Here is a 55,589-nt window from a genome sequence, read left to right as displayed (position 1 = left end):
GACGGCGGCGGCCACAAAGCCCACGGCCGCGCCACCGGCAGCCGCAACAGCTCCGCCCACCGCGACCCCACCCGGCCACGCACCCGCCACGGCCGCCCCAACCTCGGCTACAGCTACCTGCACAACGCCGTCGACGACCACTCCCGCCTGGCCTACACCGAAATCCTGCCCGACGAGACCCGGGAAAGCGCCGTCGCGTTCTGGCAGCGCGCCCACGCCTACTTCGCCGCCGCCGGAATCACCGTGCGCCGCGTGCTGACCGACAACGGCTCCTGCTACCGCTCCCACCTGTGGCGCGACACCCTGAACGCAGCCGGCATCACCCACAAACGCACCCGCCCCTACCGGCCCCAAACCAACGGCAAAGTCGAACGCTACAACCGCACCCTGCTGGAGGAATGGGCCTACAGCAGGCTCTACACCAGCGAAAACGAACGCCGCCGGACACTCCCACAGTGGCTACACGCCTACAATCACCACCGCGGTCACACCGCACTCGGTGGCCAGCCACCTGCCAGCCGCGTTCCTAACCTCTCAGGTCATTACAGCTAGGCGTCGGCCTTCGCGCTGGCGTCGGCCTTCGCGCTGGCGTCGGCCTTCGCGCTGGCGTCGACCTTCGTGCTGGCGTCGACCTTCGCGCTAGGCGTCGACCTTCGCGCGCACGGGGCCGGTCGAGCCGCGCACGACCAGCTCGGGCTCGAAGAGCAGCTCCTCCGTCGAGGCCACCGCCCCGTCGATCTGGCTCACCAGCAGCGTGACGGCCGTGCGCCCGATCGACTCCAGCGGCTGGCGCACGGTGGTGAGCGGCGGATGCGTGCAGTTCATGAAGGCCGAGTCGTCGTAGCCGACGACGGAGACGTCCTCGGGCACCGACAGGCCCAGACGCCGCACGGCTCTTATGGCACCGAGGGCGAGCACGTCGCTGGCGCAGATGATGCCGGTGATACCGCGCTTGACCAGGCGGTTGGTCACGGCCTGGCCGCCCTCCAGGGCGAAGAGGCTGCGCTCCACGTCCTGCGGCCCGACCTCCAGCCCGGCCTTGGCGGCCTCGGCGCGGAAGGCCTGGAGCTTGCGGTTGGAGGGCACGTGGTCCTCGGGGCCGAGCACCATGCCGATGCGTTCGTGGCCCAGCGAGACCAGGTGGCCGAAAGCCTGCTCGACGGCGACCTCGTCGTCGGTCGACACCCGCGGGAAGGCCAGGCCCTCGGTGGCGGCGTTGACCAGCACCACGGGCAGGCGCAGCTCCAGCAGGCGGTGGTAGTGGTCGTGGGGCGCGTCGTCCTCGGCGAAGTGGCCGCCGGCGAAGACCACGCCGGAGACCTGCTGGTCGAGCAGCATCTCGACGTAGTCGGCCTCGGACAGGCCGCCTGCCGTACGGGTGCAGAGCACGGGGGTGAAGCCGCGCTGGGCCAGCGCGCCGCCGACCACCTCGGCCAGCGCGGGGAAGATCGGGTTGGCCAGTTCCGGGAGCACCAGGCCGACCAGGCGGGCACGTTCGCCGCGCAGCTGGGTGGGCCGCTCGTAGCCGAGCACGTCGAGCGCGGTGAGCACGGCCGCGCGGGTCGCCTCGGAGACGCCGGGCTTGCCGTTCAGCACGCGGCTGACGGTGGCTTCGCTGACGCCGACCTTCTTGGCGACCTCGGCGAGCCGACGGGTGGCGGTGCGGCCGGACGCCGGGGATTCAGTCACGAGCGCAAGCATACTGCGGCACTTGCGCAAGGGCTTGCGCTCCCCGGGACGAAGGTCCTGGAAACGACGAGCGCACAACGGCGACACAAGGGCCGTGCGCACATCAACTGCAGCTGTCAGTCGAGTATCTGCGAAATCTAGTCGAAATATTGCAGCCTTCTGCGAGCCATCTTATGGTGAGGCCAACTCAGCACGCCCCAAGAGAGGTTCGCACCCCCCATGAGGCCCCCCATGAGACAACGCCCCTCGATCCTTCGCCTGGTTGCGGTCATGATCGCGACCTTACTCGCGGCCGTCGGCTTACCCTCGGCCCCCGCGATGGCAGCGGGCGGCCCCAACCTCGCAGCCGGCAAACCCGTCACGACCAGCTCCTCCACCCAGAACTACACGGCCGGCAACGTCAACGACGGCAACCAGGCCACCTACTGGGAGAGCACCAACAACGCCTTCCCCCAGTGGGCCAGGGTGGATCTCGGCGCGAGCACCAGCATCGACCAGGTGGTCCTGAAGCTGCCGGCCGGATGGGAGTCGAGGACGCAGACCCTGACCGTCCAGGGCAGCACCGACGGCACCGGCTTCGGCGCCATCGTCGGCTCGGCGCCGTACACGTTCTCCCCGGGCACCGGCAACACCGTGACGATCAACTTCCCGGCCACGACCACCCGCTACGTCCGGGTGAACATCACCGCCAACACCGGCTGGCAGGCGGGCCAGCTGTCGGAGTTCGAGATCTACGGCACCGCCACCTCCTCCGGCAACCTCGCCTCGGGCCGGGCGATGAGCTCCAGCACGAACGGCAACGGCCTCGTCGCGAGCAACGCCAACGACGGCAACCAGGCCACTTACTGGGAGAGCGCCAACAACGCCTTCCCGCAGTGGATCCAGGTGGACCTGGGCTCGGCCGTCAGCGTCAACAGGGTCGTGCTGAAGCTGCCGGCCGGATGGGAGTCGCGCACCCAGACGCTGGCGGTCCGCGGCAGCACCGACGGGACGAACTTCACCGACCTCGTGGCGTCGGCGGGCCGCACCTTCAACCCGACGGCGACGATCACCTTCAACGCGGCGATCGTCCGCTACGTCAGGGTGCACATCACCGCCAACACCGGCTGGCCGGCGGGGCAGCTGTCGGAGCTCGAGGTCTACGGACCGGACACCGGTGACACCCAGGCGCCGACCGCGCCCTCGAACCTGGCCTACACCCAGCCGGCCGGCGGCCAGATCCGGCTCACCTGGACCGCCTCCACCGACAACGTCGGCGTCACCGGCTACGACATCTACGCCAACAACGCCCTGCTGACCAGCGTCGCGGGCAACGTCACCACCTACACCGACAACCGGCCCGCCACCGAGACGGTCTCCTACCACGTCAAGGCCAAGGACGCCGCGGGCAACCAGTCGCCCGCCAGCAACACCGTCACCCGCCAGGGCGACACCGGTGACACCCAGGCGCCGACCGCGCCCTCGAACCTGGCCTACACCCAGCCGGCCGGCGGCCAGATCCGGCTCACCTGGACCGCCTCCACCGACAACGTCGGCGTCACCGGCTACGACATCTACGCCAACGGCGCGCTCCGCGCCTCTGTGGCCGGGAACGTCACGACCCACACCGACGACCAGCCGGCGACCGCCACGGTGACCTACCACGTCAAGGCCAAGGACGCCGCGGGCAACGTCTCCGCCGAGAGCAACGCGGTCACCCGCACCGGCACGGGCACCGGGACGAACCTCGCGACCGGCAAGGAGGTCGTCGCATCCGGCCACGTCCACACCTTCGTGGCGGCCAACGCGGTCGACGGCGACCTGAACACCTACTGGGAGGCCAACTCGGGCGCCTTCCCCAACACCCTCACCGTCAAGCTGGGCGCCAACGCCAACCTCACCCAGGTCGTGGCCAAGCTCAACCCGGCCACCGCGTGGGGCACCCGGACCCAGAACATCCAGGTCCTGGGCCGCGACCAGGGTTCCACGACCTACACCAGCCTCAAGCCGGCCGACGACTACGTCTTCAACCCCGCCTCCGGCAACAGCGTGACCATCCCCCTCACCGCCACCGTCGCCGACGTGCAGCTGAGGTTCTCCAGCAACACCGGCGCCCCCGGCGGTCAGATCGCCGAGTTCCAGGTGTTCGGCTCCGCGGCGCCCAACCCCGATCTCGTGGTCACCGCCGCGTCGTGGACCCCGGCCTCCCCCGTCGAGACCGACGCGATCACCCTGTCGGCCACGGTGAAGAACCAGGGCACCGCCGCCTCCGCGGCCACGAACGTCAACCTCTACCTCGGCGAGACCAAGGTCGGTACGGCAAGCGTCGGCGCTCTGGCGGCCGGCGCCTCCACGACCGTCACGGCCGGCATCGGCCCGCGCGACGCCGGCTCCTACACCCTGACCGCCAAGGTCGACGAGGCCGGCACGGTCATCGAGCAGAACGAGGGCAACAACTCCTTCACCGCCTCCTCCGCCCTGGTGGTCCGCCAGGTCGACAGCTCCGACCTGGTGCCGCTGGTGACCTGGTCGCCCGGCAACCCGTCGAACGGCGGCACGGTCACCTTCTCCGTGGCGCTGAAGAACCAGGGCACCGTGGCCTCCGCCGCCGGTGCGCACCCCATCACGGTCACCGTGCTGGACGACTCGGGCGCCACCGTCAGGACCCTGACCGGCGGCCACAACGGCGCCATCGCGGCCGGCGCCACCACCTCGCCGGTCACCATGGGCACCTGGACCGCCGCCAACGGCCGGTTCACCGTGCGCGCTGTCGTCGCCGACGACGCCAACGAGCTGCCGGTGAAGCGGGCCAACAACACCGTCAGCCAGTCGCTGTTCGTGGGACGCGGCGCCAACATGCCCTACGACCACTACGAGGCGGAGGACGCCGCCACCGGCGGAGGCGCCGCCGTGGTCGGGCCCAGCCGCGACATCGGCGAGGTGGACGGCGAGGCCTCGGGCCGCAAGGCCGTCACGCTCAACCAGACGGGCGCCTTCGTCGAGTTCACCACCAAGGCCAGCACGAACACGCTGGTCACCCGGTTCTCCATCCCCGACGCGCCGGGCGGCGGCGGCATCAACTCCACCCTGAACGTCTACGTCAACGGCGCCTTCCACAAGGCGATCAACCTGACCTCACGGCACATGTGGCACTACGGCCCCGAGGCGGGACCCAACGAGTCGCCCGGCTCCGGCGCCCCCCGTCACATCTACGACGAGGCCAACGTGATGCTCGACGGCACCTTCCCCGCGGGCACCAAGATCCGCCTGCAGAAGGACGCCGCCAACACCACCACCTACGCGATCGACTTCATCGACACCGAGCAGGTCGCGCCGATCGCCAACCCCGACCCCGCCAAGTACGTCGTCCCCAACGGCACCGGCCACCAGGACGTCCAGGCGGCCCTCGACAAGGCCAGGATGGAGAGCGGCTGGGAGGGCGTGTACCTGCCCGCGGGCACCTATCAGATCACCCAGAAGTTCAACGTGTACGGCAAGGCGATCAAGCTGGTCGGCGCCGGCCCCTGGTTCTCCAGGTTCCACGCCCCCACCGGCCAGTCCAACACCGACGTCGGCTTCGAGGTGGCGTCGACCGCCGGAGGCTCGTCGTTCACCGGGTTCGCCGTGTTCGGCAACTACATCTCGCGCATCGACGGTCCCGGCAAGGTGTTCAACCTGAACGGGGTCGCCAACCTCACCCTCGACAACCTGTGGGTCGAGCACCAGGTGGTCATGGTCTGGGGCACCAACATCCAGAACGTGACCGTCACGAACAGCCGGGCTCGCAACCTGTTCGCGGACGCGATCAACTTCACCAACAACAGCCGCAACAACACGGTGCGGAACGTCGACTCCAGAACCTCGGGAGACGACGCGTTCGCCCTGTTCAACGCGCAGGACATCGCCCAGGGCGACAACACGGGCAACGTCTTCGAGAACCTGTCGGCGACGCTGTCCTGGCGTGCCGCGGGCCTGGCCGTCTACGGCGGTCTCGACAACGTCTTCCGCAACATCTACATCGCCGACACGCTGACCTACTCGGGCATCACGATCAGCTCGCTCGACTTCGGCTACCCCTTCCGCGGGTTCGGCACCACGCCGACGAGGTTCGAGAACATCTCGATCATGCGGGCGGGCGGCCACTTCTGGGGCGCCCAGACCTTCCCGGCCATCTGGCTGTTCTCGGCCTCCAAGGAGTTCCGCGGCATCCGCGTCACCAACGTGGACATCGTCGATCCCACCTATCACGGGATCATGTTCCAGACGAAGTACAACGGCGGTCAGCCGGAGAACCCGATGACCGACACGATCCTGACGAACATCAGCATCTCCGGTGCGAAGAAGAGCGGCGACGAGTTCGACGCCAAGTCGGGCTTCGCCCTCTGGGCCAACGAGCTCCCTGAGCCCGGTCAGGGCCCGGCGGTGGGCTCGGTCACCTTCAACAACCTCACCATGACCAACAACCACACCAACATCCGCAACACGACGACCACCTTCACCATCAACATCAACTGACGGATACCTCCTGCTGAACAGGGGTGCGGCCGGCTGCCGCACCCCTGTTCGCCATCGTGCCGACGTTCTCGGAGATCGTGGGGCCGCGTGGCCGCGCCTTCGGCCCGGCGGCGGGCGAGGTCGTCGGAGTGAGCTTCAATGTGGCCGCGGTGCGCCAGATGCGCCTGGTGTTCACGGGGAACACCGGCCGGCCTGCGGCGAAGCTCTCCGGACCCCGGATCCTGGCCGCCTGACCGGTATTTCGGTCATCCCAAACCCAGGTAAACGGATTCTGTCAAGATCCACCAGGTCAGAACCTTGATCACAAAATTTCCGCAACTTGAGTCAACCTTCTTCCCAATTTGTGCCTCAAAGTAAATAGAGGGTCGGCAGTCCCGAGCCGGCCCCCTGGTAACGGGGAGAGGAATCAGCACCCTCATGAAGAAACTCGCAGTATCTCTTCTGGCCGTCGCGGCCGGCAGCACCATGCTCGTTCCCGCGAGCGCGGCGTTCGCGACCACCACCGATCCCACGGTGGACATCGTCGACATCTCGCCGAACCCGGTCGAGGTGCCCCGCGGCGGCGAGACCAAGGTGAAGATCGTCGTCGAGGCGTCGCCCGATGTCGACAAGGTCGAGATCGCGGTCGAGCCCGCCGACGGACAGGTCCGCACGTTCGTCGCCAAGGAGATCGGCAACACCGAGAAGTGGGTGTACACGGTCTCGTTCAACGGCAACGACCCGGCCGGTAAGTGGAAGGCCACCGCGCTCGCCACGGACGTCCAGACCAGCAAGACGGACTCCGACCGTGCCTACTTCTACGTCGAGCAGGCCCCCGCGGGCAAGCACGACACCCGCTTCAGGCACTTCTCCGCCAACCCGGAGAGCGTGAAGAAGGGCAAGAAGATCTACTTCGCCGGTCGCCTCCAGGTGAACGACGATGGCTGGCACAACCTGCGCGGCGAGAAGGTCAACATCTACTACCGCCAGAGCCGTCACAGCGGCTGGAAGTGGGTCGCCCGCGACTGGACCGACCGTCACGGCCGCTTCTACGCCACCACCAAGGCGTGGAAGTCCGGCACGTTCAAGGCCGTGTTCGCCGGTAGCGACGAGCTCAACGGCTCGACCAGTGGCTACGAGTACGTGCGCGTCAAGCGCTCCTGGTACTCCCACCACTAAGAAGTGAGCGAACGAGCCCGGCTCCCCGAGAGGAGCCGGGCTCTTTCGTGGGTAGGGCTGCTTGCATGCTGGACAACCACGATCCCTTCGACATCTTCGACACCGAGGCGGCCAGGCTGGAGCGGCACTTCGCCACGCTCGACGAGCGCGGCTGGGCCAGGCCCTCCCGCTGCGAAGGCTGGTCGGTCCGCGACGTGCTGGGCCACCTGGCCGGCGAGGAGCTCTACAACCACGCCTGCCTTGACGGCTCGGTGCCCGCGCTGATGGCCAAGCTGGAAGAGGTCGGCGTGCGCGGGTTCGACGACTTCAACCAGTGGTGTGTGGAGCAGCGGCGTGACCTGCCGGTCGCCGACGTGCTGGCCGAGTGGCGCGAGCGCAACGGGCAGACGCGCGAGCGCATGCGGGCCCTCGGACGCGACGCCACCCTGGCGACCGCCGCCGGGCCGTATCCCGTGGGGCTGCAGACCTTCCACTACTGCTCGGAGTACGCCACCCACGCCGACGACGTGGGCGCCGGGGTCGACGACGACGAGGCGCGGGCGCGCACGCGGTGGCGCGTCGACGTCGGACTGTTCGCGCTGGAGGAGGCGGGGGCGAAGGTCCAGGTGGAGCGGACGGCCGAGCAGATGTGGGTGCACGCGGGCGACGCCGGCGCCCCGCTGTCCTTCCAGGAGTTCGTGGAGGCCACCGTGGGACGCCTGCCCGCCGGCCACCCGCTGGACCAGGAACTGGCCTCCGCCCTGCGCTGCCTGGCCTAGCCGCCGGTCAAAACCGCGAAGCTCAGGCTCAGGTCGCCACGGGCCCAGACCGCTGAGGGCCCAGGCCACTCCCGGTCAGATCCCCTCGGGGTCCAGGCCGAGGGCCGCGCGGCCGCCGTCGACCGGCACGGTCACGCCCGAGACGAAGCTCGCCGCGTCCGACAGCAGGTAGGCCACCGTCGCCGCGACCTCCTCCGGTCCTGCGGCGCGCCCGAGCGGCTGCAGCCTGGCCACCTCCGCCTCGACCGACGGGCCGCGCTCGGCGACCATCTCGCGGTAGCGGCCGGTGGCCACCGTGCCGGGCGCGACGGCGTTGACCCTGATCCCGTGCCGGCCGTACTCCACCGCGAGGGCGCGGGTGAGCCCCTCGACGCCCGCCTTGGCCGTGGCGTACGGCAGGGCGCCGGGCACGGGCCGCTGCGCCTGGTGGGAGGTGATGTTGACGATCGCTCCCCCGCTCCCGCGCGCCAGGTACCTGCGTACGGCTTCCGCGCATCCCACGACGGCCAGGGCGAGGTTGGCCTGGATGAGCCCCAGCACCTCCTCGACCGGGGAGGAGTGCAGCGACGCGTCCCTGAAGATCGCGGCGTTGTTCACCCAGCCCTTCAGCGTGCCGTACTCCTCGGCCAGGTCGGCGGCCCGCGCGGCCACGGCCGGGTCGCCCGCGTCGCCCACCACGTCGGCGGGTCCCGCCCGGTCGATCACGACGACCTTGCCGGGCAGCGCCTCCGCGATCGCCCGTCCGATGCCCTGCGCGCCTCCGGTCACTACATATGAATCGCCCATATTGTGACCCTAGTCACTGAAGATCCGGATTAGTCGTGCGAGAGTCGAAGCGTGCTGCGCGCACGGACGACGGGAACCCGATTGGTCGCCGCGCTGGCGATCACCCAGACCATCGGTTTCGGCGTCCTGTACTACGCCTTCTCGGTCTTCATCCCGCCCATGACCCGCGACCTGGGCGCCGGCGTCGCCCAGCTGACCGTGGCGATCACGCTCGCGAACCTGGTGTCGGGCCTGGCCGCCCCGCTCCTGGGCCGCCGGCTCGACCGGCGCGGCGGGCGCGGCATGATGACCCTGGGCTCGCTGCTCGGCACCGCCAGCCTGCTCGCCTGGTCGCAGGTGCAGAACGTGCTCCAGCTCTACCTGGTCTGCCTGGTGCTGGGCGTGGCAGCGGCGATGGTGCTCTACGAGACCGCCTTCGCGGTGATCGTCGCCTGGTTCGACCCGGAGCGGCGGTCCAAGGCGCTCCTGGCAGTCACGATCGTCGCCGGGTTCGCCTCGACCGTCTTCATGCCGCTCACGGGGCTGCTGGTCGAGGGGTACGGCTGGCGCACGGCGCTGGTGATCCTGGCGATCGGCTACGGGGTGATCGCGGTGCCGCTGCACGCCAGCCTGCCCCGGGTCAGGCCCCTGACCCGAGCGCCCGCCGGGGTCGGCGCGGCCCTGCGCGAGCGGCCGTTCTGGCTGCTGGCCTTCGCCTTCCTCACCCAGACCGGCGCGGTCGCGGTGGTGGCGATGCTGCTGGTGACATATCTGATCGTGCTGGGCCATCCGCCGCTGTTCGCCGCCACCGTGGCGGGCCTGCTCGGCGTGCTGTCGGTGACCGGACGGGTGATCACCACCGGCCTGCAGAGCCGGTGGCCGATCGCCCTGGTCACCGCCGCGGTCTTCGGCCTGCAGGCGCTGGCGGCGCTGCTGCTGCCCCTGACCGGGCGGAGCGTGCCGGGGGCGATCGGCTCGGTGGTGCTCTTCGGGCTGGGCTTCGGGGTGGCCACCATCGCCCGCCCCGCGCTGCTGGCCGAGAGGTACGGCACGGCGGCCTACGCCTCGATCAGCGGCGCCACCGCCCTGCCGATCCTGGCGGCCAAGGCGATGGCGCCGCTGGTGGCCGCCTTCGCGGCGCAGGTCACCGGATACGCGGTGGTGATGACCGCGGTGGCGGCGGCCTGCGCGGCGGGCGGGACGGCCCTGGTGGCCTTCCAGTGGATCACCCGCGTGCCCCGCTGAGACGGCTCACGGTCAATCGCCTAGGCGTAGACGCCGGCGATCCACTCGCGCCAGTAACGCTCGGACTCCTTCTGGTCGACGTCGGCGCCGAACAGGTGATGGGCGATGTCGACCGAGTCCGGCTTGCCCTGGAAGCGGTAGAGCCCGTCGTCCGTGCGCACCCCCAGGAAGAACCCGTAGAACGCCGGCTCGACCGTGTAGTCGACCACGCCCTGCGCCCCGTGCGGCAGCCGTACGGTGTCACCCGGCGAGGGCATCTGCGTCAGCCCGAGCGCGGCGGCGAACGCCGGCCACACCTCGGTCTGCTCCTTGGGCCCCTCGGCCAGCACGTAGACGGCGTGGCGTCCGAGGAAGTGGGTGAGGTACTCCGACAGCGAGTGAAGGTACTGGTCCCAGCCGTGGCCGGTCATGATGATGTACTCGTCGCCCCAGCCCTCGCCGAGGTGGCCGCTGTGCACGAACTTCAGCACCGTGCTGCCGCCGTCGCGCCCCTCGATGAGGTACTCGAAGGCCATGAGCGTGCCGTCCTCGCCGGGAGGGCTCTCGACGGTCAGCCTCCTGGGCGGGTCCCAGCCGGTGATGGTCGACTCCTCGGTGTAGCCCGCGACCTCCAGGCGGAGCTTGCCGCCGACGCCGGGGTCGACCGAGTGCGGGAAGAGCCACGACGCCAGGCCGGGACCGGTGGCGATGGCCTCCCAGACCTGCTCGGGCGTGGCCTGCAGCTCAACCTCTTTGCTGATCTCGAATTCCTTGGTCACTGCTGCTCCTTAACGGCGGGATGCACGGCGACCAGGACCCGGTGGGGACGGCCGCCTTCCGCGTTTTCGTCGTGATATTTGCTGACAAGGGTTGCGACAGCGTGCGCGAGCTCCTCGGCGAACGCCGCCCGGTCGGCTCCGCTGGCGAAGCGCACCTCGGCGTCCAGGGCGAAGGTGGCCACCTTCTTGCCCGCCTTGGTGGCGCCGGTGACCAGCAGGCCCACCTCCTTGATCAGTCGGGCCGCGAGCGCCAGCAGCCAGCGGGCCGACAGCCGGTCGGGGGCCTTGTCCGGGTCCGGCTGCACGGCGCTGAGCGCGCTCGGCGAGATCACGTAGGACGCCGCCGACGCGCGCAGGACACGCTCGGTGAAGTTGCCCTTCCTGCGCTCCTCGACGAGCTCCACCAGGCCGTGCTTCTCCAGGGTGCGCAGGTGGTAGTTGACCTTCTGCCTAGGCAGACCGACCTTGGCCGCCAGGCTGCTGGCCGAGCCGGGCTCGGCGAGCTCGGCCAGCAGGCGCGCACGCATGGGATCCAGCGACGCCTCCGCCGCACCGGGATCTTCGATCACTGCCACGTCGAACATATCCCCAGCGTGCACGCGACAAAAAAATTTGTCAAGCGCACAACGCCGCATCGATCAGCTCCTGCGCGGCCGCATCCTGCTCCAGGTCGGAGAATCCGTCCATCGACATGCTCGACACCGACAACACGACCCCGCGCCTGCCGTCGTCGGCGAACCCCTCGTACGTCAGGTAGCCGGGCACCGCACCGCCGTGCCTCCAGTAGCCCCCGCCGCACGTCAGCTCGCTCCACGCCAGGCCCAGGCCGTACCTCCCGCCCTCGGCGGGCACCGTGTTCTTCATCGCGGCCAGCTCGGCGGGCGCGAGCAGCTCGCCGCCGAGCAGGGCGGCGAAGAAGCGCAGCAGGTCGCGCGGGGTGCTGATGATCGCCCCGCCCGCATCGCCCGCGCTGGGGTCGAGCCGCGTCGTGTCCACCAGCGGGCCGCCGGGCTCGAAGCGGGTGAAGCCTCTGGCGTGGGGCTCGGGAACCCGCGTGCCATCCCCCGTGCTGGTCCCGGTCAGGCCGAGCGGCTCGATGATCCGGCCACGCACCTCCTGCTGCCAGCCGCGCCCGGTCACCGCCTCGATCAGCATGCCGAGCACGACGTAGTTGGTGTTGGAGTACTGGTGCGCGAGCCCCGGCTCGCTCCTGGGCGGGCGCCGCATGGCGACCTCGACCAGGTCGCGCGCGGCGTAGTGCCGGAAGCGCCGCTGGGCGAAGACCTCGGCCGTGGCGAAGGGGTCCCATTCGGGATCATGGCTGTAGTCGGGCAGGCCGCTGGTGTGCCGCAGCAGGTCCGTGACGGTGATCCTCTCCGGGACCACGCCCGGCAGGTGCCTGGCCACCGGGTCCTCCAGCCGGAGCCTGCCCTCCGCGCGCAGCTGGAGCACCACGGTGGCGACGAAGGTCTTGGTCGTGCTGCCGATGCGGAAGTGCCCGTTCTCCGGTACGGCGGGGCCGCTGGTGGCGGCGATGAGGCGCCCGTCCACGGCCATCATCGCCTGGGCGCCGACGGCCCCGGCGTTCCTGACGCGCCTGACCGCGTCGTGCAGGTCGCTCTGCTGATAGGCGGCGCACCCCGCGACCAGCAGCAGGACCGGCAGGATCCGCCTCATTCCAGCACCCGCCTGGAGATCACCGCCGGCTCCTTGCCGGCCAGGAGCCAGCCGCCCAGCGTCGCCAGCGCGGGCACGCCCGCCCCGACCAGCGCCAGATGCCCGACCGGCACCGGGAGCAGCACCTCGAACTCGCCGAAGTACAGCGCGGCCAGCCCCAGGTAGGCGCCGCCGACGCCGAGGACCACGCCGAGCACGGCCAGCGCGCCGACCGTGGAGGCGGTGATCGCCCGCCTGACCCGGCCGCTCGCGCCGGTGGCCGTCAGAGTGCGCAGGTCGCCCGCGCTCTCCCCGCGCACCAGCCCGACCGACAGGGCCAGCACCGCCAGCGCGGCCACGGCGCCCACCGTGATCATGCCCGTGCGCACCATGCGCAGGTCCTGGATGCTCGTGCTGTCGCGGGCGATCACCATCATGCTCGTGCCGCTCGCGATGATGTAGGCGTTGGCGATCTGGGCGCTGGTCAGGGGCTCGCCCGCCTGTACGAGGAAACCCGCGAACTCGCCCTTCCAGTCCCGTCGCTCCAGCCCGGCGGCGGTGATCAGGGAGGTGGGCGCCATCGTGTAGGCGGGGGTGTCCAGGCGCTGCACCCGGGTCACCACCTCCTCCTTGACCATGTGGCGCAGGCCGACCTCGCCCTGCCGTACTGTCAGCACGTCGACCCCGGGGTCCAGCGTCGCCGCGTCGATGCCGTAGATCGCGAGCAGCTCGGGCGTGGCCACGAACAGCGGGCCCGGCCTGGCCGTCCGCGGCCCGTCGCCGATCTGCACGGCGTGCCGGAAGGCGGTCCGCATGGTGTTGTCGCGGCCGGGACGAGCCGGTTCGCGCGGATCGACCGGCATCAGGAGAGGGATCACGGCGGGGTCGTCGAGCGTGGCGGCGATCTCACCGACCCTGGCGCGCAGGTGCGCGATGCCGTCGGGGGTGCGGATGGTGACCAGCTCGCGGATCCGGTTGCGCTCCTCGGTGACGATCAGCTGCCGCTCCGACAGGTTGCCGGAGGCCAGGTCCCGCTCGGCCACCCCGACCGCGAGCACGACCGAGGCGGCCAGGCCCAGGGCCAGGCTCGTGGCCGCGAGCGCCGCCGCGGAGCGCGACTGGTGACGGACCAGGTCGCGTACGGCGAGGCGCACCGGCACGGGAGCCCGCGGCACCACGGCCGCCAGCAGCCTGATCGCGACGGGACTGGCCAGCAGCACCCCGCAGGCGGCCACGAACGCCCCCGCCGCGGTCAGCAGCGGCTCCAGCGAGAACCCGCCGGCGTCGCCAGACCCCGCCGAGAAGCCGCCTGCACCACCGGCCCCCGCCGGGGAGCCGGCCGTCATGAAGAGCCCCGCCAGGGGGTCGGCTGCCGCCATCGCGGTCAGTCCCGCCACCACCAGCACCGCGGCCGCCACCATCGGCCCCCGCACCGGGCTGGGCGGACCCGGCCGGCCCGACAACGCCCGCACGACCGGCACGCGGGACAACGCCCTGGCCGGCCACCACGCGGCCGCCGCCGACACCAGCACCGCCAGCACCATCGTGACGGCCACCAGCCACCACGGCACCACCTGCGAGCGGTCGATCCGCGCCTGCACCACCGGTTCCATCGCCGGCACCGCCGCCATCCAGCCCAGCAGGCCCGCCGCGGCCCCCACGCACGCCGCGACCAGCCCGACCGCCGCGCCGTTGGCCACCATGACCAGGCGCAGCTGCCGCTCGGTCGCCCCGATCGCGGCGAGCATGCCGAGCTGGCGCTGGCGGCGCCTGCCGACCACCGCGAAACCGGCGGCGGCGACCAGCGCCACCAGGAGCAGGGCCAGCGACCCGCCCACCAGGGCGACGACCGCCGCCATCAGCTGGTCCTCGCCGGGGTCGAGGTCGGCGATGGCCACGTTGAAGTTCTCAAGCGCGACCAGGCCGGCGTCCGGGTCGCCGCGGGCGAGCACGGTCACCGTGGTCGGCTGCCCGGCGTGCGCGGGCGCGACCAGCACGAAGGCGTCGCGCAGGTTCGAAGGGTTCTCCACCAGGCCGACGACGGTCCACTCGTTCTGGTCGAGCGTGAAGCGTGAGCCGGGCGCCAGGTCGAGGATGCGGGCGATCTCCTCGGTGACCGCCACTTCGTCCCTGCCCGCCGGATAGCGGCCCTCGCGCAGCGCCAGCATCGGCCTGCCGTACGGCCCGGCGGGGTCCTGGGCCCTGAACTCGATGAGCCGGGCTCCCCCGCGCAGCAGCACCTGCCTGCGGCCGATCACGTCGGCCCGGCCGTACCCCGATCTGATCGTCTCCAGGCTGCGGCCCAGCTCGGCCTGGTCGGCGCCGCCGAAGCGGAAGGCCAGGTTGGCGGTGCCGAACTCGCCGGCGTGCCCGACGGGCTCCAGGCTGTAGACGGCCGCCGTGCCGCCCACGCCGACCGTCACGGCGACCGTGAGCAGCGACAGGACCAGGAGCTGGGCGCGCCACTCGCGCCTGAGGAGCCTGAGGGTCCACCGGATCACCGGCCGCATCGCCGCTCACCTGCCCAGGAGCGATTCGGGGCCTGGCCGCGGGGCCGTGCGGTCGACGATCCGCCCGTCCCGCAGGAAGACCACCCGGTCGGCCCAGGCGGCCAGCTGGGCGTCATGGGTGCCCACGATGCCCGCCACGCCGTTCCTGCAGCAGGAGCGCAGCAGCCGCATCACCGCCTCGCCGTTGACCGAGTCGAGCGCTCCCGTCGGCTCGTCGGCCAGGAGCAGCCGGCGCTCGCCCACGACGGCGCGGGCGATGGCCACGCGCTGGCGTTCGCCGCCCGACAGGTCGTCGGGGAAACGCTCGGCCCGGTCGGCCAGGCTCATCTTCTCCAGGACGGCCAGCGCCTCGGCCCTGGCCCGCCGGTGGCCCAGCCCGTCGAGCTCGCGCGGCACCATCACGTTCTCCACGGCGGTCAGCCCGGCCAGGAGGTTGAAGTCCTGGAAGACGTAGCCGATCGAGCGCCTGCGCAGCCTGGCCAGCTCATCCTTGCCCAGCCGCGAGACGTCCCGTCCGCCGATCAGCACCGTTCCCGCCGTCGCGCGCTCCAGCGTGCCCGCGATGGTCAGCAGGGTGCTCTTGCCAGAACCGCTGGGGCCCATGAGGGCGACCAGCTCACCGGGCGCGACGCTCAGGTCGATCTCATCGAGCGCCCGCACCTCGGCCGGGCCGCTGCCGTAGACCTTCGTGACCCCGCGTAACTCGATCATCGTGCAGCCTCCCGCCCAGCCGTGTCTCGGCCGAGTCGAGCCATCGGATGACACCTTCGAGCCGGAACAGCTCGGAGTCGACCACCAGCGCCAGACCCAGGTCCGGCTCGTCCTCCTTGAGCTGGGTGTACTGCTGCATGGCCTGGACGACGTGCTTCCTGTGGATCTGCAGCAGCTCGCGTACGTCGATGCCCGGCACCCTGGTCGCCACGAGGACCTTGATGACCAGCTCGTCGCGCGGCGGCGCCGTGGTGGCCGGCGGCGTGCGCAGCCAGGTCGCGAGCTCCTCGCGGCCCGAGTCCGTGAGCTGGTAGACGTTCTGCAGGCCCTCTCCCGCGGCCTGGTCGGACGCGACGAGGCCGTCGCGGTCGAGGCGTTGCAGGGTGGTGTAGACCTGGCCGACGTTGAGCGGCCACACCTCGCCGGTGCGCGCCTCGAACTCCTGGCGGAGCTGCAGGCCGTACTTGGGCCCCTCGCTGAGCAGGGCGAGCAGGGCGTGGCGGATGCTCATACTCGGTATAATACCGAGTATATTCCAGCGGTCAACGGTGCGGCTGACGAGCGCCCGCCCGGAGGCGGACGCTCAGCGGGCGGCGCGGCCCAGGTAGGCCAGCAGCCGCTCGCCCGGTGTGGCGCCGGGGCCGACGGGGACCCGCGCGGCGAACCGCACCGGCCGGTCGTCGTCGTCGATCAGCACCGGCGCCAGTTCCAGCAGTTCCGTCGCCAGCGATCCCGGGATCGGCCGGTTCTGGCCGCAGGCCATGGCCACGTCCCAGCCGTGCACGGCGACCTCGATGGCGCCGACCCCGGCCACGGTCATCGCGGTCAGCGGGCATCCGCCGACCGTGACGACGCCCTCCTCGCCCGCCCACGTCCAGGCGCCGATCAGGCGGCAGGCCCGCAGCCGCAGGCTCGCCACCGGGTCGCCGACGGCCTGCGTCGCCCGGTGCCGACCCACCGGAGCCGGGTCGTACTCCACCTCGCCCAGGTCCGCGGCCTCGAACAAGGCCGCGAGCGAGTCGTCCATGTGCGCCAGCAAGGCCCGCAGGTCCCACGCCGAGCAGGGCGTCGGCCGGTCGAGCGCCTGCGGGGTCACCAGGACCAGGCTGCCCAGCGTGTAGGAGATGGCGCGCTCAAGCAACGCCAGTCCACCCGTCATCACCTCACCCCCTTCCTGCCTTTGTAGACGGTCGGGGCGGCGAAAAGTCATCGCCTCGCCGGGGTGCCCGTTTCGTGACATATGTGGGAGCAAGGTCTGGGGTACCTGTAGGGGTCATCCCGGAGTCCACTCAGTGGACAATCAGGGTCAAGCACGGATGCCGGAAATTCCTTGGCGGCGAACGATGAGTTTGTCGGAGCACACCGGTCAGTACTGGTGAAGCACCCAACGAGGAGGCCCGCGATGAGCACCACGTCCGATCTGGCCCAGGTTCTGTTCGCCTCGTCCCTGCAGCCCTCGACCGACCTCACCCCCGAGCGGGTGCGGGCCGCCATCGAGACCTGCCACTGCGACGCCGAGGCCTGTGCCGCCTACGTCGCCCAGGAAGCGGGCGACCACCCCGAGTCCTACGTCACCCGGATGCGCTGGGCCCTCAAGGCCGTCGCCATGGCCTACCCGGCCGGCGCTCCCGCCCTGCGCCTGGCCGCCTGAGCCACGCGCGAGCACCGCGCACGAGCAGCGAAGGAGCAACCGCCATGCACCCCTGGTTCGCAGAGATCATCGCACCTGACACCGAGGACGACAGCCGCGGACGCGCCCGCAGGCGCCGCCAGACCCGCGTCCGCACCATCGTCCGCCGCCCGACCGCAGACCGCCGCAACGCCCGCTGAGCCGGGGGCAGGCTAGACGACCCGCCCCCACAGCGACTCACCGGGCGCCGACTCGACGGAATAGTCGAAGTTCCCGGCCCCGAGCGAACTCTCCAGCTTTCTGATGATCTTCCTGACCTCGTCGTCCGCCGCGGCCACGTAGAACGGCCTGCCGTTCCGTCCGAAGGTGATCGCCGACGGGATCTCCCACTCCCCGAGATGCGCCTGGGTCTCGTCGAGCAGTTCCAGAGGCGTCATCCCCAGCCCTCTGGCGTACTCCACCGAGCCCATCACGATCTGCCTGGCCAGGTCCAGGGGAACGGCCTGCCACCCGGCGTACTCCCCGAAGAAGAACTCCCGGTACTTGCTGAGCTCGCGCTCGTCCATGATCTCCGGACCCATGGCGTTCCTGACGCCGAGGCAGTACACGTCGGCCAGATAGCCGCAGACGGAGACCTTGTCGTAGCCGTGCCTGCGCGCCACCAGGACGCTGACCATGCCCGCGGCCGAGGTGTCGTCGGGCGCGTCGTCGCTCCAGCCACGCGAGGCGTCGAAGGCCAGCCCGGCGCTCCACCCCGCGTTCATCCAGCACCCGATCAGCTCGGCCTCGCCGGGCTCCCGCTGGGCGGCGGCGGCCACCTCCCTGACGAGAGGGGCGACGGCGGCGGGTGACAGACCCAGCGCCCTGGCGATCTGCTTGGGCGATTTCCCCTCGCCGCGCAGCTCGCGTACGCGGTCCAAAAGCTCGGCGTGCTCCATAGTCGCAGGAGCCTACCGCCCGGTCGGCCAATGCCGCATCGCGCACATTCGTTCTCATAGAGAACGATCCGCTATCTGGGAAAATTGACTGATATAGCGCGCTTCGTTCACTATACGAACGTGACTGACAAGGTGGTGGCCTCCGCGGCCGAGGCGGTGGCGGACGTGCGGGACGGCGCGTCGTTCGCGGTGGGCGGTTTCGGCCTCAGCGGCGTGCCGACGGTCCTGATCCAGGCGCTGCACGACAGGAACGTGCGAGACCTGGCGGTGGTCTCGAACAACTGCGGCGTCGACGGCGGCGGGCTGGGCGTGCTCCTCGCCGACGGGCGCATCTCCCGGGTGACCGCCTCCTACATCGGCGAGAACAAGGAGTTCGCCCGCCGCCTGCTCGCCGGCGAGCTGGAGGTCGAGCTGGTCCCCCAGGGCAGCCTGGCCGAGCGGCTCAGGGCCGGCGGATGCGGCATCCCGGCCTTCTACACCCCGGCGGGCGTCGGCACCCAGGTGGCCGAGGGCGGCATGCCGATGGGCACAGGGCTGTCGGAGCCGAAGGAGGTCAGGCGGTTCGACGGCCGGGAGTACGTGCTGGAACACGCCATCACCACCGACTACGCGCTGGTGCGCGCGGCCAGGGCCGACCGTCACGGGAACCTGGTCTTCAACAAGTCCGCCAGGAACTTCAACCCGCTCGCCGCCATGGCGGGCAGGGTCACCATCGCCGAGGTCGAGGAGCTGACGGACCTGGATCCCGACGAGGTGCACCTGCCGGGTGTGTTCGTCCAGCGGGTGGTCGTGCTGACCCCCGCGCAGGCCGTGCGGAAGGGCATCGAGAAGTTGACGGTGCGTGCCTGATGCCGTGGACCCGCGATGAGATGCTCGCCCGCGCGGCGGCCGAGCTGCGTGACGGCGACTACGTCAACCTGGGCATCGGGCTGCCGACCCGCATCCCCGAGTTCCTGCCCCCCGGCGTCGACGTCTGGCTGCACTCCGAGAACGGCGTGCTCGGGGTGGGGCCCTACCCGGCCAGGGAGGACGTCGACCCCGACCTGATCAACGCCGGCAAGGAGACCGTCACGGTCGTGCCGGGGGCCAGCTACTTCGACTCCGCGCTGTCGTTCGGGATGATCCGCGGCGGCCACATCGACGTGGCGGTGCTCGGCGCGATGCAGGTGTCGCGCCACGGCGACCTGGCCAACTGGATGGTGCCCGGCAAGCTGGTCAAGGGCATGGGCGGGGCGATGGACCTGATCCACGGCGCCCGCCGGGTGATCGTCGTGATGGAGCACACCGCCAGGGACGGCACGCCCAAGCTGGTCGCCGAGTGCGACCTGCCGCTGACCGGCCGCCGGTGCGTCCACCGCGTGATCACGAATCTGTGCGTGGTGGACGTCACCGGCGACGGTCTGTCGCTCGTCGAGACGGCCCCCGGGGTCAGTCCCGGGGAGCTGCGCCTGCCGTGATCGGCAGGTTGCGGCTGAACAGGCCGCCCGGGTCGTGGGCACGCTTGACGGCCGCCAGGCGTTCCGCGGTCGCCGCCGGGTAGACCGCGGCGACGTCGTCGGCGCCGGGGTGGGTGATGAAGTTGCCGTACGCGCCCTTCACGTGCGGGCGCAGTCCCGCCCAGAGCTCCTCGAAGGCCTCCAGCCGGGCCGGGTGATCCTCCGGGGCGCCCAGGAGCACGGTGGTGATCATGACCTCGGCGTCGCGGTGCGCGAAGGCGGTGGCCTCGGGCGCCACGCGGTTCAGCGCGCCGCCGATGAAGCGGATCTCGCGGTACATGAGCGGGATGTGCGCCGCGGCCAGCGTGTCGATGGCCGCGTCGGTCAGATCGGGCGACAGGCGGTTGCGCACCATCGGCTGCCAGCCGGGCGGCAGGCCCGCCTCCTCCAGCACCTCCGCGTACGGCACGACCTTGACGTCCTTGTCGACCAGTTCCCCGAGCCCGGCCAGGACCTCGACGCCTGAGGGGTCGTCGCCCGCGTAGGCGGCCAGGATCGTCAGCGACGGCGATCCGTCGGGGCCGAAGGCGGGGAAGATCGAGGCCGTCGAGGTGAGCCCCTCGTCGGCCGTGCGCATCACGTCGCGCCAGGCCTTCAGCACCGCGGCCATGTCGTCCGCGGCGTAGCTGTAGCGCGCGAAGGTGACGAGCGTCTCGCGCGGGACGACCAGCTCGAACCTCACCACGATCCCGGCCTGTCCGCCGCCGCCGCGCACCGCCCAGAACAGGTCGGCGTTCTCCGTCTCCGAGGCCCGCAGGATCCGGCCCGAGGCCGTCACCACGTCGACGGCCGTCACGTGGTCGATCGTCAGGCCGTACTTGCGCACCAGCCATCCGATGCCGCCGCCGACCAGCAACCCGCCGACGCCGACCGACCGGGTGTCGCCGGAGGACAGGGCCAGGCCGTACGGCGCCAGCGTCTCGGCCACCTGGTGCCAGTGGGCGCCCGGCTCGATGACCACCCGGTCGCCGTCGACCTCGATCGTGTTCAGCCGGGACAGATCGATGATCACGCCGCCGTCGTTGGTGGCGTAACCGGCGCCGTGGTGGCCGCCGCTGCGGACCGAGAGCTCCAGGCCGCCGTCGCGCGCGAAGCCGACCGCCTCGGCGACCTCGGCGGCGGAACGCGGCAGGAACACGTGGGCGGGGCTGCCGCTGTGGGCGAACGAACCGGAGACCTGCTCGTAGGAGGCGTCACCGGGGCGAATGACTTCAACACTCATGATTCATGTCCTTTCTATGCCTTCTGCCAACAGGTCGGAGCCGGTCCTGCTTCCTCGACATGCCGGGCGAAAAAAGTGAAGGGCACACCGTAGCCCGGTGTGCCCTTCGCCCTGTCAGATCCGTTCGAGGATCTTTCTCAGCTGCGCGACCTCGGCCTTCTGCGCCTGCGCGATCTGCTCGGCCAGCGCCTTCGCGGCGGGATCATGGCCGTCGGACTGCTCGGTCTCGGCCATCTCGATCGCCCCCTCGTGGTGGGCGATCATCTGCTCGGCGAAGAGCCTGTCGAACGCGGCGCCCTTGGCGGCGCCCAGCCTGGCCAGGTCGTCGTCGGACAGCATGCCCGGCATGCCGTGGTGCATCGGCGCCTCGACCGGCTCACCCCACGCGGTCAGCCATCCCGTCAGGGTGGTGATCTCGGGGTCCTGCGCGGCCTTGATCGTGCTCGCGAGCTGCCTGACCTCGGGGTCGGTCGCACGGGTGGCGGCCAGCTCGGCCATCCGCACGGCCTGCCGGTGGTGCGGGATCATCATCTGCGCGAACATCACGTCCGCGTCGTTGAACGACGCGGCGCTCGCCGAGGGTGCCGAGCCGCCGCCGGTGGTCGTGCTGGTCGTGGTGGTGCCGGTGGTGCTTCCGCAGGCGGCCAGCGCCAGCGCTCCCGCCACGGCGACGATAGTGCGCTTGAACATCGTGCTCCTTGGTGTCTTCGTCTGGATGGGTCCGGGGGCGGGATCCGGCCTATTGACGAAGCACCGTGGTGCGCGGCGGCGGGCGGGCGACCGGTTCGGCCGGCGGCCGCATGCCGTACGGCAGGGCGAGGGGCCGGGGCACGGGCGGCAGGGCCCCTCCGAGGACGGCCACCAGCACGACGGGCGAGGCGGTGACGGCGACGCAGACCGACGAGGGGTCGGGCTCGTGGTCCATGGAGACCGTGTGGCAGTGCTCCGGCGAGACGTGCCCGATCGTGTGCATGCCGCCGAGGCCCAGGACGAGGGCGATCAGGAGCACGAGACGAACGGGCACGCCAAGCACCTTACCCCAGGGGGGTGTCAGTGCCGTCAGAGACCGTCAGTCGGCGTTCTTCCAGGTGGCGAGCAGCTTGTCGTAGTCGAGCGTCTCCGGCTTGCCCCGCTCGTCGGCGAGCTTGGGCGCCGGGGCGCCCGGCTGGTCGAGCCAGGTCTGCGCGCTCTGCTCGGGGTTGAGCTTGGGCGCGCAGTCGCCGCCGTACCCGATGCGCTCCAGCCGCGCCAGGATGTCGTCCTGCTGCTTGGCCAGGTTGTCCATCGACTGCTGCGGCGTGGTCTCGCCGGTCACCGCGGTGGCCACGTTCTGCCACCACAGCTGGGCCAGCTTGGGATAGTCGGGCACGTTCGTGCCGGTGGGGGTCCACTGCACCCGGGCGGGCGAGCGGTAGAACTCGATCAGCCCGCCGTACCTGTCGGCGTTCTGCGTGAAGTGGTCGGACCTGATGTCGCTGTCGCGGATGAAGGTCAGCCCGGTGATCGACTTCTTCAGCGAGACGGACTTGGAGGTGACGAACTGGGCGTAGAGCCAGGCCGCGTCACGGCGTTCCTTGGGGGTGTTCTTCAGGAACGTCCACGATCCGGCGTCCTGGTAGCCGAGCTTGTGGCCGTCCTTCCAGTAGGCGCCGTGCGGGCTGGGGGCCATGCGCCACTTCGGCTTGCCCTCGGAGTCGACGACCGGCAGGCCCTGCTTGGTCATGTCGGCGGTGAAGGCGGTGTACCAGAAGATCTGCTGGGCGATCGCGCCCTGCGCAGGCACCGGGCCCGACTCGCTGAAGTTCATCCCGGCCGCCTCGCGCGGGGCGTACTTCTTCATCCAGTCGACGTACTTGGTCAGCGCGTAGACGGCGGCGGGCCCGTTGGTGTCGCCGCCGCGGGTGACGCTGGAGCCGACCGGGCGGCAGTTCTCCACCCTGATGCCCCAGTCGTCGACCGGCAGGCCGTTGGGGATGCCGGGGTCGCCGTTGCCCGCCATCGACAACCAGGCGTCGGTGAAGCGCCATCCCAGCGACGGGTCCTTGCGGCCGTAGTCCATGTGGCCGTAGACCTTCTTGCCGTCGATGGTGCCGTCGCCGTTGACCTTGTTGGTGAAGAAGTCGGCGATGTCCTCGTAGGCGGCCCAGTTCACCGGCACGCCCAGGTCGTAGCCGTAGGCGTCCTTGAACTGCTTCTTGATCTTCTCGTCGGTGAACCAGTCGTAGCGGAACCAGTAGAGGTTGGCGAACTGCTGGTCCGGCAGCTGGTAGACCTTCTTGTCCGGCCCGGTGGTGAAGCTGATCCCGATGAAGTCCTGCAGGTCCAGCGTGGGCGAGGTGACCGCCTTGCCCTCGCCGTTGATGTAGTCGGACAGCGGGATGACCGCGTTGCCGCGCGAGTGGGTGCCGATGAGGTCGGAGTCGTTGACGTAGGCGTCGTAGATGTTCTGGTTGCCCTGGATCTGGGTCTGCAGCTTCTCGACGACGTCACCCTCCTGGATCAGGTCGTGCTTGAGCCTGATCCCGGTGATCTCGCTGAACGCCTTGGCGAGCGTCTGCGCTTCGTACTCGTGGGTGGTGATCGTCTCGGAGACCACGTTGATCTGCATGCCGCGGTACGGCGCGGCCGCCTTCATGAACCACTCCATCTCGGCGAGCTGTTGCTCCTTGGAGAGGGTGGACGGGGTGAACTCCCCGCTCACCCACCGCTGCGCGGCCGCTCGCGCGTTCGCCTCGTTGAAGTCGCCGCCCGCCTCCTGCGAGCAGGCGACCAGACCCAGTAGGACCAGCAGTGCCATTGCTTGATGTTTCATCCCCACCTCCCGATGACGACGATCAGTACGAGTGCACCCCCCAGGGCGTAGAGCATGGACAGGTCGGTGACGGCGATCCACACGACGAGGAAGGCCGCCGCGCTGATGAGCCCGATGTAGAGCCGGTCGCCCCGGTCGGTGTCGATGCGCAGGAACCCGCGGCGGGCGATCGGCGGGGAGAGCCTGGCCCAGACCGCCATGACCAGGAGCAGGGCGGCGATGCCCGCGAAGACCAGCGCCGTGGGCGTCGTCCAGAGCATCCAGTCGAACATCACACCCTCCCCAGCGCGAAGCCCTTGGCGATGTAGTTGCGCACGAACCAGATGAGGATGGCTCCTGGGATGATCGTCATGACCCCGGCGGCGGCGAGCAGCCCCCAGTCGACCCCGGCCGCGCTGACCGTGCGGGTCATCGTGGCGGCGATGGGCTTGGCGTTCACCGAGGTGATGGTCCTGGCGATGAGCAGCTCGACCCAGCTGAACATGAAGCAGAAGAAGGCCGTCACGCCGATCGCCGAGCGGATCATCGGCAGGAAGATCTTGAAGAAGAAGCCCGGCAGGGAGTAGCCGTCGATCGCGGCCGTCTCGTCGATCTCGCGCGGGATGCCCGACATGAAGCCTTCCAGGATCCACACGGCCAGCGGCACGTTGAAGAGCATGTGCGCCAGGGCCACGCCCAGGTGCGTGTCGAACAGCCCGACGCTCTGGTAGATCTGGAAGAACGGCAGCAGGAACACCGCGGGCGGCGCCATGCGGTTGGTGAGCAGCCAGAAGAACAGGTGCTTGTCGCCCGCGAAGCGGAACCGCGAGAAGGCGTAGGCCGCCGGGAGCGCCACGACGAGCGACATCACCGTGTTCAGCGAGGTGTAGACGATCGAGTTGAGGTAGCTGGAGTACCACGTCGAGTCGGTGAAGAACGTCTCGTAGTTCTCCAGCGTCACCCGCTGCGGCACCAGCGAGAAGGCGCCCAGGATGTCGGAGTTGGGGCGGATCGACATGCCGAACATCCACAGCAGCGGCAACATCAGCGTGGCCGCGTAGAGCCAGAAGACCGTGCGCGCCCAGGGAAGCCGTCTCATCGGCCGCTCCTCGTCAGGACGGTGAAGAAGACGTAGCAGACGATCTGCACGATCAGGAAGTACAGCAGCGAGAAGGCGCCCGCCGGTCCGAGGTCGAACTGCCCGACCGCGATCTTCGACAGCAGGATGCTCAGGAACGAGGTCGCGTTGCCCGGCCCGCCGCCGGTCACCACGAACGGCTCGGTGTAGATCATGAAGCTGTCCATGAAGCGCAGCAGGATCGCGATGGTCAGCACGCCGCGCAGCCGGGGAAGCTGGATGTGGCGGAAGGTCGCCCACGCGGAGGCGCCGTCGATCTGCGCCGCCTGGAAGTAGGGGTCGGGGATCGAGCGCAGTCCCGCGTAGGCCAGCAGCGCCACCAGCGGGGTCCAGTGCCACACGTCCATGGCCAGCACGGTGATCCAGGCGTCGGCCGAGTCGAGCGTGTAGTTGAAGTTGACGACCTTGTTGATCGCCCAGCCGCCCAGCCCGATGTCCCCGCGGGCGAAGATCTGCCAGATGGTGCCGACCACGTTCCACGGGATCAGCAGCGGCAGCGCGACCAGCACGAGCGCGACGCTCACGGTCCAGCCGCGGCGCGGCATGCACACCGCGATCAGCACGCCGAGCGGGATCTCGATCAGCAGCACCTGGGCCGAGAAGATCAGGGTCCTGACCAGCGCCGCGCGCACCTCGGGGTCGCGGGCGACGTCACGGAACCAGTCGAGGCCCACGAAGACCCGGTCGAACGGGCTGAAGATGTCCTGCACCGAGTAGTTGACCACGGTCATCAGCGGGATGATCGCGGTGAAGGCCACCGAGACCACCACGGGCAGGACCAGCCACCACGCGCGGTTGTTCTTGGCCTTCACGCGATCACCTCCCCGATCCGCACCTCGTCGCGGAAGAGGTAGGCCCGTTCGAAACGCAGGTGCTCGCCGCTCACCGGTCCGCCCGGGGCGGTCTTGGCGGTCAGCGCGTGCCCGTCGACCTCGGCGTGGACCAGGAGGTAGGCGCCCAGGTCGTCCACGCCGGTCACGCGGGCGGGCAGGCCGCTTTCTCCCAGGCGCACGAACTCGGGGCGCACGCCGAGCCGTACCGGGCCCGGGCTGATCGGCATGACCTGCGCGGAGTGCGGGCCGGGAACGGGTCCCGTGATCACCGATCCGGCCGTGCCCGTCGACCCGGGAGCGCCGTGCTCGCCGGGCAGCGGCAGGCCGGCCGCCCTGCCGACGCACGCGCCGCCGATCCTGACCTCGCCGTCCACGACCGTCGCGGGCAGCATGTTCATGCCGGGTGAGCCGATGAAGTGCCCGACGAACTCGTGCGCGGGCGTCAGGAACAGCTCCTCGGGCGTGCCCGACTGCACGATCGCGCCGTCCTTGAGGACCACGACCTCGTCGGCGAAGGTGAGCGCCTCGGTCTGGTCGTGGGTGACGTAGATCAGCGTGTGCCCGGTGTCGCGGTGGATCTCCTTGAGCTTGCTGCGCAGCGTCCACTTCAGCGCCGGGTCCACGACGGTCAGCGGCTCGTCGAGCAGCACCGCGGCCACGCCGGAGCGCACCAGGCCGCGGCCGAGGCTGACGATCTGCTGGCGTCCCGCGTCGAGGCGCCTGGCCCGCCTGCCGAGGTGTTCCTCCAGCCCGAGCAGCGAGGCGACGCGGCGCACCCGCTCGTCGACCTCCTTGCGGGGGTACTTCCGGTTGCGCAGCGGGAAGGCCAGGTTGTTGTAGACCGACATCTCCTCGTACAGCACGGGGAACTGGAAGACCTGCGCGATGTCGCGCCCGGCCGTCGGCACCGAGGTCACGTCCCTGTCGTCGAAGTGGACGCGGCCCTGGGTGGGCGTCAGCAGCCCGGAGATGATGTTGAGCAGCGTCGTCTTGCCGCAGCCGCTCGGGCCGAGCAGCGCGTAGGCGCGCCCGCTGCGCCAGGTCCAGGTCATGGGCCGCACCGCCCAGTCGTCGGTGTAGCGGTGGCCCACGTCCTCCAGCCGGATGTCAGCCATGCAGGTCCGCCTCCGTCGCCGAGGCTGCCAGCAGCTCGCCGTTGTCGGAGAAGACGAAGACGTGGGCGGGGTCGACGAAGGCGGTGGTGTGCTCGCCCGGCTCGAACATCCGGGTGCCCTCCAGGTGGGCGACCAGGTGGAGGTCGTCGGCGAGCATCAGGTGCAGGAAGGTGGCGCTGCCGGTGACCTCGGCCAGGCGGATCTCGGCGGGGAAGGCCAGCTGCTCGGCGCGCGAGCGGGAGATCGCCACCTGGTGCGGGTGCACGCCCAGGCGTACGGCCCGGCCGGACTCGTGCGCGCGCGGAGCGGGGAAGGAGGCGCCCAGGCATTCGATGCGCCCGTCGCGCACCTCCCCTGGCAGCAGGTTGAGCGGCGGATCGCTGAGGGTGCGCGCGACCTCCAGGGTCGGCGGCCTGGCGTACATCTCGGTGACCGAGCCGACGTGCAGCACCTGGCCCTTGCCCATCACGACCGTCGGCGCGGCGAACGTCAGCGCCTCGGCCGGATCGGCGGTGGAGTAGACGACCACGCCCTGGGAGCCGGAGAACATCGTCTTGAGGTCGGCGCGTAACTGCTCGCGCAGCTTGTAGTCGAGGTTGGCCAGCGGCTCGTCGAGCAGCAGCACGTCGACGGGGCGGGCCAGCGCGCGGGCGATCGCGGTGCGCTGCTGCTGGCCGCCCGACAGCTCGGCGGGCCGGCGCCGCAGGAACTCGCCGAGCCCCATGAGCTCGGCCACCTCGCGCACCCGCGCGTCGGCCTGCTCGCGCGGGAGCGAGCGCAGCGGCGAGGCGATGTTGTCGTAGACGGTCAGCGACGGGTAATTGATGAACTGCTGGTAGACGAAAGCCACTGATCGCTTTCGTACCGAGACCGAACTGACATCTTTACCGTCGACCAGGATCCGGCCCGTCGTGGGTGACTGCAGGCCCGCCGCGACCCTCATCAAGGTCGTCTTGCCCGCGCCCAGCGGCCCGATCAGGGTGTTGAGCCCGTCGAAGAACTCCAGGTCGACGCGGTCGAGCCAGGTCTGGCCGCGCTGCCGTACCGACACGCCGTCAAGAATCAGCGCCACCAATTCATATAACACGTGATTCCACAGATGACCTAGGGTTCCGTTCGTGGAGGCCTCTGTCGAGCAGCTCGTGTACGTCCGCGAGGACGAATACACCGTGGCGCGCATGAGCGCCGACGGCCTGCCCGCGTTCGTGGCCGCCGGGCGCGCGCTGGCGGCCGTGCAGCCGGGCGAGACGCTGCGGCTGACCGGCGAGTGGGAGGAGCACGCCAGGCACGGCAGCCGCTTCAAGGTGAGCACCTGCGAGCGCATCATGCCCGCCACCGTCCGCGCCATCCAGCTCTACCTCGGCTCCGGCCTGATCCGCGGCATCGGCCCGCGCCTGGCCCAGGCGATCGTCAGCCAGTTCGGCGACGAGAGCCTGAAGATCATCGACACCGAGCCCGCCCGCCTGCGCGAAGTGATCAACATCGGTCCCGTACGGCAGAGCCAGATCGTCGAGGCCTGGCAGGAGCAGAAGGCCGTCGCCGCGCTGATGGTGACGCTGCAGGGCTTCGGCGTCAGCCCGCTCCTGGCCGCCAAGGTCTACCAGGCCTTCGGCGCCGAATCCGAGCACGTCCTGGTCGAGGATCCCTACCGGCTGATCGGCGCCGTGCGCGGCATCGCGTTCGCCACCGCCGACCGCATCGCGCTGCGCTCGGGCGTGCCGGAGAACAGCCCGCAGCGGCTCAAGGCCGCGCTGGTCGACCGGCTCGAGGGCGCCGCAAGCGGCGGCGGCCACTGCTTCCTGTCGCCCACCGCCCTGGTGACGCAGACCGTCGAGCTTTTGGAGCAGGACGAGGAGGCGATCAGGCAGCAGCTCGACGCGCTGCGTGCCGAGCAGCGGGTGGTCGTCGAGGCCGACGCCGTCTTCCTCAAGGAGCTGCACGGGCGCGAGGTCAAGCTGACCGCCGAGCTCACCCGCCTGGTCAGGGCCCGCTCCACGCTGCGGCTGCGGCTCTTCGACGACGACCCGTCGTTGCACGAGGACCAGCAGGCGGCCGTCAACATGGCGCTGACCAGCACCCTGTCGATCCTCACCGGCGGACCAGGGTGCGGCAAGAGCCACACCGTCAAGGTCATCGCCTCGACCGTGCGGTCCATGGGCGGCCGGGTCACCCTCTGCGCGCCGACCGGCAAGGCGGCCAAGCGGCTGTCGGAGCTGACGGGGCTGCCCGCCATGACGGTGCATCGGATGCTCGGCATCGAGCCCGACCCCGAGGCGCTCTTCGACCAGGTGCCCTCCCAGGCCGACCTGATCGTCATCGACGAGGCCTCCATGCTCGACCTGCACCTGGCCACGCGGCTCTGCTCGGCGGTGCCGTCGGGCAGCCACGTGCTGCTCGTCGGCGACTCCGACCAGCTGCCCAGCATCGGCCCCGGCAGCGTCCTGGCCGACCTGCTCCAGGTGGAGGAGATCCCCCGGGTCCGGCTCACGCACATCTTCCGTCAGGCCTCGGGCAGCGCGATCGTCCGCGCCGCGCACGACATCCGCGCGGGAGCCATGCCGCAGCTGCCGGGCGGCGGCGGATTCTGGTTCGAGGAGATCGACGATCCCGCCCAGGTGGCCTCCCGCGTGGTGGAGCTGGCCACCGTGGGCATCCCGCGCAAGCAGGGCGTCTCCCCCGACCAGGTGCAGGTGCTGTGCCCGATGCGCAAGGGCCTGGCGGGCACCGCCGAGCTCGGCCGCATGCTGCAGGAACGGCTCAACCCGCCGGGCGCGGACCGGCCCGAGCACTGGGCGGGCTCCTCCGTCTTCCGCGTCGGCGACCGGGTCATGCCGATCCGCAACAACTACGACAAGGGCGTCTTCAACGGCGAGACCGGCGTGGTCACCGCGCTCTCCCCCGAGGAGCGCACCGTGGAGCTGGTCATCGACGAGCAGAGCGTGACCTACGGCTTCGACGAGCTCGACGACCTGACGCAGGCCTACGCCATCAGCGTGCACCGCTCGCAGGGCAGCGAATACCCGTTCGTGGTGGCGCCCGTCGTGGTGGAGGCGGGCGGCATCATGCTGCGACGCCGCCTGCTCTACACCCTGGTCACCCGGGCCAAGGCCTGGGTGGTGCTGGTCGGCCAGCGCAAGGCGCTGGAGCTGGCGGTGTCGCGGCTCGGGCAGCGCCGCAACACCACCCTCGCCAGGCGGCTGACCGCCGGCCTCGGCGGTTAGAGGTCCGGTCCCAGGTCGAAGACGGTGTCGAGGCACGTCACCCGGAGCAGCCGCCGCACCCGCGGCGTCATGGCCACCAGCCGCAGCCCGGCCTCGTGCCGCCTGGCGTCCTTGCGCACCCGGATCAGCGCGCCCAGGCCCGAGGAGTCGATGAACTCCAGCTTCGACAGGTCCACGTCCAGCCGCGTCACGCCCGCCGCCAGCAGCTGGGCGGCCGACACGGGCAGCTGGCCCGCGGTGTCGAAGTCGAGGTCTCCGACCAGGATCAGCTGGCAGACCCCCGGTTCCAGGGATCTGACCTCGATCTGCAGATGGCTCCTGCTCAACATGACGCCGCCCGGATGCCGTCGGCGAGCACCCGCTCGCCGCGCGGGAAGTCGCGCAACTCGCCCGCCAGCTCGGACAGGGCGTCGACGAGGTGGTCGGGGTCGAGTCCCCTGGCCTTCCTGATGGGAACCAGCCACGTCACGAAGCCGGTGAAGATCGTGCCGTCGTCGGTGTAGAGCGCCGCAGCCAGGAAGTCGATCACGTCAGCGGCCTCTTCCAGGGCCATGCGCTCGGCCAGCGAGCCGCGCGAGCGCGCCACCGCCAGGTACTCCTCGTCGGCCGGTGGCTCCGGCCCGACCACGGCGGGCGGCCGTACGCCGCCCGTGACCGCGCGCGCCGCCCCGGCCGCGGACTCCGCCCACAGGTCAGCGCCGAACCGATGGGCGTACCTGCCGTCGGCGCCGAACCCCCGGCCGCCCGCGAGCACGGTCACCCCGGCCGCCTGGCCGGCGCGTATCGTGGCGTGCGCTCTGGGCAGCGTGCTCGCCCGCGAGCAGCCCAGGGCCACGGCGTCGCACCCGCTCTGGTGCAGATGCGCCACCAGGTGCGGTCCCGGCACGCTGGCACCCAGGTAGTCGACGCGCCAGCCGTACAGCCTGAGGACCTCGGCCACCAGGCGCACGGGCAGGGCGTGGAAGTCGCCGTCGACGCAGGCCACCGCGACCCGGCCGCCGTGCCACGGATCCGGGCGCGCCTGCGTCATGACCGCGCCCACCGCGCGCTCGCTGATGGCGCTGGCCCGGTGTTCGCGCGCCACGCTCCAGCGGTTCTGCGCCCACAGCCGCCCGACGTCCTCCTGGACGGGGGCGATCACCTCCATGAGCAGCCGTTCCGCGGGGATGCCGAGCTCCAGCAGCCGTAGGGTCTGGTCCACCGCGCCAGGCTCGTCGCCGTCGCCGATGTGGTCGAGGAAACGCGTTCTCGCCTTCGTCAGGACGTCATCCATGATCGTCGCGCTCCTTCCGTGCAGGGGGACGGGCCCTGACCGCCAGCAGCCCTCGATCGTCGAGCTCGTCTCCTCCGGTCCATTCGGTGATGAGCTGGTCCAGCCGCTCGACCACGGCCGTGGCCGGCATGCCGTCGCATCCGGCCAGCGCCTCGGCCAGCCGGGCGCTGCCGTACGGCTCGCCCTTGCCGGGGCCGCCGAGCGCCTCGGCGTTGCCGTCGGCGTGGAGCAGGCACAGCTCCCCCGGCGCGAGCTCGAAGTCGACGGCGCGCAGGCCCAGCTCGTCGTCGTCGAAGGCCCCGAGCGGCGTACCGCCCACGGGCAGCGCGCGCACGCTGCCGTCGCAGCGCAGCACTAACGGGGCGGGATGGCCCGCGGAGGCGAGCGTGGCCCGCAGGCCGCCGCCGGGCAGCGGGCGCATCGAGCACAGCGCCAGCGAGAGGTAAGGGCTGGGCATGCCGGCGAGCGGCAGTCCCCTGTTGATCAGGTTCATGAGCGGCACGGGGCGCCGCTCGACGCTGCGCAGCATGCGCAGCGAGTGGCGCAGCTGTGACGCGGCCAGCGCGGCGCGTGCCCCTCGCCCGCACACGTCGCCGAGCGTCACCATGAGCTCTCCCTCGCGCTCCTGCACGTCGAGGAAGTCGCCTCCGGTCCTGCCGGCCTCGGGGCAGGTGCGGATCGTGCCCGCCACATCGGCCCACGAGACGTACGACTGGCCGGGGGCCAGGCAGGCGCTCAGGGCGGCGTTGACGTCGGCCTGTTCCTGGTAGCGGACGGCGGTGCAGATCGCGGCGCCGACCCTGGCGGCGAAGAGCCGCACCAGCGTCTCGGCCTGGTCGTCGAACGGGGCGCTGCCCTCACGGCGTAACAACAGGAGCGCGCCCGCAGGCACGCCGTCACCCGGCAGCGCCGCCACCGACAACGCCCGCACCGGGCCGAAGCCCGAGGGGGCGAGCCAGGCGGGCACCAGGAGCGGGTCGAGCCACCGGCTGGGCACCGCCGAGCCGAACAGCGCGTCAGTGACGCCCGGCACCTCGGACATGGCCGCCAGGGGCGTGCGGCCCTCCTCAGGCTCCCGCCCGGCCCAGACGCGCACCCATTCGACGTGCCGCCTGCGGGCGGGAAGCAGCAGGATCGCGGCGTCGGCCAGGAAGTCGGTGGCCAGGCGGACCGCGGTGTGCGCGCAGCGGCGCACGTTCAGCGAGGCCGTCAGGCGCAGGCCCGCCTCGGACAGGAAGTCGGCCTGCCGGCGCTCGGTCAGCAGGGTCTCGGCGCTGGTGTCGCGGAGGTACCAGACGCGGTGTGAGCCAGTCACGTGCTGCCTGCGCACCTTGAGGCGCCGGCCGCGGTGTTCGGCTTCGCGGCTCTGCCCCTCCGCGGCCATGAGATCGAACAGTCTGGTGAGGCTCCCGGCCGAGACCGAGTAGCCAGGGGTGAGCTCGGGCACCAGCGCCTTCGCAGCGGCGTTGGCGAGCAAGACTGTGTCGTCCGAGGCGCACAGGACGACGCCCTCGCTGCTGGCGCCGAGCACGCCTTCCAGCAGCGGGGCGTCGTCGAGGACACCGCCGAACGCGGGCACGCTTTTCATCACCTGAACCCTTCGAACGGGGGGTGATGGATCGGGCCCGGGCACCTGAGCCATCGTTGAGGCCATTGTGCCCCTATCGGACACGCGGCGTACGGCTTTCACCGCACTCGGTAGCGGTCAGGGACGGCCGCTCCGCTTGCCGTCCGGCGCGGGCTGCGCGTCCGGGGGTGCGGCCACCTCCTCGCGGGCCCCGAAGTCGAAGTAGTCGGCCACGTTGCGGCTGTCGCCGACCTGCATCTCCGTGTGCCGGACCCGGCCCTGCTCGTCGATGTCGACGATGCCCTTCACCCGCCGGTCGGTCTTGAGGTCGGGCAGGTCGGCCTCGAAGGAGTAGCGGGTGCCGGTCCAGCCCTCGCCGGAGGCCGGGCCCTCCTCCTTGACCTGACTGGCCTCCTGGAGCTGGGCCAGCGCGGCCTGCGGGTCCATGTAGGCGAGCTTGAAGACCGGCGGGTCGTCCACCCTGGGTTCGACCGTCCACCTCACGCCGTCGTACTGGTAGACCTGGTCGCCGATGAAGCGCGTCTCGCGTCCCGTGCCCTCGACGACCGTGCGGCCGGTCCTGGCCGCGGGATCGAAGTAGCCGGTCGAGGTCATGCTCTTCTCGGGCGAGGTGGAGGAGCCCGTCACCCTGAAGCTGTCGCCCGCCGTGCGTTCTGCGGCCGCGGTGACCACGGCCAGGGCCGAGCCGGTGGTGCTCGTCATGGTGATCGCCGCCGCCAGGGCCGCGACCAGCGCGGCCAGCACCGGCACGAGCACCCTGCGCCGCCGCGCCGGCGTCACGAACTCGACCCGCTCGGGGCCGCCGTCGCTCGCGGTGGCCAGCAGCGACCTGACCGCCCGCTCCGTCGCCTCGTTCATCGCCTTGCCTCCACTTCGTCGTCATCGGGGATCAGCTCCGCGCCGAGCACCTCGCGCAGCCTGCGCACGCCCCGGTGGGTGTGCGTCTTGACGCTGCCGACCGAGCAGCCCATGAGCTCGGCCACCTGCGCCTCCGGCAGGTCCTCGAAATAGCGCAGGACCAGGGCCAGCCGCTGGCGTGGCGGCAGGATCTCCAGCGCCTGCCGTACGGCCAGCGCCAGCGCCGGGTCGTCGGGCCGGGCCCGCAGGTCGGGCAGGGCGTCGCTCGGCGTCTCTCTGCGCCAGCTCACCCGCCACCAGGATCGGTGGGTGTTGACCAGCGTGCGCCGCAGGTAGGCGTCGGGATCGGTGGCCGTGTCGAGGCGCGGCCAGGCCTTGTACAGCTTGACCAGGCAGCTCTGCAGCAGGTCCTCCGCGGCGTGCCAGTCGCCGGTGAGCAGGACCGCGGTGCGTAGGTGGTGCGCGCCGCGCCGCCGTACGAAGGCGGAGAAGTCGTGAGCCATACCGTGCACACTCCTTCGGCAGCCGACGAGGTTGACACTAGAGCAGAGCCTTGTTGCCGATCGATCGATCGGTAGGATTCGCGCATGGACACCATCGCGGTCACCCGGCACGGCAAGATCCGGGGGCGCATCCAGGACGGGGGCGCCGCCTTCCTCGGCGTGCCCTACGCCGCCCCGCCCTTCGGGGCCGGGCGATTCCTCGCTCCGCAGCCCGTCACGCCCTGGGACGGGGTGCGGGACTGCCTCTCCTTCGGGGCCACGGCGCCCAAACGGCCCTACCGGCCGCCGCTGGACGAGATCCTTCCCGATCCTGACGTGGCCGGGGACGACTGCCTCAACGTCAACGTCTGGACACCCTCGCCCGCGCCGGGTCCGAGCCTGCCCGTGATGGTGTGGATCCACGGCGGGTCCTTGCGCAACGGCTCCAACGTCATCCCCCTCTACGACGGCGCCGCCTTCGCCCGCGACGGGGTCGTGCTGGTCTCGGTCAACTACCGGCTCGGCGTCGAGGGCTTCGGCGTCTTCCCCGACGCCCCCGACAACCGCGGCCTGCTCGACCAACTGGAGGCGCTGCGGTGGGTGCGTGACAACGTCGCGGCCTTCGGCGGCGATCCCGGCAACGTGACCGTGTTCGGCGAATCGGCCGGGGCCATCTGCATCGCCGCCCTGCTGACCAGCCCGCACGCGCACGGCCTGTTCCACCGGGCCGTCATGCAGAGCGGCCCGCCGCACACCGTCTCCCGCAAGGAGGGCGCCACGATCGTCAAGGTGATGGCGCGCGCGCTCGGGGTGCCGCCCAGGGCCGCGGCCTTCGCCGACGTCGATCCGTCGAGCCTGCTCGACGCCCAGGTCGCGGCCACCTCCAAGGGCAATCCGATCACCGGCGGTCCCGGCTTCCACATCGTGGCCGACGGCGACGTCGTGGTGCCCGGCGGCGAGCTTCCGGCCGACGTGGACCTGCTGGTGGGGGCCAACCGGGAGGAGTACCGGCTGTGGCTGGTGCCGACCGGGGCGGTGCGGCGCATCAGCCCGCTGGTGCTGCGGCTGGCCATGCTCAAGTTCCGCATCCCGTGGCGGGTGGCCGGGCTCTACCGCTCCAGCAGGCCGGGCGCCCCGCCGGGCGAGATCCTCGGCGAGATCGCCACCGACATGCTGCTGCGCGGGCCGATCAACAGGCTGGCCGACTCCCACCGGGGCAGGAGCTTCGTCTACGAGTTCGCCTGGCGCTCGCCCGAGCGCGACCTGGGGGCTTGCCACGCCCTGGAGATCGGCTTCGTCTTCGACAACCTGGCGGCGGCGCGGGAGCTCACCGGTCCCGACGCGCCGCAGCCGCTCGCCGACACGATGCACCGGGCCTGGATCGCGTTCGCATCGGGCGGCGATCCGGGCTGGCCGGCCTGGGACGCCTCGCGGCCGGTCATGGTGTTCGACGCGCCCGAGTCCGGGATCGTCCACGCACCACGCGACGAGGAGCTGAGAGCCTGGCTCTAGAGCAGGTCCCGCGCCGTCAGGGCCGCCTCCAGGAGTCTGGCCTGGGCGGGAACGCCCAGGTCCAGGCCGGTGAGCAGGCTCACCCGCTGCAGCCTGTAGTCGAGCGTGTTGCGGTGGATGTGCAGGTCGAGTGAGGTCTGGCGGCGGTTGTGGCCGCGGTTGACGAAGGCGCGCAAGGTGTCGACCAGGTGCGGGTGCCCGGCCAGCGGGTCGAGCTTGGCCGCCAGCCGATCGAGCCCGGCGCCCGGCCTGGCCAGCTGATACTCCAGCAGGACGTCGTCGAAGCGGTAGAGGCCCGGTGGCCGCCCGAGGCGCTGGACGATCTCCATGACCCGGCGTGCCTCCTCCAGCGCGGCGGGGATGCGGGCGGGCTCGGTGGCGCGCGCGGCGGCCAGCAGCACCGGGCCCACGTCCCCGGTCAGCCGCCCGGCCAGGCAGCCGAGCTCGGGCGTGCCCCGGTCGGGCAGCAGCGCCACGCCCTCGTCGGGGTCGGCCAGCACCAGCGTGCCCGCGTGCGCGTCGAGGGCCGACTGGACCAGGCGTGCCCGCGGGCCGCCCTCGAACACGTAGACGACCACGTCGTAGGCGGGGGCCACCTCGATCCGCGCCGCCTCCGCGAGCGCCTGGTAGGGCTGCCCGGCGAACAGCGCCGACACCAGCGCCCGCCTGACCCTGCGCTCCTCGCCCCTGACGTCTTCGGCCGCCTGGTCGTGGGCCAGGGCGACCGCGGGCACCGCGGCCCGCAGGCAGCCGAGCAGCCCGGAGCCCGCGTCCGCGAGCTCGCCGGGCGTGGCCGTCGCGCACAGGGCGCGCCACCAGACCTCGGCGCCGATCAGGTAGGCGGTCATCGCCGCGGGCAGCGGCAGCCGCTCCTCGGCGCGGCGGGCCGACCACTCGATGATGCGGGTCAGCTCGCCGGGACCCAGGACGTCGGGTTCGCGCAGGGAGCGCAGCAGCAGGCCGAAGACCGCGGCGACCGACGGCGTGACCTCGCCGTCGAGCGTCTCGCGCGGCAGCTCCCGGTAGAAGGGCACCTCGGCGGCGCACCGCGCGACCACCTCGGCGGTGAGCTCTCGGACCCGCGGGGCCATGCGGGAGTACAGGTCGGGCACCGTCGGATCGTCACATTGCCCAAACCGCACCGTCAATCATTGCCCCAAGTGCGGACAGACGCGGGCCGATCTCTTATCCAGGATGCGTTCAAGCCCCCAGCCTGGAGAGGACCGTCCATGTTCCGACGCCTGCTACCCGTGGCAGCGCTCATCGCCACGATGCTGACCGCCGCACCGCCCGCCCACGCGGCCACGAACTACGGCGCGGCCGGGCCGTACGCCACCGCCGTGGAGGTCGGCGCCGTCAACACCCTGTACTATCCGCGTGACATCGCCCGGAGCACCCGCCGCCACCCGGTGATCGTCTGGGGCAACGGCACCTTCGCCTTCCCCGTCGTCTACCGCGACCTGATGCTCCAGTGGGCCAGCCACGGCTTCATCGTCTCGGCGGCCAACACCCCGATGTCGAACCTGGGCATCTCGATGCGCGCCGGGATCGACGCGCTGGCCGCCCGCGACGCCGACCCGTCGAGCGTCTTCCACGGCAAGGTCGACCTGGAGCACATCGGCGCCTCCGGCCACTCCCAGGGCGGCGCCGCGGCGATCGTGGTCGGCGACGACCCGCGCGTCGACACCATCCTGCCGATCCAGCCCGGCCCGCTGGCCAACATCGACGCCGTCGACGGGCCCGCCTTCCTGATGGCCGGGCAGTACGACAGCATCGTCTTCCCCGCGCTGGTCAAGTCGTTCTACAACGACGCCGACCACATCCCGGCGATCTACGGCGAGGTACGGCGGGCCGACCACTTCACGGTCGTCGGCGACCCGGGACCGTTCGCGGCGCCCACGACCGCCTGGTTCCGCTTCCAGCTGATGGGCGACCAGGAGGCGCGCGCGCTGTTCTACGGGCCGAACTGCGGGATCTGCACCGACACGGGCACCTGGTCCGACGTGCGCCGCAACGCACTCGTGCCCTAGCACCCCCTTCCCAGCCGATCGATCGATCGCTAGAGTCCCTGCCTACCGATCGATCGATCGGCTCGCGAAGGAGGCACCCCCCATGCCCGTCGAAACCAAGAGTCCCCTGCTGCGGGTGACCGTCGGCAGCTTCGTCGGCACCGTCATCGAGCAGTACGACTTCCTGCTCTACGGCTTCATGACCGCCCTGGTCTTCAACACCCTCTTCTTCCCCAGCAGCGATCCCACCGTCGGCACCCTGGTGGCCTTCGCCGGATTCGCGATCGGCTTCGTGGCCCGCCCGATCGGCGCCGTCGTCGCCGGGCACTACGGCGACCGGGTCGGACGCAAGTCCATGCTCGTCATGACCCTCCTGGTCGCGGGCCTGGCCACCACCGCCATGGGCCTGCTGCCCACCTACGCGAGCATCGGCATCTGGGCGCCGATCCTGCTGATCGTGCTCCGCGTCGTCCAGGGCTTCTCCTACGGCGGCGAGGTGACCGGCGCGGTCCTGATGACCACCGAGTTCGCCCCGCGCCACCGCCGCGGCTACGTCGGCAGCTTCATCCCCGCCGCCGGACCCGCCGGCCTGCTGCTGGCCACGATCGCCATCATGGTCGTGGCCGGCATGGACAAGGCCGACTTCCTGTCGTACGGCTGGCGCATCCCGTTCCTGCTGTCGGCGCTCCTGGTGGTCGTCGGCCTGGTCATCCGCGCCAAGGCCCCGGAGAGCCCCGCCTTCGCCGAGACCAGGACCAGGCACGCGATGCCCGTCATGGAGGTCTTCCGCCGCCACACCCGCCCGCTGCTGCTCGGCGTGGGCACCGGATTCGGCTTCTACGTGGTCTTCTACGTGCTGCTCGTCTTCGCGGGCTCCTACATGACCGCCACACTCAAGCTGCCCGCGCAGGTGCCGCTCGTCGCCGTGGCCGTCGGATCACTGGTCGTCATCGTCTTCGGGCCGCTGTGCGGCAAGCTCTCCGACCGCTTCGGCCGCCGCCCGATGGTCGTCACCGGCTCCGCCCTCGTCGCGCTCTACAGCTTCGTCTTCTTCCGCCTGCTCGACACCGGCGACACCATGGTGATCTACCTGGCCTACGCGCTCGCCTTCGGCTTCGTCACGATCATGTACTCGCCACTGATCACCTTCATCGCCGAGCAGTTCCCCACCTCCGTGCGCTTCAGCGGCGCCTCCCTGGCCGGCCAGATCGGCGCCGTCCTGGGCGGCGGGCTGGCCCCGCTCATCGCCACCGCCCTGCTCGCCTCGCTGGGCGCCTGGAGCGTGGCCGCGTACGTGGCGCTGTCGATGCTCGTCTCGCTGGCCAGCGCCCTGGCCCTGCCCGAGACGAACCAGGCCGACATCACGGCAGAATGAGCCTGTGACTATCGATCGATCGGCAGCCCTGCCCGACCTCGACCAGCGCCGGGTCAGCACCACCGACGTGCGGCTGCCGCCGAGCGTCCTGCTGGAGGGCACCTCCGGCAGGATCCTGCGCGAAGCCCTGCTGCTCTTCGCCGAGCAGGGCTTCCACGGCACCTCGATCCGCGACCTGGCGCACGCCTGCCAGATCCGCTCCGCCACGCTCTACGCGCACTATCCCAGCAAGGAGCACGTCCTGGCCGAGCTGGTGCGCATCGGCCACGAGGCCCACCACGCCCGCCTGGTCGGCGCGCAGGGGCGCGACTCCATCGAGCGGCTGCGCAACGTGGTGCGCGAGCACGTCCTGGCCCACGCCGAATACCCGCTGCTGGCCGTCGTCTCCAACAACGAGCTGCACGCGCTGTCGCCCGAGATGGCCGCGCCCGCGATGTTGCTGCGCGCCGACGGGCGCCAGCTGCTCATGGACATCATCAACGAGGGCATCAGCGAGGAGGCGTTCGACGTGCCCGACGCCTTCCTGGCGGTGACCGCGATCAGCGGCATGGGCATGCGGGTGGCCAACTGGTACGGCTCGGGCGTGCCGTACTCCCCCGAGGAGATCGCCGAGACCTATGCCGGGTTCGCGCTGCGGATCGTGGGAGCCTCGTAGCCCTTCACCCGTTCGCCAGGTGGAGGAGGGGCTCGCCGCGCACATAGCGGCCCACCTCGGCGGCGACGATGCGGGCGGCCTTCTGCGCGGTCTGCCTGCTCGCCCCCGCCAGGTGCGGGGTCATGACGACCCCGCCGGTGGTCAGCAGCCGCGAGCCCGCCGGGACGGGCTCCTCGGGGAAGACGTCGAAGGCGGCCGCGAACAGGTGGCCGCGCTCCAGCGCGTCGCAGACCGCGTCGTAGTCGACCAGGCTGCCGCGGGCGCAGTTGACCAGCACCGAGCCCGCGGGCATGAGGTCCAGCTCCCGCGCGCCGATCATGCCGTGGTTGCCGGGGGTGGCGCGGGCGTGCAGGGTGACGATGCCGCTCCTGGCGAGCAGCTCGTCGAGCGGCACGCTGCGCTCGGGCACGTACGGGTCGTGGACCAGCACGTGCGCGCCGAAGCCTTCCAGGACACGCGCCACCTTGCGGCCGATCGCGCCGTAGCCGACCAGGCCGACCGTGCCGCCCTCCAGCTCGGGTCCGACGGCGTCGAAGCGGTAGTAGTCGCTGCGCCAGACGCCCTGCCGCAGCTCGGCGTGGGTCTGCGGGATGCGGCGGATCGCGGCCAGGATCATGGCCACGGTGTGCTCGGCCGTCGCGGTGGCGTTGCGTCCCGGCGCGAAGGTCACCCGGACGCCGCGCTCGGCCGCCGCCCGCAGGTTGGCGTTGACCGGGCCGCCGCGGCCGACGCAGAAGAGCCTCAGATCGGGGCTGGCGTCCAGGACCCGCTCGGTCAGCGGGGCCATCTGGGTCACGCAGATCTCCGCCCCGCGCAGCGCCTCGATCAGCTGCTCCTCGGTGCCGGAGGCCTCGCGGACCTCGGCGACCCGACCGAACGGCTCCACCGGCCAGGGCAGTGTCAGCTCGCCGATCTCCAGGTCGTAGCCCTGCAGCTCCTGCCTGAACAGGCTGTTGAGGACGAAGTGGTCGCCTGCGGCCAGCAGTCTCATGCGAGGGCTCCGTTGTACTCCAGGACGGCGGCGCGCGGGCCGTCCAGCTCGATCTCGGTCAGCGCGCAGTTGCGCAGGGAGGGGAAGACCCGCCGGTATTCGCGCAGCGGCAGCCCGATCAGGCGGCACAGCGTGAGGCGGATCGCCGTGGTGTGCGCCACGACCAGGACCCGCCCGCCCTCGTGCGCCGCGGCGATCTCGGCCAGACACCCGGCGAACCGTTCGGCGGCCATGACCGGATCCTCGCCTCCGGGCAGGTGGTGGGCGACGGGATCGGCCTTGAACGCCTCCAGCGCCTCGGCGAAGCGTCCGGCCATCTCCTGCCTGGTCAGGCCCTCACCCTGGCCGAAGTCGAGCTCGCGCAGCCGCTCGTCGACGCCGAGCGGCAGGCCGAGCCTGGCGGCGCTGCGCCCGGCGGTGAGGCGGGCCCGCGACAGCGTGGAGCTCCAGACGGCCGCCAGGCCCGCGGAGCCCGCCCAGTCGGCCAGCCGTTCCGCCTGCTGACGGCCTCGCTCGGTCAGGTCGACGTCGCTGACGCCCGCGTAGCGGTTCTCGGCGTGCCAGACCGTCTCCCCGTGGCGGACCAGGACGAGGCGGGTCATCGTGATGTCCTCTCTTCGGCGTGCGCGGCGAGCGCGTCGGGCAGCCAGCCGCGTTCGTGCAGCGCTTCGACCAGGCGCAGGTAGGGCTCGTCGAACCGCCCGGTGCCCTCGGGGTCGATGGTCTCCCTGACCCTGGCCATCGTGCCGCCGTGCTCCCCTGCGGCCAGGATCGCCATGCCGAGGGCGGGTTCGGCGTTCTCCAGGAGGGTGACGGGGCGGCCCAGGATGTCGGCGCGCAGCCGGCACCAGTACCGGTTGCGGGCGGCGCCGCCGGTCAGCGTGAGCCGCCCGCCGCCGGGCGCGCCGAGCAGGTCCAGGTAGTCGAAGCAGAGCCGCTCCACGAAGCCGACGCCCTGCAGCACGGCGGCGAAGCGCTCGGCCTCGTCGCGCGGCTCGCCGATCATGAAGGCCTCCGCCTCCGGTGCCACGAACGGGAACCGTTCCCCCCGGCCGAGGAGCGGATAGGCCAGCACGTCGGTGCGGGCCACCAGGCCCGAGAGCCGGTCGGGGTCGGCGAAGTCACGGGCGATCACTCCGGAACCGGTGCTGGAGGCGCCGCCGGGCAACCACGTGCCCGTGGGCGAGCGGTGCGAGTAGACGGCGCCGAGGGGATCGCGCAGCAGCTCGCGGGTGACGCCCTTGATCACCAGCGTGGTGCCCAGCACGGAGTTCCAGCTGCCCGGCTCGGTACCGCCCGCCCCGAGCTGGGCGGCACAGCCGTCGGTCATGCCGGCGATCACCGGCGTGCCCGCGGGGATGCCGGTGGCCCCGGCCGCCCGCTCGCAGACCACGCCGAGCATGGTGCCGGAGCGCACGAGGTCCGGCAGCACGTCGCCGGGCAGGCCGAGGGCTTCGTACGGCCAGCGTTCCTCGATCAGGTGCGCGCCCGTCTTGAGCGCGTTGCTCAGGTCGGTGGCCACCTCGTGCCCGGTCAGGCGGCGGTTGACGAAGTCGCTCTGGTGCGTCACCCGGCCGTGGCCGTGGTGTTCGAGCAGCCAGTGCGCCTTGGGCAGCGCCCAGGAGGCCTGCATGCGCAGGTAGCCGAGCTCGGCCCAGACCCCGGCGCCCCTGTCGTTGATCGCCTCGACCTCGGCGGCGGCCCGCGTGTCGTCGTACATCAGGGCGGGGCTGACGGGACGGCCGTCGTCATCGGTCAGCAGCACCGTCCCCGAGGTGGCGTCGACAGCGACGGCCTCGATGTCGCTCCTGCCTCCCGTCGCCTGCCTGCACGCCAGCGCCACCGCTTCCCACCACTGCTCGGGGTCCTGCTCGTGACGCGGGCCTTCGCGGCGGCCGGTCAGCGCCCGCGACCCCATCCCCGCCACCTCTCCGTCGGCGGTCACCAGGATCGCCCGTACGCTCTGGGTGCCGATGTCGATGCCCATCCATGTGCTCACCGCACGCCCCTCAGCCGGACGAAACGCTCGTAGGCGTCGTCGAGGTCGCGGCGCGGCACCCACTCGTCCCTGACGGCGGGGGCCGCCGGTTCCTGCCCCAGCTGCAGGCGTCCCACCTGGTAGGCGCCCCTGGCTCCCGCCTCCGTGTCCACCGGCCTCAGCACCGTCACCCCCGTCGCGTCGGCGATCAGCTGGGTCCACACCTCGCTGGCCGCTCCCCCTCCGCATACCCGCAGTTCCCCGGGCCGGCTCCCCGCCGCCTCCAGGCAGTCGCGGATGACCAGGCTCAGGCCTTCCAGGACGGCGCGCGCCACGTGCTCGGGCCCGTGCTCCACGGTCAGGCCGTGCATCGAGCCGCGGATGCCGGGATCGCGGAACGGCGCCCGCTCCCCCGCCGGTGACAGGTACGGCAGGAAGCTCAGCCCCCTGCTGTCGGGCGCGGCCCTGCGTCCCAGTTCCTCGGGGTCGCGCAGGCCGAGCAGGGCGCAGGCCCAGTGGATCACCTCGACCCCGGCGAGCGTCGGGAAGACCCGCAGGTGCCGCCGCGGCAGGCCGAGCGCGATGGTGAAGCCCGCCTCCGCGCTTCCCGGCGAGGCGTCGTCGGTCACGATCTCCGTGCACAGGGTGGTGCCCAGGATGCCGCAGGCCTGGCCGGGCTCGGTCGCGCCCACCCCGATGGCGGTGGCGGCGATGTCGTAGGGGGCCATCACCACCGGCGTGCCGGGGGGCAGGCCCAGCTCGGCCGTGGTCAGGGGGGCGGTGCGATGCTCGTCGGCGATCCTGGCGGGTAACAACCGTCGTGCCCAGCTCATGCCGTACAGGGCCAGGAGGTCGGCGGAGTAGTCGCCGGTCGCCAGGTCCGTGAACGGCGCAGACGCGTCGGAGCTGTCGATCGCCCGGCGGCCCGTGAGGTTGGCGAAGATCCAGCCGCCGCAGGTCAGCGCCGCGGCCGAGCGTTCCAGCCGGGCCGGGTCGTGCTCGTTCAGCCAGGCGAGGATGGCGTTGGGCAGGCCGGCGAAGGTCACCGACCCGTTGGCAGGGAAGGCGCGCGCGAGCACGCCCTGCTCCTCCCACCCGGCGACGGCGGCGGCGGCCCTGCCGTCGTTCCACAGGATGGCGGGTCCCGTGGGCCGGTTGCGCTCGTCGACCAGCCACAGGCCGTCGCCCTGCGCGGTGATCGCCAGGAAGTCGACCGGCCCGGCGGCCGGGGCGACCTCGCGGACGCAGGCCACCACGGCCGCCCACACCTCGTCCATGTCCTGCTCGGAATGGCCGGTCGCGGGCCGGGTCACCCGCGTGGGCCTGCGGGCCAGCGCCGTCTCGCGACCGCCGCCGTCGTAGGCGACCGCCTTGATCATCGTGGTGCCGGCATCGACGCAGATCGCACCTTTCACGATGGAAACCCAACACTCGTCTACCGCCATATGTCAACAAGTCGTGATATCTCACACTTCTGCTGTTAGATTGACGGCGTGGACGCTTCCGGACCGCGCGAGCGGCGCGACCAGATCCGCCGCCGCGTCACCGACGAGGGCTTCGCCCGCATGGAGGACCTGGCCGAGACCTTCGGCGTCAGCGTCATGACCATCCACCGCGACATCGACGCCCTGCAGACCGAGGGCTGGCTGCGCAAGGTGCGCGGCGGCGCCACCGCCCAGCCCTCCGCCCTCCACCACGGCGACGTACGGCACCGCAGGCAGGCCATGGCCGCCGAGAAACAACGCCTGGCCGAGGCGGCCGCCACCCTGATCGAACCGGGCATGTCGGTGATCCTCGACGAGAGCACCACCGCCCTGGCCCTGGCCGCGCTGCTGCCCTCCCGCGGACCGCTCACCGTGATCACCAACTTCCTCGCCGCGGTCAACCACCTCGCCGGCGAGGCCTCCATCGACCTCATCTCCCTGGGCGGCGCCTACTATCCCGCCTACGACGCCTTCCTCGGCATGCGCACCACCGACGCCGTCAGGTCGCTGCGCGCCGACCTGCTGTTCGCCTCGACCACCGCGGTCACCCACGGCTCCTGCTACCACCAGTCGCAGGAGACAGTCGCGGTCAAGCGGGCCATGATGGATTCGGCCGACCAGCGAGTGCTGCTGATCGACCACAGCAAGTTCGGCAAGCGGGGGGTGCACAGGCTGGCGGCACTGACCGACTTCGACCTGGTGATCGTCGACGCCGGGACGCCGGAGGAACACCTGGCGCCGCTGCGCTCCGCGAACGTGAACCTGCGCCGGGCGGCGCCGTGAGACTCGCCGCCCTCCTGACGAGCGCCCTGTCGGCCCTGTCGCCCGTGGATCGTGGGCGGCGACGAGCGCCCGTTCGTCATGAGGAGGACCGGATGAGCCGTGGCGCCCTCGTCCTCCTGAGCTGCCTGCTGGTGACCGGCTGCACGTCGCGGCCCGCTCCCTCGCCCTCTCCCGCTGGGGTGTCCTCTCCGGCCGCGACGCCGGAGGAGATCCCCGTGTCACTGCGGTGGGAGCGCGTGAGCGGCCTGCCCGGCGACGACGCCTGGGAGCGCGGCCTCAACGACATCACCGCCGCGGGTCCCGGCGACGCGTGGGCCGTCGGCTATACCGGCTGGGAGGACGGCGTCACCGCGACGCTGCGCCGCTGGGACGGCAGCCGCTGGCGCGCGCTCCCCGCCGGGCAGGCGGGATCCTTCCGAGGGATCGACTCCGACGGCCCTGACAACGTCTGGGCGGTCGGCGGCGAGAAGGACGCCATGCACTGGGACGGCCGCGCCTGGCGCCGGATCGAGACGCCCGTCCACCCCCGTGACGTCGCCGTCGACGGGCCCCGCGCGGTCGTCATCTCACGGGCGGGCATCGCGACGTGGGACGGCACGCGCTTCACCACCGTCCTCGACCAGGACGAGAACACGGTGACGCTGACCGCCGCCGACGCGGGCGCCGGCCACGCCTGGGTCACGGGATCGGTCTCCCGCCGCCCCGCCCTCTGGCACGGACGTGACGGCTCGTTCGTCCGTGAGCCGCTGCCCGAATCGCAGGAGGGCGAGCTCACCGACGTCTGGCAGAACGGCGACGATGACGTCTGGGCGGTGGGCACGGCGGGCACGTCTCCGCTGGTCGTGCACTGGGACGGCCGGGCGTGGACCCGGGCGGAACTCCCCGGCCGGCACGGCAGGCCGGTCAGCGTGACCGCCGCGGGGCCGCGCGAGGTGTGGATCGCGGCGACCGACGACGCCTACCCCGGCCACGTCGTCATCCTGCACTGGGACGGGGCCGCCTGGACACGCGAGCTCACGCCCTCGCTCGGCAAGGTGACCCGCGCGCGGATCACCCGCGTCCCCGGCACCTCACACCTGTGGCTGGCCGTCTCCGTCGCCAACGGCGACTCCGAGTCGATCGTCACCCTCCGACGGCGGTAGGTGCCCGGCGCGGGTCTCGAACTCGCCGCTGCCGTCGACCACCACCGTCAGCCGCCCGTTCTCGGCCTCCACCAGCACCCGGTCGCCCGGGTTGACGTCGCCGTTGATCAGCATGGTCGACAGCCGGTTGTCGACCTCCCGCTGCACCGTACGGCGGAGCGGACGGGCGCCGAACTCCGGCTTGTAGCCCTGCTCGGCCAGCCAGTCCATGGCCTGGTCGGTGACCTTGAGCTCGACCTCCTGGGCGGCCAGCCGCCGCCTGGTCTTGTCGAGCAGCAGGGCGGTGATCTGGCGGATCTCCTGCTTCTCCAGCCGGTGGAAGACGATGATCTCGTCGATCCGGTTGAGCAGCTCGGGACGCAGTTGCTGCTGGAGCAGGTCCATGAGCTGGTCCTTGAGGGTGGTGGTGTCGGCGTCGCTCATCAGGATCAGCGAGGAGCCGATGTTGCTCGTCATGATCACGACGGTGTTGGTGAAGTCGACCGTCCGGCCCTTCCCGTCGGTCAGCCGCCCGTCGTCGAGCAGCTGCAGCAGGATGTTCATGACGTCCGGGTGCGCCTTCTCGATCTCGTCGAAGAGCACCACGGTGTGCGGGCGCCGCCGTACCGCCTCGGTCAGCTGGCCGGCCTCGTCGTAGCCGACGTAGCCGGGTGGCGCGCCGACGAGCCGGGAGACGGTGTGCTTGTCCTGGTATTCGGACATGTCGATGCGGATCATGTGGTCCTCGCCGCCGAACAGCGCGTCGGCCAGGGCCCTGGCCAGCTCCGTCTTGCCCACGCCCGTCGGGCCGAGGAACATGAAGCTGCCGATCGGCCGGTTCGGGTCCGACAGTCCCGCCCGTGCCCGCCGTACGGCCTCGGAGACGGCGACCACCGCCTCGTCCTGGCCGATGACCCGCTCGTGCAGGTGCTCCTCCAGCTTGAGCAGGCGCTCGCGCTCGGCCTCGGTGAGCTGGCTGGCCGGGATGCCGGTCAGGCGCGAGACCACCTCGGCCACGTCCTGCGCGGTGACCTCCGGGACGTCGTCGTGGCCGTGGCGGGCGTTCTCGAGCTCGTCGCGCGTCCGCTCGATCTCGGCGGTCAGCTGCTTGGCCCGGTCGTAGTCCTCGCTCCTGACCGCCTGGTCCTTGTCCCTGCGCAGCTCCTCGACCCGCTCCTCCAGCTCACGCGCCCCCGCGTCGGGCGTCGTCGCGCGCAGCCGTACCCTGGCCGCGGCCTGGTCCATCAGGTCGATCGCCTTGTCGGGCAGGAACCGGTCGTTGATGTAGCGGTCGGACAGCCGGGCCGCGGCCTCCAGCGCGTCGTCGGTGAGGCGGACCTGGTGGTGCGCCTCGTAGCGGTCGCGCAGGCCCGCCAGGATGCCGACGGTGTCGTCGACGCTCGGCTCGGGGACCAGGATCGGCTGGAACCGCCGTTCCAGGGCGGCGTCCTTCTCGATGTTCTTGCGATACTCGTCGATCGTCGTGGCGGCGACCACGTTGAGCTCGCCGCGGGCCAGGGCGGGCTTGAGCATGTTGCCGGCGTCCATGCCGCCCTCGACGGCGCCCGCGCCGACCACGGTGTGCACCTCGTCGATGAAGACGATCATGTCCTGGCTGTTGGCGGTGATCTCGTCGATCACCTTCTTCATGCGCTCCTCGAACTCGCCGCGGTACTTCGACCCCGCGACCATGCCCGTCAGGTCCAGCGCGATCACCCGGCGGCCCTTGAGCGTGTCGGGCACGCTGCCGTTGACGATGCGCTGGGCGATGCCCTCGACGATCGCCGTCTTGCCCACGCCCGGCTCGCCGATCAGCACCGGGTTGTTCTTGCGCCGCCGCGAGAGCACCTCGATGGCCTGCTCGATCTCGTCCTCGCGGCCGACGACCGGGTCCAGCTCGCCGGCCCTGGCCTCCTCGGTGAGGTCCCTGCCGTACTCCTCGACGGTCGGCGTCTTGCTGGGCTGCCGCTCGTCGCGCGCCGACTCCTGCAGCTCGTTGGCCGACACGCCCGAGGCCTTGAGCAGCCTGGACGCGGCCGAGTCCGGGTTGGCCGCCATGGCCGTCACCAGGTGCTCGGGGCCGATGTAGGAGTCGCCCATGGCCTGCGAGATGCGCTGCGCGTCGAGCAGCGCCCGCTTGGCCGCCGGGGTCAGCGTGGTGGGCGGGTCACCCTCGGGCCCCTTGGGGATCATGGCGCTGATCAGCTCGTCGAGCTTCTCGGGGTTCGCTCCCGCGTTCATCAGCAACGTCCTGGTCGCGGGGTCGCCCGCGGCGGCCTGGAGCAGGTCGAGCACATCGAGGTCGGCGGCGCCGCGCGAGCCCGCCAGGGCCAGCGCCCGCCTCAGCAGTTCCCTGGCCTGCTCGGTGAGCAGCTTGCCCACGTCGATCCGCTGCGTGCCCGGCCTGCTGGGCGGCCAGGAGTCCTGAGCCCCTCCGAACAGCCGTCCCGCGAGCATGTCGAAGCCACGGAAGGGGTCCTCACCGAAGAACGACCCGAAGGGTGATGTACTCATGATGAAAGACATCGCCCTCCGGATTTCAGATCATTGCCACCTTTGACTCTAGATCCGGCAAAACTCTCAGGTAGGGACATTTCTCCTTCGTAAGGTCGTAAGAGACGGACGACATCAAGGGAGACGCCGTGCCTTTCGACCAGACCTTCCTCCGCGACCTCGTGACCATGAAGGACGAGATCGGCGTACTGTCGCTCTACGCCTGCGCGACCCCGCAGGAAGAGGCGTCCAAGCGCCCCGCCTGGGGCATCCGCCTGCGCAACGAGCTGTCCGCGCTGCGCGAGGAGGCCGCCTCCTGGCCCGACCGCGAACGCCGCACCGCCGTCCTGGCCAGGCTCGAAGCCCTCGAGCCCGAGCTGCACGAGCTCACCGACGCCTCCGAGCCCGGCCTCGGCCGCGCGCTGTTCGCCTCCGTGAGCGACCGCTCCGACATCAGGAAGATCTCGCTCCAGGTGCCCGTCGAGGACTGCGCCACCCTCGAATCGACCGCCTATGTACGCCCGCTCGTCAGCGCCATGGCCACCAGCGCACCCGCCGGCCTCGTCGTCGTCTCGCGCGACGGGCTCCGGCTCATCGACTTCAGGTACGGCATGGCCGAGGAACTCGAGCGCAAGCCGTTCGACGTCGACACCGAGGACTGGCGCCTCATGCGCGGCCCCGGCCCGGGCGGCGGCCCCGGCGGCGGCTCGCAGCCCGTCGCCACCCACACCGACAAGTTCCAGTCGCGCGTCGACGACAACCTGCGCCGCCAGATCCACGCCGCGGGCCCCGCGGTCGCCGCCGAGGCACGCTCGCGTGGCTGGGTCGACGTCCTGCTCATCGGCGCCCCACCCGTGACCGAGGTCCTGGCCGCGGCCATGCGCCCCATGACGCCGGTCACCGTCGACCTCATCATCGACGCCCTCGCCCCCGGCGAGGTCGCCAAGCACGTCTCAGGCGAACTCGCCGCCACCCGCGTCTCGCGCGACCAGGCCCTCGTCGCCCGCGCCATCGACACCGCCAAGTCGGGCGGCAAGGGTGCGCTCGGGCTCAACCAGACGCTCGCGCTGCTCAACGAGGGCCGGGTCGAGCACCTGCTGCTGGACGAGGCCGGACGGTGGAGCGGCGTGCGGGGGGCCGACGGGTTCCTGTTCGAGTCGGGCGAGGGGGTCGAGGAGGCGGACCTCGGTGAACGCATGATCGAGGCCGTGCTCGACAGCGGGGCGACGCTCACCGTCCTGGGCCCCGAGGCGGCCGCCGGGCTGGCGGACTACGACGGGGTGGCGGCGCTGCTGCGCTGGTGACACCCCGCCCACGATCCGCGCCCTCGGCCGTGAGGCAGGGCGCGGATCGTGGCCGGTCAGGCGCTGTCAGGGATGCGGTACAACGTCCGCGTCGCGGCCAGCCACTCCTGGTCGATGAATCGCCCGGTCACATGGCCGAGCAGACGCAGATACGCGTCCATCTCGTCCTCGTCGTCGTCGACGGCTTCGATGTCGATGGCGTGCCGCTCGAAAAGCGGCTCCAGTTCTCCTAGGTCGATCGCGTGCTGCCCGCTCCGCCCTGCCCGGTCCCCGTCTCGCCAGTAGTCGAGACCGTCGAGCCCTCCTTCGCCGCCGTCGTACTCGACGTAGAAGAGCCTCCTGCCCTCGGCGCTCAGCGGGCCGGGGAAGATGCACAGGCCGCTCAGGCTGATGATGTGGGTCCAGCCCGGCGCGTGCTCACCGATCCAGATGACGTCGTCCGTGCCGTGCGGCCGGTACCACTGCAGGGCGGTCGGCAGGTCGCAGTCCAGGCGGCTGGCCGGATCGACGCCCAGGATCCGAGCGAGGGACTCGGGGTCGCCTCCCTCGATCCAGGTGCCGGCGAATCTGGCGGAGAAGCCGGACGAGAACAGCAGGTCCCACTGGGGTGACATGTCGCAGTCCTTACTCGTGGGCGGGGACGTGGTAGCCGGTGTGCGGTGCGTCGAGCCACTCCCGGTCGAGCTCGCGGCCCACCACCCTGCCGATCGCGACCAGCGCGGAGGTGAACGACTCCGCCGGTTCGACGGCGGGCTCACCCTCGTCGAGGTCGAAGCGCAGACCCTCCAGGTAGGGGTCCAGAGCGTCCGGATCGGCGCCCGAACGCTCGCCTGGGTCGAAGACGTCGAGGACCGTGACCAGTTCCCCTGATCGCGCGTACTTCAGCAGGCTCTCCCCGTGGAAGTCCCACGCGAGTGCGAGCGCCCGGCGGTCGCCGCGGGAGAGTTCCGCCACCACCTCGTCGGCGACACAGCGGTGATCGCCGATCAGCACGATCCAGCCGCCCAACGTGCCGGCGAGCAGGCCTGCTGCCTGCTCGCCGCTGCCGTCGGAGCCCGATCCCCACTCGCCGAAACGGTCCGGCACACCCGTCGCGGGGTCGCCGCCGAGCACCGAGACGGCCTCCTCGGCCGCGATGCCCTCGCACCAGACGGCGTAGAACTCCTGCATCGACACGTCGCTGGGGTCGTAGGAGCGCAGCACGTGGTAGAGGTGATCGCCTGGCATGATTCGTTCCTCCTTGGCAGGGGCTGCCGCCCGGCCCGAAGGCCGGGCGGCAGCATGAAACTACGGCGTGCCCTTGACGCTCACCCAGAAGCGGTCACCGTTGGGCCGATCGGGCCCTTCCGGGATGAGAACGCGATAGCGAGCGTAGAACACCGACAGATACCAGCCGTCACTCTTGTTGTTCGCCGAAGGGACACCCCGGACGGAGAAGTTCCCATCCCCCCAGCCGGGGCCCTCCTTGACGGAGTTGAACGGGAATTCGTCGCAGTCCCCGACCACCTTGGCGGCCCTGCAGGCCTTCCGTCGCTCAGACACCTGGACAGCACCCCATGTACGACCGCGGGGGTCGCCTGGGCGCAGTGCGCTCTCGTTGATCCGGGTGAGCGCCGCCCGGGTGGCAGGGGTCTTGCCATCCCAGTTACCGGGAACGATCTTCTGCCCTGGCGCCTTCTTCGGCTCCGTGTTGTCGGTGTCGTTGAAGGCGGCCCAGATGTGTGCGGCCACCGGACCCCGCTTGGAATGATCCACATCGGTGCGGTAGATGCGACTCACATCGGGGAAGATGCAGGCACCCGTGTAACGGACGCGCTTCTCCTCCGGCCAGTTCCCCGGGGCGCCCGGACCGAGCGTGAGATCGTCACACCGGACGGTCGGCGGGGTCCAGATTCCCTTCGGCTGTTCGTCCTTGAGCTTGCCCCAGAGCGGGAAACTCGAGGGCCCCACGTTGGTGACGAGGTCCTTGACCTCCACCCACGGCGACACTGAACACGTGCGAACCTTCGACGTGGTGCTCTCCGACTTGAACCGGAAGTACCTGGTGGTGTCGTCCCAATCCTTGACGAGCGCCTCCCTGTCTCCGTTGACGGTCTTGCTGCATGTCGCCCCGTCGGTCCCCGATGCAGCGGTGACCGCCAGCTTCATGCGCGAGTTGCCGATACCCGTTTCCAGGGCGAAGTCCAGCTGGTCGAACGCAACCCACATGGAGAACTCCTTGGGGGACAACGGCCCCGTCACCCCGTCGCTGCCCAGCTTGCGGATGCTCGTGCCATCCCTGGTTCCCAGATAGGAGTTCATGACGACGGTAGAGCGGACGATCATGTCCAACCCTTCCGAACCGTCGGGGAGCTTGATTCTCTTCTTCTTCCCGCTGCCGGAGGGGTAGTCGAGATCGTCCATCCACATGCTGATCCCGAACCACCGGACGGAACAGCCGCTGAAGACCGTGGCGTCCGTCCAGATACCCCAGATGGCCTCCTTGGGCGCCTTGGACCGGCACGTGTCGAGAGTGAAGTGCCGGTAGTTGACCTCATAGGGATCCGGTTCACTCAGCGTCCCTGCGGTTTCCGATGCCTTGCCCGTCGCGGGGGCAGGCGTCGGCGTCTCGCCAGCCATAAGCAGGCTGGCGATATCATCACTGGTGAGGGGACGCTGGTAGACCCAGACGTCGTCGAGACCGCCGACTGCTCGAGCTCCGAGACTCAGCGCTGCGTCGGCGTGCCAGCGCGTACTTGAGAGTGAGGCGGCACCCACGTTCACCCCGTTGAGGTACAAAGTCGCCGTGTTGCCCGCCGAGTCGTACACGCCCGCCAGGTGGAACCACTCGTTGACCGGAGGCTCCACTCCAGACCGCACACCGTCCACCGTCGCATCGGCCGTATCGGCACTGGTGAAGGTGAACACCAGCCCGTCCTCCGGGTCGTTGCCGAGCTTGAAGGGCGCCTGGTGAGCGCCCTTCTGCTCGATCACGGAGTAGGCGCCGTCCTTGTCGCTCCACTTCAGCCAGGCGGCCACGGTGAAGCTCTCGTCCGTGCGGATCACCGGCCCGTCGGTCTGCGCCAGTGGCTCCTCGCCGGGATGGATGACGTCGACCTTGAGTACCTGCCAGCCCGACCACGGCGACGCCGTGCTCGGGGACACCGCGCGGGCACGCCAGCGCACCAGCCAGCCGTCGGTCAGCTTCCCGAGCGGCACCGCGAGGCTTGCGGGTGAGCCCGGCTGCGCGTCGGCCACAGCACCTGCCCAGATCGGCCCGTTTCCTTGCCCGTCGGGCGCGGATGGATCGTGCTCGATCTCGAACTCCGCGGTGAGCGCGTCTCCACGCGGATCCGTGGGAGTCGCACGCAACTGCGGCGTGACGGTGTTGGTGACCGTCTGGCCGTTCACCGTCTTGCAGGGCGTGACCTGCAGGTCTTCGACGCCGGGAGCTGATTCCGGCCGGTCCACGACCAGCTGCTGCCACGCCGACCACGGCGAGGTCAGATCAGCGGCCAGCGATCGCACGCGCCAGCGCACGGTCCAGCCGTCGGACAGTTCGCCAACCGGAACGCTAGCGACGACCTGCGTGTTCGCGTCGCCCTCGACCGAGGCCGCCCAGATCTGCCCGCTGCCCTGTCCTGCCGGAGCGCCCGGGTCGTGCTCCATCTCGAACTCGGCCCGCATGGCACCACCGGGCGCGTACGTGACCTGTGCGTACAACGACGGCGTCAGCACCGGCGTTACAGTCTTGCCCTCCACCACCGACGACGGGGTGACCCGCACCTCGCCGAGGCCGGGCTTGGGCACGTCGACCGTGAGGAGCTGCCAGTCCGACCACGGCGAGGTCACGCTTGCCGAGGCGGCACGGGCCCGCCATCTCACGACCCAGCCGTCGCTCAGCACGCCGCCGGGTACGGCGAGCACGGCCTGGGACCCGACCGCGACGCCGGCGACGTCACCGGCCCAGATCGGCCCGCTTCCCTGCCCGTCAGGCGCGGCAGGGTCGTGCTCGACCTCGAACTCCGCGGTGAGGTCGTCCCCGCGCGGGTCGAGGAGCGTTGCCCGCAGTTGCGGTGTCACCGTCGAGGCGACGGTCCTGCCGTCCACCTGCGCTGACGGGGTGACCTGCGGATCCTGTACGGCAGGCGCCGAGTCCGGCCGGTCCACCAGCAGTGATTGCCAGTCCGACCAGGGCGAGATGAGCGTGCCCGCGCTGGAGCGCACCCGCCAGCGCACTGCCCAGCCGTCGGCCAGTTCGCCCGCCGGGACGGCGACCGAGGTTTGCGTCCCGGCCGGGACGTTCTCTACGGTGCCCGTCCAGATCGGCCCGCTGCCCTGACCTTCAGGAGCGGACGGGTCGTGCTCGACCTCGAACTCAGCCTTCAGTTCACCTCCGGGGGCATAGGTGACCTGCGCGTGCAGAGCCGGCGTCAGCACCGTGGTCACGGTCTTTCCGTCCACCACCGACGAAGGGGTCACCTGGAACTGTCCGACGCCCGGCTTGGGGACGGCCACCTGCAGCTGCTGCCACGTCGACCAGGTTGAGGTCGTCGTGCCCACGATGGAGCGTGTGCGCCATCGCACCAGCCAGCCGTCGGCCAGGGTGCTCTGCGGCACGTTCACCGCCGCCTGGCTGCCGGACGCGACGCCGACGAGGGCTGTGGTCCAGATCCGCCCGCGGCCCTGTCCCTGCGGCGCGGCCGGATCGTGTTCGACCTCGAACTCCACCCGCGAGGCGCTTCCCTGCGGGTGCGACACCGCTGCCCGCAGTTGCGGAGTCACCGACGAGGATGTCGTCACACCGTCTATCTGCTGCGACGGCACGACCTGGAGCTGGCTGACAGCCGGGTCGGTGGCGGGGTCGAAGACATCCACGGTGAAGGTCTGGGAGTTCGACCAGGATGGTGACGACCCTGGCGTGGTGGCCTTGACCTGCCAGTAGTACTCCTTACGGTCGGCCAGCTTGCCTGCGGGCACCTGGATCGAGGCCTGCGTCCCCGAAGCGACATTGGCCACCGAACCCGTCCACACGGTGGTGTAGGGCGAGAAGTTCTGCACCACCTGCACGTCAACGGTTGACGCGCCACCCAGCGGGTCGGTGACCCTGGCGTGCAGTGTCGGGGTCACCGATGTGATGCGGGTGGCGCCGGACAGCGTTTCCGCCGGAGTGACCTGGAACTGGTCGACCACGGCTTCAGGGACGTCAACCGTGAAGGTCTGGGAGTTCGACCACGACGGCGTCGACCCCGGCGTGGTCGCCCTGACCTGCCAGTAGTACTCCTTACCATCGGCCAGCAACCCTGCCGCCACCTTCAACGCGGCCGCCGAGCCCGAGGCCACATTGGCCGCCGAACCCGTCCACACGGTGGTGTAGGGCGAGAAGTTCTGCACCACCTGCACGTCAACGGTTGACGCGCCACCCAGCGGGTCGGTGACCCTGGCGTGGAGCGTCGGCGTCAGCGACGAGGTGACCGTCCCGCCGTCCACGATGCGCGACGGCGTGACCTGGAACTGATCCACCACCGCTTCAGGAACATCCACCGTGACGTACTGCGGACTCGACCACGACGGCG

The 55,589-nt window shown here is 71.0% G+C and carries 51 protein-coding genes; 18 read left to right on the top strand and 33 right to left on the bottom strand.

The features are described from left to right. Nucleotides 1-552, top strand: a 552-nt coding sequence (locus ACIBH1_RS04590) for an integrase core domain-containing protein (protein ID WP_397312166.1), incomplete at its 5' end; no start/stop codon positions are given. A gap of 87 nt (nucleotides 553-639) precedes the next feature. On the opposite strand, the gene ACIBH1_RS04585 is transcribed toward ACIBH1_RS04590, so the two are convergent. Then, a complete protein-coding gene (locus ACIBH1_RS04585) occupies nucleotides 640-1,689 on the bottom strand; it encodes a LacI family DNA-binding transcriptional regulator (protein WP_397312165.1) in 1,050 nt (349 codons plus the stop codon). A 270-nt stretch (nucleotides 1,690-1,959) separates the two neighbouring features. On the opposite strand from ACIBH1_RS04585, the gene ACIBH1_RS04580 reads away from it, so the two are divergent. From ACIBH1_RS04580 to ACIBH1_RS04565, 4 genes are all read left to right on the top strand, one after another. Next, nucleotides 1,960-6,183 carry a discoidin domain-containing protein gene (locus ACIBH1_RS04580; protein ID WP_397312164.1) on the top strand — a complete coding sequence of 1,408 codons (4,224 nt, stop codon included), beginning with the start codon at nucleotides 1,960-1,962 and terminating at the stop codon, nucleotides 6,181-6,183. A 56-nt stretch (nucleotides 6,184-6,239) separates the two neighbouring features. Further along, on the top strand, nucleotides 6,240-6,416 hold the full coding sequence (locus tag ACIBH1_RS04575; protein ID WP_397312163.1) for a hypothetical protein: 177 nt from the start codon (nucleotides 6,240-6,242) through the stop codon (nucleotides 6,414-6,416). A gap of 184 nt (nucleotides 6,417-6,600) precedes the next feature. Beyond that, entirely contained in the window at nucleotides 6,601-7,341 is a 741-nt protein-coding gene (locus ACIBH1_RS04570) for a hypothetical protein (RefSeq protein WP_397312162.1), read from the top strand. Between the two features lie 65 nt (nucleotides 7,342-7,406). Then, nucleotides 7,407-8,099: a maleylpyruvate isomerase family mycothiol-dependent enzyme gene (locus ACIBH1_RS04565; RefSeq protein WP_397312161.1), complete on the top strand. Its 693-nt coding sequence runs from the start codon at nucleotides 7,407-7,409 to the stop codon at nucleotides 8,097-8,099. A gap of 75 nt (nucleotides 8,100-8,174) precedes the next feature. Here the strand turns inward: ACIBH1_RS04565 and ACIBH1_RS04560 are convergent, their stop codons facing one another. Beyond that, nucleotides 8,175-8,885, bottom strand: coding sequence for an SDR family NAD(P)-dependent oxidoreductase (locus ACIBH1_RS04560; protein WP_397312160.1), 711 nt, complete (start codon nucleotides 8,883-8,885; stop codon nucleotides 8,175-8,177). Nucleotides 8,886-8,936: 51 nt separating this feature from the next. Here ACIBH1_RS04560 and ACIBH1_RS04555 point away from each other — a divergent pair, with 51 nt between their 5' ends. After that, nucleotides 8,937-10,109 carry an MFS transporter gene (locus ACIBH1_RS04555; RefSeq protein ID WP_397312159.1) on the top strand — a complete coding sequence of 391 codons (1,173 nt, stop codon included), beginning with the start codon at nucleotides 8,937-8,939 and terminating at the stop codon, nucleotides 10,107-10,109. Between the two features lie 20 nt (nucleotides 10,110-10,129). Here the strand turns inward: ACIBH1_RS04555 and ACIBH1_RS04550 are convergent, their stop codons facing one another. The 7 genes from ACIBH1_RS04550 to ACIBH1_RS04520 all read right to left on the bottom strand — a co-directional run bounded on the left by ACIBH1_RS04550 (nucleotide 10,130) and on the right by ACIBH1_RS04520 (nucleotide 16,903). Continuing rightward, nucleotides 10,130-10,867, bottom strand: a complete 738-nt coding sequence (locus ACIBH1_RS04550) for an SRPBCC domain-containing protein (RefSeq protein WP_397312158.1) — start codon at nucleotides 10,865-10,867, stop codon at nucleotides 10,130-10,132. Beyond that, nucleotides 10,864-11,451: an ArsR/SmtB family transcription factor gene (locus ACIBH1_RS04545; protein WP_397312157.1), complete on the bottom strand. Its 588-nt coding sequence runs from the start codon at nucleotides 11,449-11,451 to the stop codon at nucleotides 10,864-10,866. The genes ACIBH1_RS04550 and ACIBH1_RS04545 overlap by 4 nt, the downstream gene beginning before the upstream one ends. 31 nt (nucleotides 11,452-11,482) lie before the next feature. Next, nucleotides 11,483-12,544 carry a serine hydrolase domain-containing protein gene (locus ACIBH1_RS04540; protein WP_397312156.1) on the bottom strand — a complete coding sequence of 354 codons (1,062 nt, stop codon included), beginning with the start codon at nucleotides 12,542-12,544 and terminating at the stop codon, nucleotides 11,483-11,485. Beyond that, a complete protein-coding gene (locus ACIBH1_RS04535; protein ID WP_397312155.1) occupies nucleotides 12,541-15,033 on the bottom strand; it encodes an FtsX-like permease family protein in 2,493 nt (830 codons plus the stop codon). The genes ACIBH1_RS04540 and ACIBH1_RS04535 overlap by 4 nt, the downstream gene beginning before the upstream one ends. Before the next feature lie 6 nt (nucleotides 15,034-15,039). Beyond that, on the bottom strand, nucleotides 15,040-15,744 hold the full coding sequence (locus ACIBH1_RS04530) for an ABC transporter ATP-binding protein (protein WP_397312154.1): 705 nt from the start codon (nucleotides 15,742-15,744) through the stop codon (nucleotides 15,040-15,042). After that, nucleotides 15,677-16,255 carry a PadR family transcriptional regulator gene (locus tag ACIBH1_RS04525; protein WP_397312153.1) on the bottom strand — a complete coding sequence of 193 codons (579 nt, stop codon included), beginning with the start codon at nucleotides 16,253-16,255 and terminating at the stop codon, nucleotides 15,677-15,679. The genes ACIBH1_RS04530 and ACIBH1_RS04525 overlap by 68 nt, the downstream gene beginning before the upstream one ends. Before the next feature lie 72 nt (nucleotides 16,256-16,327). Then, complete coding sequence (locus tag ACIBH1_RS04520) at nucleotides 16,328-16,903, bottom strand: TIGR03086 family metal-binding protein (protein WP_397312152.1); 576 nt, start codon at nucleotides 16,901-16,903, stop codon at nucleotides 16,328-16,330. Between the two features lie 243 nt (nucleotides 16,904-17,146). On the opposite strand from ACIBH1_RS04520, the gene ACIBH1_RS04515 reads away from it, so the two are divergent. Beyond that, complete coding sequence (locus ACIBH1_RS04515) at nucleotides 17,147-17,395, top strand: hypothetical protein (RefSeq protein ID WP_397312151.1); 249 nt, start codon at nucleotides 17,147-17,149, stop codon at nucleotides 17,393-17,395. A gap of 44 nt (nucleotides 17,396-17,439) precedes the next feature. Further along, entirely contained in the window at nucleotides 17,440-17,574 is a 135-nt protein-coding gene (locus ACIBH1_RS04510; RefSeq protein ID WP_397312150.1) for a hypothetical protein, read from the top strand. A 12-nt stretch (nucleotides 17,575-17,586) separates the two neighbouring features. Here ACIBH1_RS04510 and ACIBH1_RS04505 read toward each other — a convergent pair whose 3' ends face one another. Next, complete coding sequence (locus ACIBH1_RS04505; RefSeq protein WP_397312149.1) at nucleotides 17,587-18,312, bottom strand: helix-turn-helix domain-containing protein; 726 nt, start codon at nucleotides 18,310-18,312, stop codon at nucleotides 17,587-17,589. A gap of 120 nt (nucleotides 18,313-18,432) precedes the next feature. On the opposite strand from ACIBH1_RS04505, the gene ACIBH1_RS04500 reads away from it, so the two are divergent. Further along, entirely contained in the window at nucleotides 18,433-19,161 is a 729-nt protein-coding gene (locus ACIBH1_RS04500; RefSeq protein ID WP_397312148.1) for a CoA transferase subunit A, read from the top strand. Next, nucleotides 19,161-19,769, top strand: coding sequence for a CoA transferase subunit B (locus tag ACIBH1_RS04495; RefSeq protein ID WP_397312147.1), 609 nt, complete (start codon nucleotides 19,161-19,163; stop codon nucleotides 19,767-19,769). Before ACIBH1_RS04500 ends, ACIBH1_RS04495 begins: the two co-directional genes overlap by 1 nt. Here ACIBH1_RS04495 and ACIBH1_RS04490 read toward each other — a convergent pair. From ACIBH1_RS04490 to ACIBH1_RS04450, 9 genes are all read right to left on the bottom strand, one after another. Continuing rightward, on the bottom strand, nucleotides 19,741-21,030 hold the full coding sequence (locus ACIBH1_RS04490) for an FAD-binding oxidoreductase (protein ID WP_397312146.1): 1,290 nt from the start codon (nucleotides 21,028-21,030) through the stop codon (nucleotides 19,741-19,743). The genes ACIBH1_RS04495 and ACIBH1_RS04490 overlap by 29 nt on opposite strands. A gap of 114 nt (nucleotides 21,031-21,144) precedes the next feature. Then, complete coding sequence (locus tag ACIBH1_RS04485; protein ID WP_397312145.1) at nucleotides 21,145-21,720, bottom strand: DUF305 domain-containing protein; 576 nt, start codon at nucleotides 21,718-21,720, stop codon at nucleotides 21,145-21,147. Between the two features lie 49 nt (nucleotides 21,721-21,769). After that, nucleotides 21,770-22,054 (bottom strand): hypothetical protein, encoded by a 285-nt coding sequence (locus ACIBH1_RS04480; protein WP_397312144.1) that lies wholly within the window; start codon nucleotides 22,052-22,054, stop codon nucleotides 21,770-21,772. A 45-nt stretch (nucleotides 22,055-22,099) separates the two neighbouring features. Next, nucleotides 22,100-23,827 carry an ABC transporter substrate-binding protein gene (locus ACIBH1_RS04475; protein WP_397312143.1) on the bottom strand — a complete coding sequence of 576 codons (1,728 nt, stop codon included), beginning with the start codon at nucleotides 23,825-23,827 and terminating at the stop codon, nucleotides 22,100-22,102. 11 nt (nucleotides 23,828-23,838) lie between these two features. After that, entirely contained in the window at nucleotides 23,839-24,114 is a 276-nt protein-coding gene (locus ACIBH1_RS04470; RefSeq protein ID WP_397312142.1) for a DUF2160 domain-containing protein, read from the bottom strand. Continuing rightward, a complete protein-coding gene (locus ACIBH1_RS04465) occupies nucleotides 24,114-24,866 on the bottom strand; it encodes a carbohydrate ABC transporter permease (RefSeq protein WP_397312188.1) in 753 nt (250 codons plus the stop codon). The genes ACIBH1_RS04470 and ACIBH1_RS04465 overlap by 1 nt, the downstream gene beginning before the upstream one ends. 50 nt (nucleotides 24,867-24,916) lie before the next feature. Further along, on the bottom strand, nucleotides 24,917-25,771 hold the full coding sequence (locus ACIBH1_RS04460) for a carbohydrate ABC transporter permease (RefSeq protein WP_397312141.1): 855 nt from the start codon (nucleotides 25,769-25,771) through the stop codon (nucleotides 24,917-24,919). Next, complete coding sequence (locus ACIBH1_RS04455; protein ID WP_397312140.1) at nucleotides 25,768-26,907, bottom strand: ABC transporter ATP-binding protein; 1,140 nt, start codon at nucleotides 26,905-26,907, stop codon at nucleotides 25,768-25,770. Before ACIBH1_RS04455 ends, ACIBH1_RS04460 begins: the two co-directional genes overlap by 4 nt. Beyond that, on the bottom strand, nucleotides 26,900-27,979 hold the full coding sequence (locus ACIBH1_RS04450) for an ABC transporter ATP-binding protein (protein ID WP_397312139.1): 1,080 nt from the start codon (nucleotides 27,977-27,979) through the stop codon (nucleotides 26,900-26,902). The genes ACIBH1_RS04455 and ACIBH1_RS04450 overlap by 8 nt, the downstream gene beginning before the upstream one ends. 46 nt (nucleotides 27,980-28,025) lie before the next feature. On the opposite strand from ACIBH1_RS04450, the gene ACIBH1_RS04445 reads away from it, so the two are divergent. Next, a complete protein-coding gene (locus tag ACIBH1_RS04445; RefSeq protein WP_397312138.1) occupies nucleotides 28,026-30,128 on the top strand; it encodes an ATP-dependent RecD-like DNA helicase in 2,103 nt (700 codons plus the stop codon). Here the strand turns inward: ACIBH1_RS04445 and ACIBH1_RS04440 are convergent. The 5 genes from ACIBH1_RS04440 to ACIBH1_RS04420 all read right to left on the bottom strand — a co-directional run bounded on the left by ACIBH1_RS04440 (nucleotide 30,125) and on the right by ACIBH1_RS04420 (nucleotide 34,350). Beyond that, nucleotides 30,125-30,457, bottom strand: coding sequence for an STAS domain-containing protein (locus ACIBH1_RS04440; protein WP_397312137.1), 333 nt, complete (start codon nucleotides 30,455-30,457; stop codon nucleotides 30,125-30,127). The genes ACIBH1_RS04445 and ACIBH1_RS04440 overlap by 4 nt on opposite strands. After that, nucleotides 30,451-31,401: a B12-binding domain-containing protein gene (locus ACIBH1_RS04435; RefSeq protein ID WP_397312136.1), complete on the bottom strand. Its 951-nt coding sequence runs from the start codon at nucleotides 31,399-31,401 to the stop codon at nucleotides 30,451-30,453. The genes ACIBH1_RS04440 and ACIBH1_RS04435 overlap by 7 nt, the downstream gene beginning before the upstream one ends. Beyond that, nucleotides 31,394-32,989 (bottom strand): PP2C family protein-serine/threonine phosphatase, encoded by a 1,596-nt coding sequence (locus ACIBH1_RS04430; protein WP_397312135.1) that lies wholly within the window; start codon nucleotides 32,987-32,989, stop codon nucleotides 31,394-31,396. The genes ACIBH1_RS04435 and ACIBH1_RS04430 overlap by 8 nt, the downstream gene beginning before the upstream one ends. A 117-nt stretch (nucleotides 32,990-33,106) precedes the next feature. Then, nucleotides 33,107-33,847, bottom strand: coding sequence for a hypothetical protein (locus ACIBH1_RS04425; protein WP_397312134.1), 741 nt, complete (start codon nucleotides 33,845-33,847; stop codon nucleotides 33,107-33,109). Continuing rightward, on the bottom strand, nucleotides 33,844-34,350 hold the full coding sequence (locus ACIBH1_RS04420; RefSeq protein ID WP_397312133.1) for a SigE family RNA polymerase sigma factor: 507 nt from the start codon (nucleotides 34,348-34,350) through the stop codon (nucleotides 33,844-33,846). Before ACIBH1_RS04420 ends, ACIBH1_RS04425 begins: the two co-directional genes overlap by 4 nt. Nucleotides 34,351-34,434: 84 nt before the next feature. Between ACIBH1_RS04420 and ACIBH1_RS04415 the strand changes: the two genes are divergently transcribed. Further along, the gene (locus ACIBH1_RS04415; protein WP_397312132.1) at nucleotides 34,435-35,841 is read left to right on the top strand and encodes a carboxylesterase/lipase family protein; all 1,407 of its coding nucleotides are present in this window, start codon (nucleotides 34,435-34,437) and stop codon (nucleotides 35,839-35,841) included. Here the strand turns inward: ACIBH1_RS04415 and ACIBH1_RS04410 are convergent. Continuing rightward, nucleotides 35,838-36,953: a PucR family transcriptional regulator gene (locus ACIBH1_RS04410; RefSeq protein WP_397312131.1), complete on the bottom strand. Its 1,116-nt coding sequence runs from the start codon at nucleotides 36,951-36,953 to the stop codon at nucleotides 35,838-35,840. The genes ACIBH1_RS04415 and ACIBH1_RS04410 overlap by 4 nt on opposite strands. A gap of 117 nt (nucleotides 36,954-37,070) precedes the next feature. Here ACIBH1_RS04410 and ACIBH1_RS04405 point away from each other — a divergent pair, with 117 nt between their 5' ends. The 3 genes from ACIBH1_RS04405 to ACIBH1_RS04395 all read left to right on the top strand — a co-directional run bounded on the left by ACIBH1_RS04405 (nucleotide 37,071) and on the right by ACIBH1_RS04395 (nucleotide 39,880). Then, complete coding sequence (locus tag ACIBH1_RS04405; RefSeq protein ID WP_397312130.1) at nucleotides 37,071-37,871, top strand: acetylxylan esterase; 801 nt, start codon at nucleotides 37,071-37,073, stop codon at nucleotides 37,869-37,871. Nucleotides 37,872-37,953: 82 nt separating this feature from the next. Further along, the gene (locus tag ACIBH1_RS04400; protein WP_397312129.1) at nucleotides 37,954-39,225 is read left to right on the top strand and encodes an MFS transporter; all 1,272 of its coding nucleotides are present in this window, start codon (nucleotides 37,954-37,956) and stop codon (nucleotides 39,223-39,225) included. Nucleotides 39,226-39,229: 4 nt separating this feature from the next. Next, entirely contained in the window at nucleotides 39,230-39,880 is a 651-nt protein-coding gene (locus ACIBH1_RS04395; protein WP_397312128.1) for a TetR/AcrR family transcriptional regulator, read from the top strand. A 4-nt stretch (nucleotides 39,881-39,884) separates the two neighbouring features. Here ACIBH1_RS04395 and ACIBH1_RS04390 read toward each other — a convergent pair whose 3' ends face one another. From ACIBH1_RS04390 to ACIBH1_RS04375, 4 genes are read right to left on the bottom strand one after another with little or no spacing between them, the layout of a single operon-like run. Continuing rightward, entirely contained in the window at nucleotides 39,885-40,871 is a 987-nt protein-coding gene (locus tag ACIBH1_RS04390) for a 2-hydroxyacid dehydrogenase (RefSeq protein ID WP_397312127.1), read from the bottom strand. Then, nucleotides 40,868-41,473: a histidine phosphatase family protein gene (locus ACIBH1_RS04385; RefSeq protein WP_397312126.1), complete on the bottom strand. Its 606-nt coding sequence runs from the start codon at nucleotides 41,471-41,473 to the stop codon at nucleotides 40,868-40,870. The genes ACIBH1_RS04390 and ACIBH1_RS04385 overlap by 4 nt, the downstream gene beginning before the upstream one ends. Further along, nucleotides 41,470-42,870 carry an FGGY-family carbohydrate kinase gene (locus tag ACIBH1_RS04380; protein ID WP_397312125.1) on the bottom strand — a complete coding sequence of 467 codons (1,401 nt, stop codon included), beginning with the start codon at nucleotides 42,868-42,870 and terminating at the stop codon, nucleotides 41,470-41,472. Before ACIBH1_RS04380 ends, ACIBH1_RS04385 begins: the two co-directional genes overlap by 4 nt. Beyond that, nucleotides 42,867-44,264, bottom strand: a complete 1,398-nt coding sequence (locus ACIBH1_RS04375; RefSeq protein ID WP_397312124.1) for an FGGY family carbohydrate kinase — start codon at nucleotides 44,262-44,264, stop codon at nucleotides 42,867-42,869. The genes ACIBH1_RS04380 and ACIBH1_RS04375 overlap by 4 nt, the downstream gene beginning before the upstream one ends. A 78-nt stretch (nucleotides 44,265-44,342) precedes the next feature. Here ACIBH1_RS04375 and ACIBH1_RS04370 point away from each other — a divergent pair, with 78 nt between their 5' ends. Beyond that, on the top strand, nucleotides 44,343-45,116 hold the full coding sequence (locus ACIBH1_RS04370) for a DeoR/GlpR family DNA-binding transcription regulator (protein WP_397312123.1): 774 nt from the start codon (nucleotides 44,343-44,345) through the stop codon (nucleotides 45,114-45,116). A 92-nt stretch (nucleotides 45,117-45,208) separates the two neighbouring features. Beyond that, nucleotides 45,209-46,258, top strand: a complete 1,050-nt coding sequence (locus ACIBH1_RS04365) for a hypothetical protein (protein ID WP_397312122.1) — start codon at nucleotides 45,209-45,211, stop codon at nucleotides 46,256-46,258. Here ACIBH1_RS04365 and ACIBH1_RS04360 read toward each other — a convergent pair. Next, a complete protein-coding gene (locus tag ACIBH1_RS04360) occupies nucleotides 46,187-48,751 on the bottom strand; it encodes an ATP-dependent Clp protease ATP-binding subunit (protein ID WP_397312121.1) in 2,565 nt (854 codons plus the stop codon). The two genes, ACIBH1_RS04365 and ACIBH1_RS04360, sit on opposite strands and share 72 nt — an antisense overlap. Before the next feature lie 128 nt (nucleotides 48,752-48,879). On the opposite strand from ACIBH1_RS04360, the gene ACIBH1_RS04355 reads away from it, so the two are divergent. Then, nucleotides 48,880-50,034, top strand: a complete 1,155-nt coding sequence (locus tag ACIBH1_RS04355) for a VLRF1 family aeRF1-type release factor (protein ID WP_397312120.1) — start codon at nucleotides 48,880-48,882, stop codon at nucleotides 50,032-50,034. 56 nt (nucleotides 50,035-50,090) lie between these two features. On the opposite strand, the gene ACIBH1_RS04350 is transcribed toward ACIBH1_RS04355, so the two are convergent. Genes ACIBH1_RS04350 through ACIBH1_RS04340 form a run of 3 tightly spaced genes read right to left on the bottom strand, consistent with a single transcriptional unit; the run spans nucleotide 50,091 to nucleotide 55,557 of the window. Beyond that, nucleotides 50,091-50,648, bottom strand: a complete 558-nt coding sequence (locus ACIBH1_RS04350; protein WP_397312119.1) for a hypothetical protein — start codon at nucleotides 50,646-50,648, stop codon at nucleotides 50,091-50,093. Nucleotides 50,649-50,658: 10 nt separating this feature from the next. Then, the gene (locus ACIBH1_RS04345; RefSeq protein WP_397312118.1) at nucleotides 50,659-51,261 is read right to left on the bottom strand and encodes a DUF6461 domain-containing protein; all 603 of its coding nucleotides are present in this window, start codon (nucleotides 51,259-51,261) and stop codon (nucleotides 50,659-50,661) included. A 60-nt stretch (nucleotides 51,262-51,321) separates the two neighbouring features. Next, the gene (locus ACIBH1_RS04340) at nucleotides 51,322-55,557 is read right to left on the bottom strand and encodes a LamG-like jellyroll fold domain-containing protein (RefSeq protein WP_397312117.1); all 4,236 of its coding nucleotides are present in this window, start codon (nucleotides 55,555-55,557) and stop codon (nucleotides 51,322-51,324) included. Nucleotides 55,558-55,589 lie beyond the last annotated feature (32 nt).

The sequence above is a fragment of the Nonomuraea sp. NPDC050663 genome, assembly GCF_044456985.1.
In the GTDB taxonomy this organism is placed as follows: domain Bacteria; phylum Actinomycetota; class Actinomycetes; order Streptosporangiales; family Streptosporangiaceae; genus Nonomuraea.
This window is presented reverse-complemented; position numbering and strand designations above follow the sequence as displayed.

Excerpts from the sequence above, each read along its gene's own strand:
- ACIBH1_RS04465 (WP_397312188.1), bottom strand. The coding sequence starts at position 24,866 with ATGTTGCCGCTGCTGTGGATGTTCGGCATGTCGATCCGCCCCAACTCC.
- ACIBH1_RS04560 (WP_397312160.1), bottom strand. The coding sequence starts at position 8,885 with ATGGGCGATTCATATGTAGTGACCGGAGGCGCGCAGGGCATCGGACGG.
- ACIBH1_RS04530 (WP_397312154.1), bottom strand. The coding sequence starts at position 15,744 with ATGATCGAGTTACGCGGGGTCACGAAGGTCTACGGCAGCGGCCCGGCC.
- ACIBH1_RS04540 (WP_397312156.1), bottom strand. The coding sequence starts at position 12,544 with ATGAGGCGGATCCTGCCGGTCCTGCTGCTGGTCGCGGGGTGCGCCGCC.
- ACIBH1_RS04400 (WP_397312129.1), top strand. The coding sequence starts at position 37,954 with ATGCCCGTCGAAACCAAGAGTCCCCTGCTGCGGGTGACCGTCGGCAGC.
- ACIBH1_RS04390 (WP_397312127.1), bottom strand. The coding sequence starts at position 40,871 with ATGAGACTGCTGGCCGCAGGCGACCACTTCGTCCTCAACAGCCTGTTC.
- ACIBH1_RS04455 (WP_397312140.1), bottom strand. The coding sequence starts at position 26,907 with ATGGCTGACATCCGGCTGGAGGACGTGGGCCACCGCTACACCGACGAC.
- ACIBH1_RS04510 (WP_397312150.1), top strand. The coding sequence starts at position 17,440 with ATGCACCCCTGGTTCGCAGAGATCATCGCACCTGACACCGAGGACGAC.
- ACIBH1_RS04535 (WP_397312155.1), bottom strand. The coding sequence starts at position 15,033 with ATGCGGCCGGTGATCCGGTGGACCCTCAGGCTCCTCAGGCGCGAGTGG.
- ACIBH1_RS04420 (WP_397312133.1), bottom strand. The coding sequence starts at position 34,350 with ATGGCTCACGACTTCTCCGCCTTCGTACGGCGGCGCGGCGCGCACCAC.
- ACIBH1_RS04470 (WP_397312142.1), bottom strand. The coding sequence starts at position 24,114 with ATGTTCGACTGGATGCTCTGGACGACGCCCACGGCGCTGGTCTTCGCG.
- ACIBH1_RS04405 (WP_397312130.1), top strand. The coding sequence starts at position 37,071 with ATGTTCCGACGCCTGCTACCCGTGGCAGCGCTCATCGCCACGATGCTG.
- ACIBH1_RS04365 (WP_397312122.1), top strand. The coding sequence starts at position 45,209 with ATGAGCCGTGGCGCCCTCGTCCTCCTGAGCTGCCTGCTGGTGACCGGC.
- ACIBH1_RS04425 (WP_397312134.1), bottom strand. The coding sequence starts at position 33,847 with ATGAACGAGGCGACGGAGCGGGCGGTCAGGTCGCTGCTGGCCACCGCG.
- ACIBH1_RS04520 (WP_397312152.1), bottom strand. The coding sequence starts at position 16,903 with ATGACGGGTGGACTGGCGTTGCTTGAGCGCGCCATCTCCTACACGCTG.
- ACIBH1_RS04435 (WP_397312136.1), bottom strand. The coding sequence starts at position 31,401 with ATGGATGACGTCCTGACGAAGGCGAGAACGCGTTTCCTCGACCACATC.
- ACIBH1_RS04415 (WP_397312132.1), top strand. The coding sequence starts at position 34,435 with ATGGACACCATCGCGGTCACCCGGCACGGCAAGATCCGGGGGCGCATC.
- ACIBH1_RS04350 (WP_397312119.1), bottom strand. The coding sequence starts at position 50,648 with ATGTCACCCCAGTGGGACCTGCTGTTCTCGTCCGGCTTCTCCGCCAGA.
- ACIBH1_RS04495 (WP_397312147.1), top strand. The coding sequence starts at position 19,161 with ATGCCGTGGACCCGCGATGAGATGCTCGCCCGCGCGGCGGCCGAGCTG.
- ACIBH1_RS04345 (WP_397312118.1), bottom strand. The coding sequence starts at position 51,261 with ATGCCAGGCGATCACCTCTACCACGTGCTGCGCTCCTACGACCCCAGC.
- ACIBH1_RS04485 (WP_397312145.1), bottom strand. The coding sequence starts at position 21,720 with ATGTTCAAGCGCACTATCGTCGCCGTGGCGGGAGCGCTGGCGCTGGCC.
- ACIBH1_RS04440 (WP_397312137.1), bottom strand. The coding sequence starts at position 30,457 with ATGTTGAGCAGGAGCCATCTGCAGATCGAGGTCAGATCCCTGGAACCG.
- ACIBH1_RS04515 (WP_397312151.1), top strand. The coding sequence starts at position 17,147 with ATGAGCACCACGTCCGATCTGGCCCAGGTTCTGTTCGCCTCGTCCCTG.
- ACIBH1_RS04525 (WP_397312153.1), bottom strand. The coding sequence starts at position 16,255 with ATGAGCATCCGCCACGCCCTGCTCGCCCTGCTCAGCGAGGGGCCCAAG.
- ACIBH1_RS04490 (WP_397312146.1), bottom strand. The coding sequence starts at position 21,030 with ATGAGTGTTGAAGTCATTCGCCCCGGTGACGCCTCCTACGAGCAGGTC.
- ACIBH1_RS04565 (WP_397312161.1), top strand. The coding sequence starts at position 7,407 with ATGCTGGACAACCACGATCCCTTCGACATCTTCGACACCGAGGCGGCC.
- ACIBH1_RS04385 (WP_397312126.1), bottom strand. The coding sequence starts at position 41,473 with ATGACCCGCCTCGTCCTGGTCCGCCACGGGGAGACGGTCTGGCACGCC.
- ACIBH1_RS04360 (WP_397312121.1), bottom strand. The coding sequence starts at position 48,751 with ATGAGTACATCACCCTTCGGGTCGTTCTTCGGTGAGGACCCCTTCCGT.
- ACIBH1_RS04545 (WP_397312157.1), bottom strand. The coding sequence starts at position 11,451 with ATGTTCGACGTGGCAGTGATCGAAGATCCCGGTGCGGCGGAGGCGTCG.
- ACIBH1_RS04505 (WP_397312149.1), bottom strand. The coding sequence starts at position 18,312 with ATGGAGCACGCCGAGCTTTTGGACCGCGTACGCGAGCTGCGCGGCGAG.
- ACIBH1_RS04430 (WP_397312135.1), bottom strand. The coding sequence starts at position 32,989 with ATGAAAAGCGTGCCCGCGTTCGGCGGTGTCCTCGACGACGCCCCGCTG.
- ACIBH1_RS04580 (WP_397312164.1), top strand. The coding sequence starts at position 1,960 with ATGATCGCGACCTTACTCGCGGCCGTCGGCTTACCCTCGGCCCCCGCG.
- ACIBH1_RS04570 (WP_397312162.1), top strand. The coding sequence starts at position 6,601 with ATGAAGAAACTCGCAGTATCTCTTCTGGCCGTCGCGGCCGGCAGCACC.
- ACIBH1_RS04475 (WP_397312143.1), bottom strand. The coding sequence starts at position 23,827 with ATGGCACTGCTGGTCCTACTGGGTCTGGTCGCCTGCTCGCAGGAGGCG.